The organism is Kocuria sp. CPCC 205261 (assembly GCF_040981025.1).
Lineage (GTDB): Bacteria > Actinomycetota > Actinomycetes > Actinomycetales > Micrococcaceae > Kocuria > Kocuria marina.
This window is the reverse complement of sequence record NZ_JAVKPU010000009.1, coordinates 57,672-113,904: the sequence shown is the minus strand read 5'-3', so window position 1 is coordinate 113,904 and position 56,233 is coordinate 57,672. Positions and strand designations below refer to the sequence as shown.

59 protein-coding genes, 1 tRNA gene, 1 pseudogene and 1 riboswitch (2 of these 62 only partly in view) are annotated in these 56,233 nt (G+C 69.0%); of the genes and pseudogenes, 13 read left to right on the top strand and 48 right to left on the bottom strand.

The genetic code is table 11. The features are described 5' to 3' along the window. The 15 genes from miaB to rpsO all read right to left on the bottom strand — a co-directional run. Window positions 1–200: the 5' portion of a tRNA (N6-isopentenyl adenosine(37)-C2)-methylthiotransferase MiaB gene (gene miaB / locus RF646_RS10170; protein ID WP_239318253.1), read on the bottom strand. 1,306 nt of this gene lie to the left of the window's left edge; only the first 200 of its 1,506 coding nucleotides appear in the window; the start codon lies at window positions 198–200; its stop codon lies beyond the left edge, outside the window. Between the two features lie 74 nt (window positions 201–274). Beyond that, on the bottom strand, window positions 275–1,024 hold the full coding sequence (locus tag RF646_RS10165; protein WP_167318650.1) for a regulatory protein RecX: 750 nt from the start codon (window positions 1,022–1,024) through the stop codon (window positions 275–277). 17 nt (window positions 1,025–1,041) lie between these two features. Beyond that, the gene (recA, locus tag RF646_RS10160; RefSeq protein WP_085106687.1) at window positions 1,042–2,187 is read right to left on the bottom strand and encodes a recombinase RecA; all 1,146 of its coding nucleotides are present in this window, start codon (window positions 2,185–2,187) and stop codon (window positions 1,042–1,044) included. A 167-nt stretch (window positions 2,188–2,354) separates the two neighbouring features. Further along, window positions 2,355–2,576 (bottom strand): DUF3046 domain-containing protein, encoded by a 222-nt coding sequence (locus tag RF646_RS10155; protein WP_035963868.1) that lies wholly within the window; start codon window positions 2,574–2,576, stop codon window positions 2,355–2,357. A 161-nt stretch (window positions 2,577–2,737) separates the two neighbouring features. Then, the gene (locus tag RF646_RS10150; RefSeq protein WP_064845953.1) at window positions 2,738–3,163 is read right to left on the bottom strand and encodes a helix-turn-helix domain-containing protein; all 426 of its coding nucleotides are present in this window, start codon (window positions 3,161–3,163) and stop codon (window positions 2,738–2,740) included. 149 nt (window positions 3,164–3,312) lie between these two features. Beyond that, entirely contained in the window at window positions 3,313–3,810 is a 498-nt protein-coding gene (locus tag RF646_RS10145; protein ID WP_239318182.1) for a CinA family protein, read from the bottom strand. Continuing rightward, window positions 3,807–4,439 (bottom strand): CDP-diacylglycerol--glycerol-3-phosphate 3-phosphatidyltransferase, encoded by a 633-nt coding sequence (gene pgsA, locus RF646_RS10140; protein WP_064845955.1) that lies wholly within the window; start codon window positions 4,437–4,439, stop codon window positions 3,807–3,809. Before pgsA ends, RF646_RS10145 begins: the two co-directional genes overlap by 4 nt. Continuing rightward, entirely contained in the window at window positions 4,436–7,375 is a 2,940-nt protein-coding gene (locus RF646_RS10135; protein WP_368835895.1) for a DNA translocase FtsK 4TM domain-containing protein, read from the bottom strand. The genes pgsA and RF646_RS10135 overlap by 4 nt, the downstream gene beginning before the upstream one ends. Window positions 7,376–7,457: 82 nt before the next feature. Then, complete coding sequence (locus tag RF646_RS10130) at window positions 7,458–9,152, bottom strand: ribonuclease J (protein WP_085106683.1); 1,695 nt, start codon at window positions 9,150–9,152, stop codon at window positions 7,458–7,460. Window positions 9,153–9,167: 15 nt separating this feature from the next. Further along, on the bottom strand, window positions 9,168–10,103 hold the full coding sequence (gene dapA / locus RF646_RS10125; RefSeq protein WP_085106682.1) for a 4-hydroxy-tetrahydrodipicolinate synthase: 936 nt from the start codon (window positions 10,101–10,103) through the stop codon (window positions 9,168–9,170). Window positions 10,104–10,112: 9 nt separating this feature from the next. Beyond that, window positions 10,113–10,748, bottom strand: a complete 636-nt coding sequence (locus RF646_RS10120) for a hypothetical protein (RefSeq protein WP_368835894.1) — start codon at window positions 10,746–10,748, stop codon at window positions 10,113–10,115. Then, window positions 10,745–11,503: a 4-hydroxy-tetrahydrodipicolinate reductase gene (gene dapB, locus RF646_RS10115; RefSeq protein WP_144998840.1), complete on the bottom strand. Its 759-nt coding sequence runs from the start codon at window positions 11,501–11,503 to the stop codon at window positions 10,745–10,747. Before dapB ends, RF646_RS10120 begins: the two co-directional genes overlap by 4 nt. 11 nt (window positions 11,504–11,514) lie before the next feature. After that, on the bottom strand, window positions 11,515–12,918 hold the full coding sequence (locus RF646_RS10110) for a M16 family metallopeptidase (protein ID WP_368835893.1): 1,404 nt from the start codon (window positions 12,916–12,918) through the stop codon (window positions 11,515–11,517). Window positions 12,919–12,939: 21 nt separating this feature from the next. After that, the gene (locus RF646_RS10105) at window positions 12,940–15,198 is read right to left on the bottom strand and encodes a polyribonucleotide nucleotidyltransferase (RefSeq protein WP_368835892.1); all 2,259 of its coding nucleotides are present in this window, start codon (window positions 15,196–15,198) and stop codon (window positions 12,940–12,942) included. 245 nt (window positions 15,199–15,443) lie between these two features. Further along, a complete protein-coding gene (rpsO, locus tag RF646_RS10100; protein ID WP_035963435.1) occupies window positions 15,444–15,713 on the bottom strand; it encodes a 30S ribosomal protein S15 in 270 nt (89 codons plus the stop codon). A 326-nt stretch (window positions 15,714–16,039) separates the two neighbouring features. Between rpsO and RF646_RS10095 the strand changes: the two genes are divergently transcribed. The 3 genes from RF646_RS10095 to RF646_RS10085 are packed head-to-tail and all read left to right on the top strand — an operon-like array spanning window position 16,040 to window position 18,136. Beyond that, complete coding sequence (locus RF646_RS10095) at window positions 16,040–16,498, top strand: S-ribosylhomocysteine lyase (protein ID WP_035963447.1); 459 nt, start codon at window positions 16,040–16,042, stop codon at window positions 16,496–16,498. Further along, complete coding sequence (locus RF646_RS10090; protein ID WP_260850672.1) at window positions 16,495–17,271, top strand: 5'-methylthioadenosine/adenosylhomocysteine nucleosidase; 777 nt, start codon at window positions 16,495–16,497, stop codon at window positions 17,269–17,271. Before RF646_RS10095 ends, RF646_RS10090 begins: the two co-directional genes overlap by 4 nt. Beyond that, a complete protein-coding gene (locus RF646_RS10085; protein ID WP_368835891.1) occupies window positions 17,264–18,136 on the top strand; it encodes an aldo/keto reductase in 873 nt (290 codons plus the stop codon). Before RF646_RS10090 ends, RF646_RS10085 begins: the two co-directional genes overlap by 8 nt. A gap of 19 nt (window positions 18,137–18,155) precedes the next feature. Here the strand turns inward: RF646_RS10085 and RF646_RS10080 are convergent, their stop codons facing one another. The 9 genes from RF646_RS10080 to rimP all read right to left on the bottom strand — a co-directional run bounded on the left by RF646_RS10080 (window position 18,156) and on the right by rimP (window position 27,088). Continuing rightward, window positions 18,156–19,169 (bottom strand): bifunctional riboflavin kinase/FAD synthetase, encoded by a 1,014-nt coding sequence (locus tag RF646_RS10080; protein ID WP_368835890.1) that lies wholly within the window; start codon window positions 19,167–19,169, stop codon window positions 18,156–18,158. A gap of 48 nt (window positions 19,170–19,217) precedes the next feature. Continuing rightward, window positions 19,218–19,688, bottom strand: coding sequence for a hypothetical protein (locus RF646_RS10075; protein ID WP_186317216.1), 471 nt, complete (start codon window positions 19,686–19,688; stop codon window positions 19,218–19,220). Between the two features lie 41 nt (window positions 19,689–19,729). Beyond that, entirely contained in the window at window positions 19,730–20,101 is a 372-nt protein-coding gene (locus tag RF646_RS10070; RefSeq protein WP_368835889.1) for a hypothetical protein, read from the bottom strand. Next, a complete protein-coding gene (gene truB, locus RF646_RS10065; RefSeq protein WP_368835888.1) occupies window positions 20,101–21,303 on the bottom strand; it encodes a tRNA pseudouridine(55) synthase TruB in 1,203 nt (400 codons plus the stop codon). Before truB ends, RF646_RS10070 begins: the two co-directional genes overlap by 1 nt. 4 nt (window positions 21,304–21,307) lie before the next feature. Beyond that, window positions 21,308–21,763: a 30S ribosome-binding factor RbfA gene (gene rbfA / locus RF646_RS10060; RefSeq protein ID WP_064845964.1), complete on the bottom strand. Its 456-nt coding sequence runs from the start codon at window positions 21,761–21,763 to the stop codon at window positions 21,308–21,310. A 217-nt stretch (window positions 21,764–21,980) separates the two neighbouring features. Then, on the bottom strand, window positions 21,981–24,899 hold the full coding sequence (gene infB / locus RF646_RS10055; protein ID WP_368835887.1) for a translation initiation factor IF-2: 2,919 nt from the start codon (window positions 24,897–24,899) through the stop codon (window positions 21,981–21,983). A 116-nt stretch (window positions 24,900–25,015) separates the two neighbouring features. Further along, window positions 25,016–25,348, bottom strand: a complete 333-nt coding sequence (locus RF646_RS10050; protein WP_368835886.1) for a YlxR family protein — start codon at window positions 25,346–25,348, stop codon at window positions 25,016–25,018. A 125-nt stretch (window positions 25,349–25,473) separates the two neighbouring features. Next, window positions 25,474–26,451 (bottom strand): transcription termination factor NusA, encoded by a 978-nt coding sequence (nusA, locus tag RF646_RS10045; protein WP_368835885.1) that lies wholly within the window; start codon window positions 26,449–26,451, stop codon window positions 25,474–25,476. Between the two features lie 145 nt (window positions 26,452–26,596). Beyond that, a complete protein-coding gene (gene rimP / locus RF646_RS10040; RefSeq protein ID WP_368835884.1) occupies window positions 26,597–27,088 on the bottom strand; it encodes a ribosome maturation factor RimP in 492 nt (163 codons plus the stop codon). A gap of 96 nt (window positions 27,089–27,184) precedes the next feature. Between rimP and RF646_RS10035 the strand changes: the two genes are divergently transcribed. After that, window positions 27,185–28,141 (top strand): hypothetical protein, encoded by a 957-nt coding sequence (locus RF646_RS10035; RefSeq protein ID WP_368835883.1) that lies wholly within the window; start codon window positions 27,185–27,187, stop codon window positions 28,139–28,141. 19 nt (window positions 28,142–28,160) lie between these two features. Here the strand turns inward: RF646_RS10035 and RF646_RS10030 are convergent, their stop codons facing one another. From RF646_RS10030 to rpsB, 17 genes are all read right to left on the bottom strand, one after another. Next, complete coding sequence (locus tag RF646_RS10030) at window positions 28,161–28,967, bottom strand: TSUP family transporter (protein ID WP_035963513.1); 807 nt, start codon at window positions 28,965–28,967, stop codon at window positions 28,161–28,163. Between the two features lie 21 nt (window positions 28,968–28,988). Then, a complete protein-coding gene (locus RF646_RS10025) occupies window positions 28,989–30,815 on the bottom strand; it encodes a proline--tRNA ligase (RefSeq protein ID WP_368835882.1) in 1,827 nt (608 codons plus the stop codon). Between the two features lie 98 nt (window positions 30,816–30,913). Continuing rightward, entirely contained in the window at window positions 30,914–31,774 is an 861-nt protein-coding gene (locus RF646_RS10020) for a GNAT family N-acetyltransferase (RefSeq protein ID WP_085106667.1), read from the bottom strand. Further along, window positions 31,771–32,937: a flavodoxin-dependent (E)-4-hydroxy-3-methylbut-2-enyl-diphosphate synthase gene (gene ispG / locus RF646_RS10015; RefSeq protein ID WP_085106666.1), complete on the bottom strand. Its 1,167-nt coding sequence runs from the start codon at window positions 32,935–32,937 to the stop codon at window positions 31,771–31,773. Before ispG ends, RF646_RS10020 begins: the two co-directional genes overlap by 4 nt. A gap of 175 nt (window positions 32,938–33,112) precedes the next feature. Further along, complete coding sequence (locus RF646_RS10010) at window positions 33,113–33,769, bottom strand: methionine ABC transporter permease (protein WP_035963525.1); 657 nt, start codon at window positions 33,767–33,769, stop codon at window positions 33,113–33,115. After that, on the bottom strand, window positions 33,769–34,821 hold the full coding sequence (locus RF646_RS10005) for a methionine ABC transporter ATP-binding protein (RefSeq protein WP_035963527.1): 1,053 nt from the start codon (window positions 34,819–34,821) through the stop codon (window positions 33,769–33,771). The genes RF646_RS10010 and RF646_RS10005 overlap by 1 nt, the downstream gene beginning before the upstream one ends. Further along, window positions 34,818–35,702 carry a MetQ/NlpA family ABC transporter substrate-binding protein gene (locus RF646_RS10000; protein ID WP_167318668.1) on the bottom strand — a complete coding sequence of 295 codons (885 nt, stop codon included), beginning with the start codon at window positions 35,700–35,702 and terminating at the stop codon, window positions 34,818–34,820. Before RF646_RS10000 ends, RF646_RS10005 begins: the two co-directional genes overlap by 4 nt. Window positions 35,703–35,797: 95 nt before the next feature. Continuing rightward, window positions 35,798–35,912, bottom strand: a riboswitch (SAM riboswitch). Between the two features lie 53 nt (window positions 35,913–35,965). Further along, a complete protein-coding gene (dxr, locus tag RF646_RS09995; protein ID WP_167319175.1) occupies window positions 35,966–37,225 on the bottom strand; it encodes a 1-deoxy-D-xylulose-5-phosphate reductoisomerase in 1,260 nt (419 codons plus the stop codon). 162 nt (window positions 37,226–37,387) lie between these two features. Beyond that, the gene (locus RF646_RS09990; protein ID WP_035963529.1) at window positions 37,388–37,651 is read right to left on the bottom strand and encodes a GlsB/YeaQ/YmgE family stress response membrane protein; all 264 of its coding nucleotides are present in this window, start codon (window positions 37,649–37,651) and stop codon (window positions 37,388–37,390) included. A 162-nt stretch (window positions 37,652–37,813) separates the two neighbouring features. Next, window positions 37,814–39,454, bottom strand: a complete 1,641-nt coding sequence (locus RF646_RS09985) for a cation acetate symporter (RefSeq protein WP_085106662.1) — start codon at window positions 39,452–39,454, stop codon at window positions 37,814–37,816. Then, entirely contained in the window at window positions 39,451–39,840 is a 390-nt protein-coding gene (locus tag RF646_RS09980) for a DUF485 domain-containing protein (RefSeq protein ID WP_193519692.1), read from the bottom strand. Before RF646_RS09980 ends, RF646_RS09985 begins: the two co-directional genes overlap by 4 nt. A 161-nt stretch (window positions 39,841–40,001) precedes the next feature. Next, window positions 40,002–40,742, bottom strand: a complete 741-nt coding sequence (locus RF646_RS09975) for a DivIVA domain-containing protein (protein ID WP_368835881.1) — start codon at window positions 40,740–40,742, stop codon at window positions 40,002–40,004. An 85-nt stretch (window positions 40,743–40,827) separates the two neighbouring features. After that, the gene (locus tag RF646_RS09970) at window positions 40,828–41,802 is read right to left on the bottom strand and encodes a phosphatidate cytidylyltransferase (protein WP_368835880.1); all 975 of its coding nucleotides are present in this window, start codon (window positions 41,800–41,802) and stop codon (window positions 40,828–40,830) included. Continuing rightward, window positions 41,802–42,359 carry a ribosome recycling factor gene (gene frr, locus RF646_RS09965; RefSeq protein ID WP_368835879.1) on the bottom strand — a complete coding sequence of 186 codons (558 nt, stop codon included), beginning with the start codon at window positions 42,357–42,359 and terminating at the stop codon, window positions 41,802–41,804. The genes RF646_RS09970 and frr overlap by 1 nt, the downstream gene beginning before the upstream one ends. A gap of 119 nt (window positions 42,360–42,478) precedes the next feature. After that, window positions 42,479–43,255, bottom strand: coding sequence for a UMP kinase (pyrH, locus tag RF646_RS09960; RefSeq protein WP_368835878.1), 777 nt, complete (start codon window positions 43,253–43,255; stop codon window positions 42,479–42,481). Between the two features lie 201 nt (window positions 43,256–43,456). Further along, the gene (tsf, locus tag RF646_RS09955) at window positions 43,457–44,287 is read right to left on the bottom strand and encodes a translation elongation factor Ts (protein ID WP_368835877.1); all 831 of its coding nucleotides are present in this window, start codon (window positions 44,285–44,287) and stop codon (window positions 43,457–43,459) included. Between the two features lie 114 nt (window positions 44,288–44,401). Then, entirely contained in the window at window positions 44,402–45,259 is an 858-nt protein-coding gene (gene rpsB, locus RF646_RS09950; protein WP_064846725.1) for a 30S ribosomal protein S2, read from the bottom strand. Between the two features lie 511 nt (window positions 45,260–45,770). Here rpsB and RF646_RS09945 point away from each other — a divergent pair. Next, window positions 45,771–46,244, top strand: coding sequence for a M23 family metallopeptidase (locus RF646_RS09945; RefSeq protein ID WP_368835876.1), 474 nt, complete (start codon window positions 45,771–45,773; stop codon window positions 46,242–46,244). A gap of 30 nt (window positions 46,245–46,274) precedes the next feature. Here RF646_RS09945 and RF646_RS09940 read toward each other — a convergent pair. The 4 genes from RF646_RS09940 to RF646_RS09925 form a co-directional block, all read right to left on the bottom strand. After that, window positions 46,275–46,348 (bottom strand) — tRNA-Ile (locus RF646_RS09940). Window positions 46,349–46,417: 69 nt separating this feature from the next. Next, entirely contained in the window at window positions 46,418–47,572 is a 1,155-nt protein-coding gene (locus RF646_RS09935; protein WP_368835875.1) for a glycosyltransferase, read from the bottom strand. A 22-nt stretch (window positions 47,573–47,594) separates the two neighbouring features. Then, window positions 47,595–48,545 carry a DMT family transporter gene (locus RF646_RS09930; protein WP_368835874.1) on the bottom strand — a complete coding sequence of 317 codons (951 nt, stop codon included), beginning with the start codon at window positions 48,543–48,545 and terminating at the stop codon, window positions 47,595–47,597. A 241-nt stretch (window positions 48,546–48,786) separates the two neighbouring features. Next, the gene (locus RF646_RS09925; protein WP_368835873.1) at window positions 48,787–49,698 is read right to left on the bottom strand and encodes a phage holin family protein; all 912 of its coding nucleotides are present in this window, start codon (window positions 49,696–49,698) and stop codon (window positions 48,787–48,789) included. A 241-nt stretch (window positions 49,699–49,939) separates the two neighbouring features. Between RF646_RS09925 and RF646_RS09920 the strand changes: the two genes are divergently transcribed. The 6 genes and pseudogenes from RF646_RS09920 to RF646_RS09895 all read left to right on the top strand — a co-directional run bounded on the left by RF646_RS09920 (window position 49,940) and on the right by RF646_RS09895 (window position 51,497). Further along, the gene (locus RF646_RS09920; protein WP_368835872.1) at window positions 49,940–50,233 is read left to right on the top strand and encodes a hypothetical protein; all 294 of its coding nucleotides are present in this window, start codon (window positions 49,940–49,942) and stop codon (window positions 50,231–50,233) included. Window positions 50,234–50,241: 8 nt separating this feature from the next. Beyond that, window positions 50,242–50,310, top strand: a pseudogene (locus RF646_RS09915) (hypothetical protein); the annotation flags it as partial. Window positions 50,311–50,387: 77 nt separating this feature from the next. After that, entirely contained in the window at window positions 50,388–50,606 is a 219-nt protein-coding gene (locus tag RF646_RS09910) for a hypothetical protein (protein ID WP_368835919.1), read from the top strand. 108 nt (window positions 50,607–50,714) lie between these two features. Then, window positions 50,715–50,861: a hypothetical protein gene (locus RF646_RS09905; protein ID WP_368835871.1), complete on the top strand. Its 147-nt coding sequence runs from the start codon at window positions 50,715–50,717 to the stop codon at window positions 50,859–50,861. Next, a complete protein-coding gene (locus RF646_RS09900; protein WP_368835870.1) occupies window positions 50,858–51,121 on the top strand; it encodes a hypothetical protein in 264 nt (87 codons plus the stop codon). Before RF646_RS09905 ends, RF646_RS09900 begins: the two co-directional genes overlap by 4 nt. Window positions 51,122–51,305: 184 nt before the next feature. Continuing rightward, window positions 51,306–51,497 carry a hypothetical protein gene (locus RF646_RS09895; protein ID WP_368835869.1) on the top strand — a complete coding sequence of 64 codons (192 nt, stop codon included), beginning with the start codon at window positions 51,306–51,308 and terminating at the stop codon, window positions 51,495–51,497. Between the two features lie 21 nt (window positions 51,498–51,518). Here RF646_RS09895 and RF646_RS09890 read toward each other — a convergent pair whose 3' ends face one another. Then, on the bottom strand, window positions 51,519–52,319 hold the full coding sequence (locus tag RF646_RS09890) for an ABC transporter ATP-binding protein (protein WP_368835868.1): 801 nt from the start codon (window positions 52,317–52,319) through the stop codon (window positions 51,519–51,521). A 44-nt stretch (window positions 52,320–52,363) separates the two neighbouring features. Beyond that, window positions 52,364–53,479: an ABC transporter permease gene (locus RF646_RS09885; RefSeq protein ID WP_368835867.1), complete on the bottom strand. Its 1,116-nt coding sequence runs from the start codon at window positions 53,477–53,479 to the stop codon at window positions 52,364–52,366. A 358-nt stretch (window positions 53,480–53,837) separates the two neighbouring features. Between RF646_RS09885 and RF646_RS09880 the strand changes: the two genes are divergently transcribed. Continuing rightward, a complete protein-coding gene (locus tag RF646_RS09880; protein WP_312795273.1) occupies window positions 53,838–55,121 on the top strand; it encodes a histidine kinase in 1,284 nt (427 codons plus the stop codon). Then, window positions 55,118–55,741 (top strand): response regulator transcription factor, encoded by a 624-nt coding sequence (locus tag RF646_RS09875; protein WP_085106647.1) that lies wholly within the window; start codon window positions 55,118–55,120, stop codon window positions 55,739–55,741. The genes RF646_RS09880 and RF646_RS09875 overlap by 4 nt, the downstream gene beginning before the upstream one ends. Here RF646_RS09875 and RF646_RS09870 read toward each other — a convergent pair. Next, window positions 55,710–56,233: the 3' portion of an alpha/beta fold hydrolase gene (locus RF646_RS09870; protein WP_368835866.1), read on the bottom strand. It continues 346 nt past the right edge of the window; 524 of the gene's 870 nt are visible here — the last part of the coding sequence; its start codon lies beyond the right edge, outside the window; its stop codon occupies window positions 55,710–55,712. The genes RF646_RS09875 and RF646_RS09870 overlap by 32 nt on opposite strands.

Genomic DNA, 56,233 nt, shown 5'->3' with positions numbered 1-56,233 from the left:
TTGTCCGCGTTCTCTCGGACGGCACACGTGTTGAACACGACCAGGTCCGGATCACGGTTCACCGCGGGAACGTATCCGGCGCTCTCGAGCAGTCCCGTGATGCGCTCGGAGTCGTGGGCGTTCATCTGGCATCCGAGAGTGCGCACTTCGTAGGCGGGTGCATCGGTGGCGATCACGGGTTCCTGCACGGCATGGGGCATCTGAGTCACCTCACCATTTTAGGGACGCGGTCAAATTGCTGGAACTCGGCCGTCCACGGCCAAAGGGGCACCGATCAGGGCGTGTCCCACACATGGGCGCCGTCCGGATCCGGCCGATCGCGCCCGCCCACTGTGGACCCGCCCGCGGCGTACTCATCTCCCGAGGACCCGTCTCCCGGGAACCCGTCTGCGGAGAACTCGTCACCGGCGAACTCCTCCGATTCGAACTCCTCCGCCGAGGACTCCAGCGCGCCCAGCTCCTCCTTGACCACGGCGAACGCGAGTCCCGGCGGATACCCCTTGCGTCCGAGCATGCTCACGAGCCTGCGGGTCAGCCGGTCGCGTTCCTTGCGGTCCGACGGGTCCAAGGAGGCGGGCAACTTCTTGCGCACGAGGACGTGGGCGTCCCGCAGTTCGTCGTGGTCGGAACGCTGTTCAAGGGCCTCGTCCGCGATCTCACCCGTGATCCCGCGCTGCGCGAGTTCCCGGCGCAGAGCCGAGCGGGACAACCGGCGGGTCTCGGCGCGGGACCTGACGAACATCCCCGCGTAGGCCCGGTCGTCCACGAGGTTCACTTCCTCGAACCGGTCGAGCACCTCCCGGGCGACGTCCTCGGGGACGTTGCGGTCCGCGAGTTTGTCCTCGAGCTGGCGCCGCGACTTGGCCGATGCGCTCAACTGGCGCAGGACGATCGCGCGGGCGACCTCGCGGGGATCGGCCTCCGCCTCACCCGGTGACTCCGCGGACGCGGGCGGCGCCGCCGGGCCCCAATGGGAATCGGAGGCCCGGCGGCGCCGGGAGCTATAGCGTTCGGACTCAGTCATGGAGGGACGGCGTCAGCTCAGAATGCCGGAAGTTCGGTCTCGTCCTTGGCCGGTGCGAACGGGGCATCCGGATCCAGGTCCTGGGGATCGTCGCCGAACCCCTCCGTGTCCTGGGAGGCCTGGTCCGGGTCCTCGCTGATCCCGAGCTTGACCAGGATCTTGCGTTCGATCTCCTGGGCGAGTTCTGGGTTGTCCTTGAGGAAGCGGCGCGAGTTCTCCTTGCCCTGGCCGAGCTGGTCCCCCTCGTAGGTGAACCACGCACCGGACTTCTTCACGATGCCGTGTTCCACGCCCATGTCGATCAGGCCGCCCTCGATGGAGATGCCCTGACCGTAGAGGATGTCGAACTCGGCCTGCTTGAAGGGCGGGGCCATCTTGTTCTTGACGATCTTGGCGCGGGTGCGGTTACCCACGGGGTTCGCACCGTCCTTGAGGGTCTCGATCCGGCGGACGTCCACGCGCACGGAGGCGTAGAACTTCAGCGCCTTACCACCCGTGGTGGTCTCCGGGGAGCCGAAGAACACGCCGATCTTCTCGCGCAGCTGGTTGATGAAGATCGCGGTGGTGTTGGTGTGGGACAACCGACCCGTGATCTTACGCAGAGCCTGGGACATCAACCGGGCTTGCAGACCCACGTGGCTGTCGCCCATTTCGCCCTCGATCTCCGCCTTGGGCACGAGGGCCGCCACGGAGTCGATCACGATGATGTCGATGGAGCCCGAACCCACGAGCATGTCCATGATCTCGAGCGCCTGCTCACCGGTGTCCGGCTGGGACACCAGCAGGTTGTCCGTGTCCACACCGAGCTTCTCGGCGTAGACCGGGTCCAGCGCGTGCTCGGCGTCGATGAAGGCGGCGATCCCGCCGGCCTTCTGGACGCTGGCCACGGCGTGCAGGGCCACGGTGGTCTTACCCGAGGATTCCGGGCCGTAGATCTCCACGACACGGCCGCGGGGGAACCCGCCGATACCCAGTGCGACGTCCAGCGCGATGGAACCGGTGGGGATGGTCTCGATCTTGTTGGCGGGGCGATCCCCCAGCCGCATGACCGATCCCTTGCCGTAGTTCTTGTCGATCTGGGACAGGACGGTGTCCAGTGCCTTCTGACGATCGGATCCGGCCACCTGAGAGGGTGCCGGTGCGCCCTTGGACTTGGCTGCCATGTTTCACCTCGGTTCTCGGGGGCCGGGGCGGCCCTGTCGATGTCTTCGCGTTCCACGGTACAAAGGGGGTCCGACAGCCATAAGCGACCGGACGGGTTGTGGAGCGCGCGTGAGCTGATTCGAATATACCTTCGAAGACGGCGTGGCGCACGTCGCCCACGGCGAACTCAGCGCCGGGGCGGTTGATCCGGACCCCACCACCGGGACTCGGGGATCTCCTGGGCGCGGCACACCGCGAACCACACCGTCTTGGGGTCCGTCCCGGACTCGAGGGCCTCCGCGGCCGTGCGCTCACCCAACTCGGTTAAAACGAGATCCCGAGCGAGAACCCGGCTGTACGCCGCCCCGAATTCGTGGGACATCAGGTCCCAGAACGCACTGACTCGCATGAACAACTTCTCCTCGGTATCGACGCTGCATAGATCCGCTAACTCTCCACGCTGTGCGGACCCCACGGTGCTGCAACGAGCAACGGACCCGCCCACCGGGCGGGTCCGTTCGTTGGTCTGGTGGACCGCGGCCGACTCGGCCGCAGCGAGCGGGGTCTGACTCAGTGCGCGCCGGCGGCGGTGCCACCGCGCAACTGACGCATCTCCCGCGTGAACTCCTCCGTGAGCTCGGACGGCACGGTGTCAGGGATGAACGTGCCCTCGGCGTAGGCGAGACGATCCGCGACCTCGCGCAGCATCTGGGACATGGGGATGTCCAGTGCCGCACAGATGGACGCGAGCAATTCGGAGGAGGCTTCCTTTTGTCCTCGCTCCACCTCGCTCAGGTACCCCAGCGAGACGCGGGCACTGTGCGAGACCTCGCGCAGGGTCCGGCCCTGACGCTGGCGGACGTTGCGCAGCACCTCGCCTATCTCCTGACGCAGGACACCGACCTTGACATCATTGGTTTTCCCGTGAGCTTCATCGGACACACCCACGTCCTTCCAACGGACAACACCATTGACAGACACGGGTTGCTTCGTCATGTGAATTGCTTCTCCTCGTACGAATTGACGGGGCCTTCTGCATCGCTGACGACGCAGTGGTCGAGGCCTCTTGAGCCCATCGGGCTCAACCTCTGATATCCATAACGGGCTTACGTGTTCGATTGTTCCCGCTCGGCGGCCTAAAAACACTAGGCGTTGGCTGGGAATGAGATTTGAGTCGTCAATGCGTCAAGCGCGCGGCCCACGGTGGCTTGCCGGATCTCGGCCCGGTCACCGCTGAGATCCAAACGCTCCACCCGCTCCACACCCGGACCCGCGATCCCCACGAAGACGGTTCCCACGGGGTGTCCGTCGTGCGGTTCCGGCCCGGCGACCCCGGTGGTGGACACGGCCCAGTCCACGCCCAGGCGCTCGCGCGCACCGCGGGCCATGGCCACCGCGACCTGCGGGTCCACCGCGCCGCGTTCCTCGAGCAGCTCGTGGGACACACCCAGCACGCGTTCCTTGACGGCGTGCGAGTAGCTCACGACCGCTCCCTCGAAACACGCCGAGGCACCCGCCACGGTCACGATCGCGGATGCGAGCGCGCCCCCGGTGAGAGATTCGGCCGTGCCCACCGTGACCCCGCGAGCGACGGCGCGGCGCACGAGCTCCGCGGCGTCGTACCCCGGCCGGTTCTCTGTCACGCCGCATCCCCGCGCACGGCCCGGTTGCGCAACTGCACGGCCTTGATCACATAGTCGATGCCCGTGATCACGGTGGCGAGCAACGCGAGCGCGGTGAGCACCCATGCGAACCACAGCCACCACTGCCCCACGAAGGGGGTGAGCGGCAGCAGCAGGGCGATCAGCGCCGCGGTCTGCAGGACGGTCTTGGTCTTGCCGCCCTTGGACGCGGCCATCACGCCGTAGCGGATCACCACGAATCGCATGAGCGTGATGCCCCACTCGCGCACCAGGATCACGATCGTGACCCACCACCACAGCTCCCCGAGCATGGACAGCACCACGAACGCGGCACCCGTGAGCAGTTTGTCCGCGATGGGATCGGCGATCTTGCCGAAACTCGTGATGAGGTTGCGCGCCCGGGCGATGTCCCCGTCGAGCTTGTCCGTGAGCATCGCGAGCCCGAACGTGACCACGGCGGCCCAGCGCATGCCCATGGAGTCCTGGCCGTGGGTCCCCCCGGCCACCAGGAACCACACGAAGAACGGGACCATCACGATCCGCAGTGCCGTCAGGGCATTCGGCAGGTTCCAGTTGGAGGCGTTGGGGGCGGGCGCCCCGGGCGCCGCCGCGCCGTCGTTAACCGTCATCGTCCCGTCAACTCCCATGCATCCTCGGATTGGTCGGACCCGTCGTGGTAGTCGTGGGCCACGTTCGACAGCGACGCCGCCACGAGGTCCTCGCCGGACGCCGACGCCGCGAGCGCACCGTCTGCGGCGGCCGGTGTACTCTGCGCGGGCGGTTCCTCGCCGCGGATCAGGGCGAGGGTCGCGGCGAGGTCATCCGGCTTGACGAGGACGTCACGTGCCTTGGACCCCTCGGACGCCCCGACCACGCCGCGTGACTCGAGCAGGTCCATGAGCCGCCCGGCCTTCGCGAAACCCACGCGCAGCTTGCGCTGGAGCATGGACGTGGACCCGAACTGCGTGGTGATGATCAGCTCGGCGGCCTGCAGCAGGACGTCGAGGTCGTCCCCGATGTCCTCGTCGATCGTCTTCTTGGGCGCTTCCTGCACGACGTCGTCGCGGTAGTGCGTGCTCATCTGCGACTTCACGTGCTCCACGACCTTGTGGATCTCAGACTCGGAGACCCACGCGCCCTGCACACGCATGGGCTTGGACGCGCCCATGGGCAGGAACAGGGCGTCACCCTGGCCGATTAGCTTTTCCGCCCCGGGCTGGTCCAGCACCACTCGGGAGTCGGTGACCGAGGACGTCGCGAACGCCATCCGGGACGGGACGTTGGCCTTGATCAGACCGGTCACGACGTCCACCGAGGGCCGCTGCGTGGCGAGCACGAGGTGGATGCCAGCGGCACGCGCGAGCTGGGTGATCCGCACGATCGCGTCCTCGACGTCCCGCGGGGCCACCATCATGAGGTCCGCGAGCTCGTCCACGATCACGAGCAGGTACGGGTAGGGGCGGATGGTGCGCTTGGACCCGGGTTCGGGTTGCACCTTCCCGTTGCGCACGGCCTTGTTGAAGTCGTCGATGTGCTTGTAGCCGAAGTGGGAGAGGTCGTCGTAGCGCGCGTCCATCTCCCGCACGACCCACTGCAGGGCCTCGGCGGCCTTCTTGGGGTTGGTGATGATCGGGGTGATCAGGTGCGGCACGCCCTCGTACGCGGTGAGTTCCACACGCTTGGGGTCCACCATGACCAGGCGCACCTCGTCCGGGGTGGAGCGCATGAGGATCGAGACGATCATGGAGTTCACGAACGAGGACTTACCCGCACCGGTAGCACCGGCCACGAGCATGTGCGGCATCTTGGCGAGGTTCGCGAGCACGAAGCCGCCCTCCACGTCCTTGCCCACGCCCATGATCATGGGGTGTTCGGACGCCCGGGCCTTCTGCGAGCGCAGCACGTCCCCCAGCGCCACGGTCTCGCGATCCGTGTTGGGGATCTCGATGCCGATCGCGGACTTGCCCGGGATGGGCGAGAGGATCCGCACGTCCGCGGACGCCACCGCGTACGCGATGTTCTTGGACAGCGCCGTGACGCGCTCCACCTTGGTCCCGGAGCCCAGTTCGATCTCGTAGCGCGTGACCGTGGGCCCGCGCGAGAAGCCGGTGACCTCGGCGTCCACCTTGAACTGTTCGAGCACGCTCGTGAGCGCCCGGACCACCTGGTCGTTCGCCTCGGAGCGTTCCTTGGCGGGCGGGCCCTCCACGAGGTCCGCCACGGGCGGGAGGCTGTAGGCGACGTCGCCCTGCAGCTTGAGCTGCTCGGAGCGGGCCGGGATGGGTGTCGCGGGCGTGTGGGTGCGCGGCTGGGCGTCATCGTCCACCTTGAGGGCGGGCGCGTCCGACGCCGCCGCGGTATCCGCCGCGGGCGCGATCCCCTGCTCCTCGCGTAATTTCTGGGCGGCGCGCTGGGACTTGGTGGGGCGCTTCTCGCCGGGGCGCAAGGCGGCCTCCGGGTTCGGGATCGCGTCGGTGTCCTGGACCTCGGACGCCGCGGTAGAGCCCGCCGCCTGCGCGGCGTCGCGCACGGAGGAGGACCCACCGGCAGAACCCCGGCGCGCGGAGCGCTCCGCGTGCGAGCCGACGTCGAACACGCTTGTCGATCCCGCGTCCCGTGCCTCGCGGCGGTTGACCTCGCCCACGACAGCGCGCTCGAACGCCTCGTCACCGTCGTAGCGTTCCAGCTCGTGGCGCTGCTTGCGTCGCTCGGAGCGCCGGGAGCGCTTCTCGCGTGTGGGCCGGGTGGAATCGAGGTAGGAGCGGTCGTGCGCGGGATCGGTGACGTCGGTCGCGCGAGGCTCGTACTGGCCCGTGAGACGGCGGTAGAGCTCGCGCAAGCGCGGCCCGATCTCCCCCACGGGCGTGGCGGTCATGACGAGCACGGCCAACGCCGCGAGCAGCACGAACACCGCGAGCGCGCCCCATCGGGTGATCAGGGACGCCAACGGGTCCGCGGCCAGGAAGCCCACGAAACCACCCGCGCGCCACACGGCGTCGAACCCGTCACCCAGACCGGGCGCGCCGCCCAGCAGGTGCGCGGTGCCCGCGCCGGCGACGGACAGCGCGAGCAGACCGATCGCGATGCGGTTGTTGGCCTGCGTGGTCTCGGGGTGACGGAAGACGCGGATCGCGAAGAAGAAGCAGAAGATGGGCAGCACGAGGGCCATGAACCCGAAGGTCCCGCCCACGATCGCGTGCACCCAGGACGCGGGGATCGCCACGAGCGCGAGGTCCACGCCGCGCAGGTTCCACCACTCGACCGCGGCGATCACGACGGCGAGCACGAGCCACACGAGCGCACCACCGTCGCGGCGCTGTTCGGGAGCCATGTCCGTGCGCACGGTCCCCACGCGGCGCACCGCGGCCCCCACCACGTGTCCGGCGCCGGACCACGCGTTGACCACCCCGTGCAGGGCGGTGGAACCGGCCGAGGGCCCCGTGGATCCGGAGCGTGCGGATGTGGACCGTGCGGGGGCCTTCTTGCCGTTCTTAGGGGAACGCGCGGAACTCGAGGACCTGCCGGAGGCCTTCGAGGAGCGCGCGGGGGAAGTTCGAGACGCCATGCCCCCAGGGTACCCGGACGCGCAGCGGCCCGCCCGGAGTCGGATTCGGGCGGGCCGCTGCGCAGTGCGGTGGTTCGGGGCGTCAGGCCTCGACGACCACGGGCACAATCATGGGCTTGCGCCGCAGCTTGCGGGAGACCCACGAGCCCACGGTGCGCCGCACGATCTGCTGCAACTGGTGGGTCGTGTGGTTTTTGCCGCTCTCGCCGAGCGCGTCCTCAAGGGCCGCGGAGATCCGGGGGCGGATCTCGTTGAACACGGTGTCCTCCTCGGCCACGCCGCGCGCGTGGATGTCCGGGCCGGAGACGATCTTGCCGGTGTCCCGGTTGACCACGGTGATCACGGAGATGAAGCCCTCCTCACCGAGGGTCATGCGGTCCTTGAGGTCCGCGTCCGTGATCTCACCCACGGAGGAGCCGTCCACGTAGATGAACCCGCACTCCACCTGCCCGGTGATCTTGGCCGCGCCGGAATGCATGTCCACCACGGTGCCGTTCTCCGCGAGCAGCACGTGGTCCGCGGGGACGCCGGTTTCCTGGGCCAGGTTGCCGTTGGCGATCAGGTGCCGGATCTCGCCGTGGACCGGCATGACGTACTCGGGTTCCACGATGTTGTAGCAGTACAGCAACTCGCCCGCCCCGGCGTGACCCGAGACGTGGACCTTGGCGTTGCCCTTGTGCACCACCTCCGCGCCCAGGCGCATGAGCCCGTTGATCACGCGGAACACGGAGTTCTCGTTGCCCGGGATCAGGGAGGACGCCAGGATCACGGTGTCCCCCGCGTTGACCTGGACCTTGTGGTCCCCGTTGGCCATGCGGGACAGCGCGGCCATGGGCTCACCCTGGGAACCGGTGCACATGATGACGATCTGATCGTCCCGGTAGTCGCCCACCTTCTTCTGGTCCACGAGCACATTGGGCGGCACGTCCAGGTACCCGAGCTTCTCGGCGATCGCCATGTTGCGGATCATGGATCGGCCCATCAGGACGACCTTGCGACCACTGGCCACGGCGGCGTCGAGCACCTGCTGCACGCGGTGGACGTGGGAGGAGAACGACGCCACGATGACGCGCTGCTTGGCGCGGGCGACCACGTCTGCGAGCACGGGACCGATGGCCTTCTCGGACGCGATGAACCCGGGAACCTCGGCGTTGGTGGAGTCCGTGAGGAACAGGTCCACACCCTCCTCGCCCAGGCGGGCGAAGTGACGCAGGTCCGTGATCCGCCCGTCCAGGGGCAGCTGGTCCATCTTGAAGTCACCGGTGTGCAGCACGGTCCCGGCCTTGGTGCGCAGGAACACTGCCAGGGCGTCCGGGATGGAGTGGTTCACGGCCACGAATTCGCACTCGAACTCACCAAGGCGCTCCACCTGGCCCTCGCGCACGGCCATGGTGAAGGGCTTGATCCGGTGCTCCTGCAGCTTGGCCTCAATCAACGCGAGCGTGAGCTGCGAGCCCAGGATGGGGATGTCCGGGCGGCGCTTGAGCAGGTACGGGACCGCGCCGATGTGGTCCTCGTGCCCGTGGGTGAGCACGATCGCGACGATGTCGTCGAGGCGCTCACGGATGTGGTTGATGTCCGGCAGGATCAGGTCCACGCCGGGCTGGGTTTCCTCGGGGAACAGGACACCGCAGTCGACCACGAGCAGCTGCCCGTTGATCTCGAACACGGTCATGTTCCGACCGACCTCGCCCAGACCGCCCAGGGGGATGACTCGCAGGGTGTCCTTCGCGAGTGCCGACGGTTCGGAGAGGTCGGTGGTGTTCCAATGGGTCATGAGACCCCTTTCATCTCAGGTGGTCAGCGTGTCGGCGATCACCGACGTGCTCAGGTCCGAGCGGATCTGCTCCAGCTCGGCCTGTGTGGGTGTCACGTGCGGCAAGCGCACCGTGTTGTTCGGCAGGCGGCCCTGCCAATGAAGAATGGTCTTCGCGGCCACGGCCCCGGGGATCCGGGTCATGGTGGCACGCACGAGCGGCAACAACTCCTCGTTGAGCCGCTGCGCGGTCTCGAGGTCCCCCGCCAGGGAGGCGTCCACGAGTTGGCGGTAGCGCGGGGTGTCGATGTGGGTGGTCACACCCACGAGCCCGGACGCGCCGAGCGCGATCCACGGGAGGGTGAGACCATCGTCGCCGGAGTAGAAGAGCAGGTCTGTCTCGGCCATGACCCGGGCGGCGGCCATGAAGTCCGCCTTGGCGTCCTTGACGGCCACGATGTTCGGGTGGGAGGCCAGGGAGATCATGGTCTCGGGCTCGATCGGGATCCCCGAGCGCCCGGGGATGTCGTACACCATGACGGGCGTGTCCACGGAGTCCGCAAGCGAACGGAAGTGCGCCTCGACCCCCGCCTGGCTGGGCTTGTTGTAGTACGGGGTGACGATCAGCAGGCCGTCCATCCCGATCTTCTGCGCCTCGAGGCACAGGAAGCGAGAGTGCTCGGTGTCGTTCGAACCGGTCCCCGCGAGCAGCGGCACGCGCCCGCCCACGGCGTCCTTGACGGCACGGAAGACCGAAAGGTTCTCCTGGTCGGTCATAGTGGAGTACTCACCGGTGGTGCCGCACACCACCAGACCGTCACAACCGTCGTCCACGAGTTGCTCGGCGAGGTGACCCGTGGCCTCGAGGTCCACCGAGCCGTCGTCGTGGAAGACCGTGACCATGGCAGTGAGCAGGGACCCGAACATGGGCGCGGATCGCTGCGTCCGCGCAGGTGCGCTGTCGTGTGTCATATCCACAGGTTACCGCCCAGAGCGGGCGAGCACCGTTTCCGGATCCGTCCCCCGATGTAGGGCTATGGCGGTGCGCATGGACCTGCGTGCCCGCCGGCCGTCGCCGCTCGCGGAGTACGCGAGGCTCAGTCGGTACCACCCGCCCCAGTCTGTGGGGAACGCCTCGACCTCGCGGCGCACGACGTCGAAGTGCTCGTCCGCGGCGGCCCGCACGTACCGTCCGGACGGGGTCCTCGGCAGATCGTCCGCGGGAAGCTCACCGCGCGCGGCGAGTTCCCGGCCGAGGCGTTCGGTGCGGGCGCCGAAGACGATCTCGCGCACCATGGCCCACGTGCCCACCGCGGGGATCACGAGCATGGCCACGCCCAGCAGGGTGGGCAGCCAGCCCCCCGTGCCGAGCAACAGGACCGCCCGGTGGAAGGCCAAGGCGAGGTACAGGGCCAGCAGCCCGACCATGAGCGCGGCCAGGATACGACCCTTCGCACCCACCTCGAGCACGGTGAATACCGCGGCGAACGCGAGCATGGCGACGAGCCAGATCTTGGAGCCCACGGAGATCGGCAGGATAAGCACCGTGATCACGAGCAGCACGATCACGGCCGTGGCCCACCAGCGCAGACCGGAGAAGGAACGGGCGCGGCTCACAGCCCCAGGTCCATGTAGCCGTCCAAGCCGTGGGTCAGCCCCGGGTGCTTTGCGACCGAGCGCACGCCCAACAGCACACCCGTCATGAAGGACACGCGGTCGAAGGAATCGTGGCGCACGGTCAGCTGCTCCCCCGTGTTGCCCAGCAGGGTCTCCTGGTGGGCCACGAGCCCGCGCAACCGCACCGAGTGCACGTGCACACCGTCCAGGTCCGCACCGCGTGCGCCGTGCGGATCGGATTCCGTGGCATCCGGCGACGGCGCCACACCGGCCCGTTCGCGCGCGGCGGCCACGAGCGCGGCGGTTCGCGCCGCGGTACCGGACGGGGCGTCGAGCTTCTGGGGGTGGTGCAGCTCCACGATCTCCACGGACTCGAAGAACGCCGCGGCCATCTCGGAGAACTTCATGGCGAGCACCGCACCCACCGCGAAATTGGGGGCGATCAGCACACCCGTGTCCGGGGAATCGGCGAGCCACGACTCGAGCTCGGCCAGAGTGGCGTCGTCCCAGCCCGTGGTCCCCACGACCGCGTGGATACCGTGTTCCACGGCGAAGCGCACGTTCTCCCGCGTGGCGCTCGGGACCGTTAGGTCCACGATCACCTGCGCGCCGGAGCTCACGATCTCCTGCAGGTCGTCACCGCGACCGAGGGCCGCGACGAGTTCCATGTCCGAGGCGTCCGTGATGGCCTTCACTGCCTCGGAGCCCATGCGTCCGTTGCGGCCCAGTACGGCCACCTTGATCTGCTCGTTCATGTGATCCCGCCTCATTCCTGGTTCTGCTCGGCGTGCGGCCCCACCACGGTGCGCACCGTGGCGTCCGCGGACAATTGCGCTGCCAGTGTCTGCACGTCCTCGGACGTCACGGCGCGGATGCGCCGCAGGGACTCGTCCACGTCCATGAAGATGCCCGTCTTCAGTTCCGCGGACCCCAGCCGGGACATCCGTGACCCTGTGTCCTCGAGGGCGAGGACCGTGGCACCGCTGAGTTGGCCCTCGACCTTCGCGAGTTCTGCCGCATCCATCCCGTCCTGGGCGAGCCGGTCCAGCTCGGCGCGCATGAGCTCGCTGACCTGGTCCACGCGCTCGCCCGTGCACCCCGCGTACATCCCGAAGAACCCGGCGTCCGAGTAGGAGCCCGAGAAGGAGAACGTGGAGTACGCGAGCCCCTTCTGCTCCCGGATGGTGTGGAACAACCGCGAGGACATCCCGCCACCCAGGGCGGCGTTGAGCACGGTCATCGCGAAGCGACGCTCGTCCCCCGACTGCAGTCCGGCGCCGCCCAGCACCACGTGGGCCTGCTCGACCGGGCGCTCGAACGTGTGGGTCCCCATTAGGGGCGTCAGCTGCGCCGGCGAGGAGTCCCGCCGGGCACCGGCGTGACCGGTCGCGTCCGGGTCCCAGCCCGCGCGGGCCAAGGACTCGCGCACGAGTTCGACGACGCGGTCGTGGTCGAGACCCCCGGCCACCGTGACCACGAGGTTCTCGGGGCGGTAGGAGCCGCGGTAGTGCTGCCACACCGCGTCACGGGTCACGGAGCGGATCTCCTCGGGGGTGCCCGCGATGGGCCGCGCGAGCGCGGACCCGTGGAGCACCTCGGCGTTGAACTGTTCGAACGCGAAGTCCGTGGGATCGTCCCGGTCCATGGCGATCTCCTCGAGGATCACACCGCGTTCGCGGTCGAACTCCTCGGGGTCCAGGACGGCACCGGTGAACATGTCCGCGAGCACGTCCACCGCCATGGGCAACTGCTCGGAGAGCACCCGTGCGTGGTAGCACGTGTGTTCGTGGGCCGTGAACGCGTTGGACTCCCCGCCCACGCGGTCGAAGGCCTCCGCGATCTCGAGCGAACTGCGCCGGGAGGTGCCCTTGAACAGCAGGTGCTCCAGGAAGTGCGTGGAACCGAGCATGCCCGGGGCCTCGTCACGCGAGCCCAGGCTCACCCAGAACCCCACGGACACCGAACGCTGCCCGGGCATCTTCTCGGTGAGCACCCTGGTCCCGCACGGCAGGACGGTGCGCATGATCACGGCGCCCTCGGCGTCGTCGTGCACCACGTGGGTGAAGCCCGGCGCCTGCGCCGTGGCCGAATAGGCCCGAAGGCGGGCGGCCCCGCCGGAGACGTGCTCCGCGGGATCGCCCGCCCTCAGGGGAAGGTGAACAACTGTCATCTAGTAACGAACACCCTCTGCTCAGTTCTCGTCGTCGGAGGACTCGGCCGGGGCCTCGGACTCGGCCACGACGGGCGCGAGGGACAGCTTGCCGCGGTCGTCCACCTTGGTGATCTCCACCTGGACCTTCTGGCCCACGGACACGACGTCGTCGACCTCGTTGACACGCTTGCTGTCGTTGAGCTTGCGCATCTCGGAGATGTGGAGCAGACCATCCTTGCCCGGGGTCAGGGACACGAACGCACCGAACGTGGTGGTCTTGACCACGGTGCCCAGGTAGCGCTCGCCCACCTCGGGGACCTGCGGGTTGGCGATCGCGTTGATCGCCGAGCGTGCGGCCTCCGCGGAGGGGCCGTCCGTGGCGCCGATGTACACGGTGCCATCGTCCTCGATGGAGATGTCGGTGCCGGTGTCCTCCTGGATCTGGTTGATCATCTTGCCCTTGGGGCCGATCACCTCACCGATCTTGGACACGGGCACGTTCACCGAGATCACGCGCGGCGCGAACTCGCTCATCTCGTCCGGGGCGTCGATCGCGGAGGTCAGCACGTCCAGGATGTAGAGCCGGGCCTCGCGGGCCTGGGTCAGGGCCGAGGCCAGGACCGAGGCGGGGATACCGTCCAGCTTGGTGTCCAGCTGGATCGCGGTCACGAACTCGGACGTACCGGCGACCTTGAAGTCCATATCACCCAGCGCGTCCTCCGCACCGAGGATGTCGGTCAGGGCCGCGTACTGGACCTCGCCGTTGACGGTGTCGGAGACCAGGCCCATGGCGATACCGGCCACGGGAGCGCGTAGCGGCACACCGGCGTTGTACAGCGACAGCGTGGACGCGCACACGGAACCCATGGACGTGGAGCCGTTGGAGCCCAGCGCCTCGGAGACCTGACGGATCGCGTACGGGAACTCCTCCCGGGAGGGCAGCACGGGCGTGATCGCACGCTCGGCGAGCGCGCCGTGACCGATCTCGCGGCGCTTGGGCGAACCCACGCGGCCGGTCTCACCCGTGGAGTACGGGGGGAAGTTGTAGTGGTGGATGTAACGCTTGTGCTTGACCGGGGCCAGCGAGTCGATCTGCTGCTCCAGCTTGAGCATGTTCAGCGTGGTGACACCCATGATCTGGGTCTCGCCGCGCTCGAACAGCGCGGAACCGTGCACGCGCGGGAGCACGTCCACCTCGGCGCTGAGCTGACGGATGTCCGTGAGACCGCGGCCGTCGATGCGCACCTTGTCCTTGAGGATGCGCTGGCGCACGGTCTGCTTGGTCAGGGCCTGGTAGGCACCGTTGACCTCGTCCGCGCGGCCCTCGAAGGCCTTGCCCTCGCCCGTGAGCTCGGCCAGCGTGGACTGGTGCAGTTCGTCGGTCGCGGCCTCGCGCTCCTGCTTGCCGGCGATCGAGTAGACCTCCGCCATGCGCTCGCCCACGAAGTCCTTGACGGCCTCGGCGGCGTCGTCCCCGTACCCGCCGAAGCGAGGCAGGTCCAGCTCGGGCTTGGCGGTGCGGTAGGCGAGATCCGCCTGGGCGTCGCACAGGGCCTTGATGAACGGCTTGGAGGCCTCGAGGCCCTCGGCCACGAGCTCCTCGGTCGGTGCGACCGCGCCCTGGCCCTTGATGAGCTCCCAGGCGTTGTCGGTGGCCTCGGCCTCGACCATCATGATCGCGACGTCCGAGCCGCCGTCCTTGGTGCTCACCACGCGGCCGGCCACGGCCATGTCGAACACGGCGTTCTCCAGCTGCGAGTGCTTAGGGAACGCGATCCACTGATGGGAACCGTTCTCCTGGGCCATGAGCGCCATGCGCACGCCGCCCACGGGGCCCTGGAAGGGCAGCCCGGACAGGGTCGTGGACATGGACGCGGCGTTGATCGCCACGGTGTTGTAGATCTCGTCCGGGGCGATGGACATGACGGTCACGACCACCTGCACCTCGTTGCGCAGGCCCTTGCCGAACGCGGGGCGCAGCGGGCGGTCGATCAGACGGCACGTGAGGATCGCGTCCGTGGACGGGCGACCCTCACGGCGGAAGAACGAACCGGGGATGCGACCCGCGGCGTACATCCGCTCCTCGACGTCCACCGTGAGCGGGAAGAAGTCGAAGCCCTCCCGCGGGTGCTTGCCCACGGCCGTGGCCGAGAGCATGGAGGTCTCGTCGTCGATGTAGACCATGGCCGAACCCGCGGCCTGGCGGGCGAGTCGGCCGGTTTCGAAGCGCACGACGCGCTTGCCGTACGAGCCGTTGTCGATAACGGCTTCTGCACTCTGGATTTCGGGACCCTCCAAGGGTCACCTCCGTTTCTTCGTGGTGCGCGATCCGCGCGACACACCGGTCTTCGATCGAGGCGCTCGCAGCGCGTGAGCGTTGCGAAGGCCACTGTCGAGGACCGCGACATGCAGCGCGGTCACGCCATGACGTGATTTCTCGTTGGATTGTCCGGACACGCGGTCCGGGTGGCGGTGTTCGTCACGAACAGCGCCGGTTGCGGCGGTTCCCCGCGCTCCGACAGGGGCACGGGGAACCGGTCACATCACTTGCGCAGGCCGAGGCGCTCGATGAGCGCACGGTAGCGGGCGATGTCGGTGCGACGCAGGTAGTCCAGCATGCGACGACGCCGTCCCACCAGGGCCATGAGGCCACGGCGGGTGTGGTGGTCGTGCTTGTGCATCTTCAGGTGCTCGGTCAGATCGGAGATCCGACGGGACAGCACCGCGATCTGCACCTCGGGCGAACCGGTGTCACCCTCGTGCGTCGCGTACTCGGTGATGATCTGGTTCTTGATCGTGGCATCCAGGGCCATGTGTAACTCCTCGAGTCAGTACCGTGACCGCCCGGTGCGTGAGATTCTCGCCCGGGGTCCGGGAGCGAGCTCCCGGGGTCGGACCGCCACGGACCGCAGTCAGACCAGCGTCCATCCTAACCGATCCTCCGCCGGGGCACCGTAAGGGCCGTCACCACTCGGCGGACGACGGCGCGGCGCACCGCTGCAGGGCCCCGCACCCCCACGGTGCGGCAGCGCCGTCGCAATCCCGCGGGAGGGCCAGCGCCGTCCAACGGGAGCGACGTCGCCGCCCCTCGGGAGCGCCCCGGACGTGCGAAGCGGGACCGACCTGGAACAATGGGGGCATGCAGAAGATGAACGTCGAATCATTCAACCTGGACCACCGCAGCGTGGCCGCCCCCTACGTGCGGATCGCGGATCGGAAGGAACTGCCGGGTGGTGACACCCTCGTGAAGTACGACGTCCGCTTCACCCAGCCCAACCAGGCGCACCTGGAGATGCCGGCAGTACACTCGATCGAGCACCTCACCGCGGAGCACATGCGCAATCACACGGACGCCCTGATCGACTTCTCCCCCATGGGCTGTCAGACCGGTTTCTACGCGCTCATGCTGGGAGTGGAGACCGAGGAGTTCGAGCGCCTGCTCGAGCGCACGTTCCGGGACATCCTCGAGGCGGACGAAGTCCCGGCCGCGAACGAGGTGCAGTGCGGCTGGGGCGCCAACCACAGCCTCGAGGCCGCCCAGGACGCGGTGCGCGGATTCCTGGCCGAACGCGAGCACTGGGACGAGGTCACGCGGTGACGGACGACGCCGCACGGTTCGCCGCGTGCGTGGGCGCACCGGCCGTCGTGGTCGCCATGGCGGAGGAGGCCGAACCGTTCCTCGCGGACGCCGACTCCCGCTGCGAGAACCCCCACGTGATCGGCGGTGCCGAGCTGTATGCCGTCGAGGCCGCGGGGCGCCCCGTGCTCGTGGTGCGCACCGGGATCGGATTGGTCAATGCCGCGTCGACCCTGAGCGCGATGCTGGAACGGTTCGAACCGAGCGCCGTGATCTCCGCCGGTTCCGCCGGGGGCCTGCGCGCGGACGTCAACGTCGGTGACCTGGTGATCGGCACCGAGTTCCGCTACGCGGACGCGGACGCGACCGCCTTCGGGTACGAACCGGGCCAGGTGCCCGGGATGCCCCCGGCCTTCGCGGCGTCGTCGGAGCTCGTGACGGCCGCGAGCAGCCTCGCGGCCGCAGAGGGCTACGCCGCGTGGCGCGGGACGATGCTCTCGGGCGGCGCGTTCGTCACGGCGCGCAACGTGGGGGCGACCCGCGAGGTGTTCCCCGAGGCCCTGAGCACGGACATGGAGACCACGGCCCTCGCGCACGTGTGCCACGACCGTGGCGTGCCCTTCCTGGCCGTGCGCGCGATCTCGGACCTGTGCGGTCCCGCCGCGGACCAGCAGTTCCATATGGAACTGGACATCGTGGCCCGGATCAGTGCCCAGGCCGTGACCGAACTGCTCGGCGGGCTCCCGCCCGTCCAGCCACCCACACGTCGAGAAGAACGAGGAACGCATGAGTGACGACAAGACCAAGGACCTGAAGGACGCCGCCCCGGACGTCGCCAAGCACGTGCTGCGCGACGGTCACGAGATCCCCCGGCTGGGGTTCGGCACGTACCCCATGGACGACGCCGAGGCCGAGGCCCTGATCCCCGAGGCCGTGTGGCGCGGCTACCGGCTCATCGACACCGCGGTGAACTACGGCAACGAACGCGGCGTGGGCCTCGGTGTGCGCTATTGCGACATCCCCCGCTCGGACCTGTTCCTCACGTCCAAGCTCCCGGGCCGGGATCACGGTACGGACAGCGTGCGGCGGTCACTTGAGGGCACGCTCGAACGGCTCGGCACGGACTACCTGGACCTCTACCTGATCCATTGGCCCAACCCCAGCGTGGACCGGTACGTGGACACGTGGCGCGCCATGATGGCCGCGCGCGACGAGGGCCTCATCCGTTCGATCGGTGTGTCCAACTTCCTGCCCGAGCACCTCCTGCGCCTGGAGCGGGAGACCGGGGAGATGCCCGTGGTCAACCAAGTGGAGCTGCACCCGCAGTACCAGCAAGAGACCCTGCGGGCGTTCCACGAGGAGCACAAGATCCTCACCGAGGCGTGGTCCCCGCTGGGGCGCAAGACGGACCTCCTGCAGGACCCGTGGCTCGTGGAGATCGCACGCAAGGTGGGACGCACCCCGGCCCAGGTGGCGCTGCGCTGGCACGTGCAGTCGAGCATCGTGGCGATCCCCAAGTCCTCGAACACCGAGCGCATGGCGGAGAACATCGACGTGTTCGAATGGGAACTCACGGACGAGCAGATGGAACGGGTGCGCATGCTGCACACCGGCATCAGCGGTTCGGGGTTCGACCCCTCCGTGCACGAGGAGATGTGATCAGCCCCACCGGGTGAGCTCAGTCGGTCCCGCGCGCCTGTTCCCGCAGGATGTCGCGGGACCGATTCACGTCGTCGCGCATCTGGGACACGAGCGCGTCGATCCCCCGGTAGGCCACCATCCCGCGCAGGCGTTCCACGAATTCGACCACCACGGTCTGCCCGTAGAGGTCGAAGTCCTCCACGGCCTCGTCCGGGCGGTCGATCACGTGGGCCTCGACCTGGCGGTTCACACCGTCGAACGTGGGATTCGACCCCACGGAGATCGCCGTGGGCCAGCGGATGCCGTCCTGGTCCACGAGCCAGCCCGCGTAGACCCCGTCCGCCGGGATGAACCCCGTGGCCTCGGGTGCCAGGTTGGCCGTGGGGAAGCCCAGTTCACGCCCGCGTGCGGCCCCGTGCACCACTTCCCCGCGCATGCGGTGGTGCCGGCCGAGCAGTTTGGCAGCACCGCGGATGTCCCCCGCCTCGAGGCACGAGCGCACCCACGTGGACGAGCAGCGACGGTCGTCGCTCCAGCCCACTAGACCGTTGAGTGCATCCGAGTCCTCGGGGACCAGGCCCGCGACGTCGTCCACGACCTCGACCTCGAAGCCGTGTTCACGGCCGAGCTCCCTGATCACCGGCAGGTCCCCCGTGTTGTCACGCCCGAGCCGGACGTCCGACCCGATCACGAGACACACCGCGCCCAGCGGTTTCACGAGGTAGTCGACCACGAACTCCTCGGGGCTCAGCTCGGAGAACTCGAGGCTGTACGGCAGCACGAGGACGGCGTCCACGCCTGTGGCCTCAAGGGCGTCGAGCTTGTCCTCGAGACCCATGATGAGTCCGGGGTGAGATTCGGGCCGGTGCACGAGAGCCGGGTGCGGATCGAAGGTCACGACCACGGAGCGGGCCTCGAGACGCCGGGAGGTCTCGAGCAGCCGCGCGAACACGTGTTGATGACCGCGGTGGACACCGTCGAAGTTGCCGATGCTCACCACGGAGGGACCGAATCCCGGGGTGACCTCGTCCAGGCTTCTCCAGCGAATCACTGTTCTCCTTGATGTCTTCTGCGTGGTCAGGGTGTGTGCGGGCGACGTCTAGAGCCTACCGCTCCGCCGGGAGGGCCGTGTCAGCCACAACCACACGAGCCCCACGATCGGGAGCACGAGCGGCACGTAGCCGTAACCGGCACCGAAGTGGGACCACACGCTCGCCTTGGGGAACAACTGCGGTTCCAGGACACTGAGCAGGCCCACGCCCAGCACACCCACGAGCTCCACGACCACGGCCACCGTGGCGACCCTGTGCCAGCCCGGACCGGACTTGGCCAAGGCGATCGTCGCCAGGACGTAGATCGCGGCGGAGATCGTGGACAGGATGATCGCGAGCGGGGCCGCGGAGAACTCGGTGGCGAGCTGGTAGAGCGAGCGCACCCCCGCGGAGAGCGAGAAGACGGCGTACACCACGATCAGCAGCCGCCCGAACCCCGAGTTCTTCCGGTCGGATCCCGCCCGGGGCCCCGACCGCCCGAAACGGTTCTGCAGCGTGGTGCGTGAGGGCTCAGCCATGCTCGTCCTTCCCCCGGCGGCCCGTCCCGGCCGCTGCGGCGTCACTGGTAGTAGTAGATGAAGTTCATGCGGTAGACCATCACGGCCATCACGGGACCGGCGGCGGCCAGGATGAGGGTGGACCACCGCGAGCGTTCCACGAGGGACCACACGAACGTCCCCGCGGGGATCAGCAGCGCCGTGAGCAAGTAGCCCCAGTACTCGAGCAGGCTCCCGGAGGGATCCGGACCCAGCACGGGCAGGAACACCGAGCCCACCGCGTAGACCAGCAGGAATGCCTCGAGCACGAGCACGGAACCCTGGGAGAAGTCGTCCGGCGCACGTCCGCGCGCGGCCTGCACGAGGCAGATCACGCACGAGAGCGCACCCAGGACCACCGATGCCCAGAACCACCCGTCATAACCCCACAGCATCAGTCGTGCGTCCGTTCCGTTCGCTTGGTTCCGTCCTGTCCCGCTCCGGGGTCACCCGCCCCGGGTATTTCCACGCCTGTATCATCCGGCGCCGCGGCAGCCGTGAACGTCACCCCCGCCGCGATCCCGAGCACCGACGTCGTGTATCGGCGGTCGGCGGGGCCGCGGTCCTCGGCGAGGGCCACGAGTGTCCCGTCCGGTGCGAAGCATGCGACGGGCAGCTCCGCCCGGAATCCCCCGGCCGGCTCGGATCCCGACGCCGCGGCGTCGCCGGCGGATGCCTTGTCGCCGGCGCCTGCCCCGGAACGAGACGCGGCGCCGTCGGTCTGCGAAGCGCCGCCAGGATGAACCTGCGTCGCGGCGATCCTGCGCCCGTGCGACAGGTCCGTGGCCTCCCGGGCGGTGAGCTCGCGCACGGGAAACAGTCCGCGGGCGGCGTCGTCGATCGGCAGCGTCGAGACCGTGCCGCCGGCGCGCACCTGCTCCGTGAGCTCGTCGAGCGTGTGCGACTGCTCGAGCGTGAACGACCCCACGCGCGTGCGCCGCAGCGCCGTGAGGTGCCCGCCCACGCCCAGGGCCTCCCCGAGGTCGCGCGCGAGGGCGCGGATGTACGTCCCGGAGGAGCACGTCACGGTCGCATCGACATCCACCGCGGTGGGCTCAGCGTCGGTCGGCTCGCGGGAGATCCCGTGCACCGTGAACTCGTGGACGGTGACCGGTCGCGCGGGCAGCTCCACGTCCTCGCCCTTGCGCACGCGGGCGTACGAGCGCTGCCCGTCCACCTTGATCGCGCTGACCGCGGACGGGACCTGCTGGATCTCACCGGTCAGCTCGGCGACCGCGGCCAGGACGGCGTCATCGGTGAGCGCGGCGAGCCGCTCGGGCGCGGCCGTGCTCGTGACGTCCCCCTCGGCGTCGTCGGTCACGGTCGCGGCACCCAGGCGGATGCTCGCCCGGTACGTCTTGTCCGTGCCCGTGACGTAGGTCAGCAGCTTGGTGGCCTTCTCGACCCCCACGACCAGCACGCCCGACGCCGCGGGGTCCAGCGTGCCCGCGTGACCCACCTTGCGGGTCCCCGCGAGGCGGCGCATGCGTGAGACGACGTCGTGCGAGGTCCAGCCGAGCGGTTTGTCCACGACGACGAGCCCGGCCGCCCTCGGGAGCGAGGGTGCCGGGCTCGGAATCTGCTGGCGATCGGTCACCGGGTCAGTCCCGCGACCGGCTCTCGGGGGCTTCGTCATCCGCGTCGGACGTGCGGTAGGCGTCATCCCCCGCGGCGTATTGAGCGCCCTGGGCCTGTTCAGCCACCTGGGCGTCCTTCTCACGCGCGGTGCGCAGCAGCGACTCGAGACGTGCGGCGTCCGCGGGGATCTCGTCCGCGACGAAGGTGAGCGTGGGGGTCAGGCGCGCGGTGATGTTCCTACCCACCTCGGAGCGCAGGATGCCCTTGGCGGACTCCAGGGCCCGCGCGGTCTCCTGACGCTGCGTCTCGTCCCCGTAGACGGTGTAGTACACGGTCGCATGCTGCAGGTCGTTGGTGACCCGCGCGTCCGTGACGGTCACGAAACCCACCCGGGGGTCTTTGATCCTGCGTTCGAGCGCCTGGGCCACGATCACCTTGATGCGATCGGCCAGTCGAGCGGCGCGGGCGGCGTCGGCCATGGTGGTACTCCTCGTGTCCGGGCAACGCCGGGGCGTTGCACTGTGCGGGGGTGGTGCGCCGTGACGCGCCACCCGGTGCGATCCGCCCATCACGGAACGGATCGCGGTGCGGGCGGGGTGCCCGCGTGATCTCGTGGGAATCACACGGGCACCCGGACCCGCTGTCACGTGGTCGCGGCCGGTGCGCTCGCGTGAGTGCACCGGCCGCGGGGACCCGTCAGTCGCGCGGCTTCTCGCGCATCTCCCAGGTCTCGATGAGGTCGCCCTCGCGGATGTCGTTGAAGGAACCGAGTCCGATACCGCACTCGTAACCCTCTCGCACCTCGGTGGCGTCGTCCTTGAACCGGCGCAGCGAATCGATGGTGAGGTTGTCCTGCACCACGTTGCCGTCGCGCACCAGGCGGGCCTTGCCGTTGCGGCGCACCACACCCTTGGTGATGTACGCACCGGCGATGTTGCCCCACTTGGACGAGCGGAAGACCTCGCGGATCTCGGCGGTACCGAGCTCCACCTCCTCGTACTCCGGCTTGAGCATGCCCTTGAGCGCGCTCTCGACGTCGTCGATCGCGTTGTAGATCACGGAGTAGAACTTCATCTCCACGCCCTCGCGCTCGGCCAGGTCCGTCACGCGCTCGGCGGGACGAACGTTGAAGCCGATGATCACGGCGTTGTCCACCGTGGCCAGGTTGACGTCGTTCTGGGTGATCGCGCCCACGCCGCGGTGGATGACCCGCAGCTGGACCTCTTCGCCCACGTCGATCTTGAGCAGCGAGTCCTCGAGCGCCTCCACGGCACCGGACACGTCACCCTTGATGATGAGGTTGAGGGTGTCGATCTTGCCCTCGGCCACGGCCTCGTCGAAGGACTCGAGCGTGATCCGCTTGCGGCGCTTGGCGAGTTGGGCATTGCGGTCCGCGGCCTCACGCTTCTCGGCGATCTGACGCGCGGTGCGCTCCTCCTGGGTGGCCAGGAACGTGTCACCCGCGCGCGGCACGGAGGACAGACCCAGCACCTGCACCGGGCGGGACGGCAGCGCCGCCTCCACGGTGCGGCCCATCTCGTCGAACATGGCACGCACGCGACCGTACGCGGCACCGGCCACGATCGAATCGCCCACGGTGAGCGTGCCGGACTGGACCAGCACGGTGCACACCGCACCGCGGCCCTTGTCCAGGTTGGCTTCGATGGCGACGCCGCGGGCGTTCTTGTCCGGGTTCGCCTGCAGTTCCAGAGCGCCGTCCGCCGTGAGCACGATGGCGTCCAGCAAGTCGTCGATGTGCAGGTTCTCGCGGGCGGAGACGTCCACGAACATGGTGTCGCCGCCGTACTCCTCGGGCACCAGGCCGTACTCGGTGAGCTGACCGCGGATCTTCTCCGGGTTGGCGTCCGGCTTGTCGACCTTGTTCACGGCCACCACGATCGGCACGTTCGCCGCCTGGGCGTGGTTGAGCGCCTCGACGGTCTGCGGCATCACGCCGTCGTCCGCGGCGACCACGAGCACGGCGATGTCCGTGACCTGCGCGCCACGGGCACGCATCGCGGTGAACGCCTCGTGACCCGGGGTGTCGATGAACGTGATGAGCCGTTCCTGACCGTCCACCTCGGTGGAGATCTGGTACGCACCGATGTGCTGGGTGATGCCGCCGGCCTCACCCTCGATCACCTTGGTGTTACGGATCGCGTCCAGCAGGCGGGTCTTACCGTGGTCCACGTGACCCATGACGGTGACCACCGGCGGGCGCGGTGCCAGGACGTCCTCGCCTTCAGCCTCCAGTTCCGCCTCGAGGTCGATGTCGAAGGACTCGAGCAGCTCGCGCTCCTCGTCCTCCGGGGAGACCACCTGGATCTGGTAGCCGAGCTCGGCACCCAGCAGCTGGAAGGTGTCCTCGTCCAGGGACTGGGTCTGCGTGGCCATCTCACCCAGGTGGATGAGCACGGTCACGAGCGACGCCGGGTTCGCGTTGATCTTCTCCGCGAAGTCCATGAGCGAGGCACCGCGGCGCAGCCGCACCACAGTGCTGCCGTCGCCGTGGGGAACCGACACGCCGCCAACGGCGGGTGCGCTCATCTGCTCGAGTTCCTGGCGCTTCGCCCGCTTCGACTTGCGGTGCTTGCCGCGGGCACCACCGCGACCGAAGGCACCTTGCGTGCCACCGCGGCCACCGCGGCCGCGGAAACCACCGCCGCCACCGGCACCACCACCGCCGGCGCCACCACCGCGGCGGGGTCCCCCACCGGGTGCCGGGCGGCTACCGATCGGGGCCACACCCGTGGTGTGACCGGGCATCATGTTCGGCGAGGGGCGGGGTCCACCGGGACGGGGGCCGCCCTGACCCGTTCGCGGTGCACCGGGACGGGGCGCACCGGGACGCGGGCCACCCTGGCCCGCCTGAGCGGGACGGGGGGCACCCGGACGGGGACCACCGGGACGGGGGCCGCCCTGACCGGCATTGCTCGAGCGCATCCCCTGCTGGGACGCGAACGGGTTGTTACCGGGACGCGGTGCTCCGGGCTTGGCCGAGCGCTGCTGGCCGGGGCGCGGCGCACGCTGACCACCGTCGGAACCGCGGCCCATGCCCTGCTGGGACGCGAACGGGTTGTTCCCCGGACGCGGTGCGGACTGACCCGGCTTGGCACTACCGGGCTTGGGGGCATTGGCACGGGGGCCTGGGGTCGCCGCACTGCGCGGCGTGGCCGAGTCGGAGGCAGCGGGCTTGGAGGCAGCGGGCTTCGCGACCGGGGTCTCGGAGGCCTGGGGCTCGGACGCCGACTTCGCGGGGGCCTTGGGGGCACCCGGGGTCGGCGCGGCGGATCCGGCAACGGGCTTGGCCGCGGCGTCGGAACCGGCGGGCTTGGACTGGACTCTGCCTCCGGGCTTGGGCTCGGAGGACTTCTCCGCGGGCTTCCTGGCGCCCTGCTGCGCGGGCTTGCCGGAGTTGCCGCCAGCGGAGTTCTTGGACTGCGCGGCGGAATCGCCACCGGCGGGGTACGCCGAACGCAGCTTCTTGGCCACGGGTGGTTCCACCGTGGAGGACGCTCCGCGAACAAATTCGCCGAGTTCCTGAAGTTTGGAAATAGCTTCCTTGGACGTGATTCCGAGCTCTTTGGCGAGCTCGTGGACACGGGGCTTGGCCACTGTTCTCCTGTCTCGGTCCGCACCGAAACAGGTACGAACCGCTTATTTTCCGTTGACGTGGCCACCGGACGCACATGTGCGTCCCGCGTGGCCGCGGGTTGAGTACTCGAAGGCACTCATCGGCCGGCACTCATCGGTTTTCCATGGGCTTTTGACTCGCTTTCCTGGTGTTCGTCCTCCTGCACCGGCAGGAGGACGCGCAGCTGTTGCTCGAGGTCGTCCGTGGTCACGGCGGTACGGAACGAGCGATGGAACGCCCGTTTGCGCACCGCGGTGGCAACGCACTGCCGGGTGGCGTGCACCCAGGCTCCTCGGCCTCCCGCTCGGCGGTGAAGATCCGCCACGACCCGGGGGCCCTGCGGTGTGTCCTCCATCGTCACGCGGACGAGTTGATCAGGGGGGCTCACCTCTCGGCACCCCACACAGGTACGAAGACTGTTGACGCTCATCCCCGCTCCTCATGACCCGTCGTCCGGTTTTCAGGCGGCACGGAACCGCGCGGAAGGACGATGGTCGACCTGATCAGAGCAAAGTCTAGCGCGCCGCGCGGGATTCCCCCGAATCCTGGGGGTGTTCAGCGATCCGTCGCGCGGGATTCGGGGACGATGTCGATGCGCCACCCCGTGAGCCGCGCGGCCAGGCGGGCGTTCTGCCCCTCCTTGCCGATCGCGAGGGACAGCTGGGCGTCCGGGACGACGGCGCGCGCGGAACGGGCACCCTCGTCCAGCACGTTCACCCGGGACACCCGTGCCGGGGACAGGGCGTTGCCGATGAACCGGGCGGGATCGTTCGAGTAGTCGATGATGTCGATCTTCTCGTCTCCGAGCTCGTTCATCACCGCGCGCACGCGCGAACCCATGTCACCGATGCACGCGCCCTTGGCGTTGGCCCCGGGGCGCTTGGCGGCCACGGCCATCTTCGTGCGGTGCCCGGCCTCGCGCGCCAGGGTCACGATCTCCACGGAACCGTCCGCGATCTCGGGGACCTCCATCTCGAACAGTCGGCGCACCAGATCCGGGTGGGAGCGGGACAGCGTGATGGACGGGCCCTTGAACCCGCGCTTGGCCTCCACGACGAACGCGCGGATCCGCTGACCGTGCTCGTAACGCTCCCCGGGGACCTGCTCGTGCGGCGGCAGCAGTCCCTCCACGGTGCCCAGGTTCACCTGGACCATCTTGGGGTTGTTGCCCTGCTGGATCTGACCGGAGACGAGTTCCCCCTCGCGGCCCTTGAAGTGACCCAGGACGTTGTCGTCCTCGACGTCGCGCAGTTTCTGCAGGATGACCTGGCGCGCGGTCGCGGCGGCGATACGACCGAAACCGGACGGGGTGTCGTCGAACTCGCCCACCCGCTCGTCGTTCTCGTCCAGCTCGGGAGCCCAGATGGTCACGTGTCCACTGCGACGATCGACCTCGGCACGGGCGCCGTTGATGGCCCCCGGCGAGCGCATGTACGCGAGCAGCAGGGCCTGTTCGATCGTGGGGATCAGCACGTCCACGGGGATGTCGCGCTCGCGTTCCAGCAAGCGCAGGGTGCTCATGTCGATGTCCATGTGTCCGGCCTTCCTTCGCACCACGCGGGGGTTCCGCACCGTATTCGGGGCCGAGAACCAAACAGCGCGCCGCACGCGGGGTGCGGAGCGCTGCTGCATGGGTCTGTCTCGTGTTCTTCCGGCTATCGTACATCCCGCGGGGACGTCAGATCTCCACCTCCACCTTGGCACCGCGCACGTCCACGTAGGCCACGCGCTCGGGGTCCAGGTACTTCACCGGCATTCCCTTCTTGGGTTGGTGCCAGCGCTGGACCACGGCGTGGTCCTCGTGCGCCTCGAGCAGCCGCGCCGAGTAGCGCTCCCCCTCCGCGGGCCGGATCCGCACGAGGTGACCCACGCTGCGCCGCCAGTGCCGCGGCGTCTCCAGGTCGCGCGTGGCCCCCGGCGAGGACACCTCGAGTTCGTAGGGCGGGCCGGGCACGGGGTCGTCACGGTCCAGGGCGTCGGAGACCTGCCGCGCCACCTCCGCCACGCGGTCCAGGCTCAGCGAGTCCGTACCGTCCGGCAGGTCCACGAGCACGCGTAGCGTTCGGTTCCCGCCCTGGCCCGTGAACTCGCACTGTTCCAGGAAGAGCCCGGCGGCCTCGACCACCGGTTCCACGCTCGCGCGGATGCGCGCCTCGTCCATTGTCGTCATGTCCGTCCTCCTCGTGCGGCTCGCGGGGTCACCGCGCCGCGTTCGTCCTGCGTGCTGCTCCCTATCATGGAACAGACCCGTCCCCCGGAGGAATTCGTGAGTTCTCGCCCGCCCGCACCTCCCGCCCGCGCCTGGCGCGTCCTGGCCGAGGCGCTCACCCTGGCCCTGGTGCTCGTGCTCGCCGCGGGTTCGTGGGCTCGTTGGCGTTCGTTGTCCGACGACGACGCCGCACGCCTCGGCGCGCGCGCGACCGTCGCCTCCGTGCGCACGGACCTGCACCCCGATCCCTCGGTCCTTCCCGACGCCGTCCTGGCGGATCAGGAGGCCGCGTTCGGTCCGGCGGCAACTCCCTCCCAGGCCCGCCACCTCGAGGCACGCGGTACCGGGGCCCCGCCGAGTTCACTGGCCGACGCCGCAGCCTGGCTCGAGGACGTCGCCAGGACCTCGCCGAACGGGGAGCTAGCGGCCACCGCCGCGAGCGTCGCGGCGTCGTGGTGGGCGGCGGAGCCACCGCCGGCTGGCGCGGACCCCACCGCACGCCGAACAGAAGAGAGCGAGACGGGTTCGGGGGCCGGTTCCCCCGCGGCATCGAAAGTACCCACCAAGGAAGGGGACGGCGGGGACACCGACGACGACGCGGCGTCGTCGTGCGAACCTGCGCAGCTCGCCGCGGTCACGGCCCTGGACCGTGCGCGGTTCACCGCCGAGGCGGCCGCTGCGCGGATCCCGGCCGACGCCGCACAGAGGGGCACCATGGACGCGGTCACGGACACGCTCGATGCCACGCTGCGTGAGCCGGCGGTGACTCCGATGTTGTCGTGCGATCCCGCACCCGTCGCGGGCGGTCACGTCCTGCCCGCCGGCTTCGCGGAGGACCCCACCCGAGCGGTGGGCGGGACACTGCGCGAGGCGAGCGCCGCCCTCGTGTCCGCCGTGGGGGCGTCGTCGCCCGAGGACCGGGACTGGCTGCTCACGGCGCTGCTGGAGACGGCCGTCGCAGCGCAGCGCCTGGACCCCGAACACCCGGTGCCCGCCCTGCCGGGGAGGGACTGACGCGCGGCGCACGCGCCGGTCAGCGACCCGTGAGGACGTCCCACCCGAGCTTGGCGATCAACACCGTGACCACCGTGAAGAAGACCACGCGGATGAACGCGCTGCCCCGGGCCACCGCGGTGCGTGCGCCGAGGTAACCCCCGGCCATGTTGCTGAGCCCGAGCACGAGACCTAGCCCCCACAGGACGGAACCGTGCGCCGCGAAGACCGCGATGGCGCCGACGTTCGTGGCCAGGTTGACGATCTTGGCCTTCGCGCTCGCCGCGAGGAAGCTGTAGCCCAGTAACGATACGAGCCCGATGATCAGGAACGACCCCGTTCCCGGGCCCATGACGCCGTCGTAGAAACCGATCAGGGCGCCCAGCGCGACAGCCAGTCCGTAGTGCCGCGCGCCGGTGTGTCGCAGCGCGGTGAGCTGACCCATGGACGGCTTGGCCACCGTGAACACGAGCACGGCGATCAGCGCGAGCACGATGATCGGCTTGAACACCGCGGCCGGGAGTGTGGCGGCCACGGCCGCACCCGCCCCCGACGCGACGAGGGCCACGACGGCCATGGGCAGCGCGGTGCGCAGGTCCGGGTGGATACGACGGTAGAACGTCACCGCGGACGTGGTCGTGCCGAAGACCGAGCCCATCTTGTTCGTCGCGAGCGCCTGGACCGGTGTGATGCCCGGGATCAGCAGCATCACGGGCAGTTGGAGCAACCCTCCACCGCCCACCACGGCGTCGATGAACCCCGCGGCGAAACCCGTGAGCACCAGCAGCACGACGAAGCCGGAGGCGGCGGAGTCCAGACCGGAGCCCGCGAGGGAGGACAGGTCCATGACGGAACACCCGGGCCGGGACTACAGGGTGTCGTCCGCGGGGGTGTCCGATCCGCGCAGTTCGGCGGTGAGTTCGGCAACCACGTCATCGCGCGCGATGTCCCGGGACTGCCCGCTGCGGCGGTCCTTGAGCTCGAGCATCCCGTCCTTGAGCCCGCGGCCCACCACGAGCACGGTGGGTACGCCCAGCAGCTCGGCGTCGCCGAACTTCACACCCGGGGAGACCTTGGGACGGTCGTCGAACAGGACGCTGATCCCGGCGTCCTCGAGGTGCGCGACGATCTCCTCCGCGGCCTCGAGCACCTCCGTGCCCTTGCCCGTGGCCACCACGTGGACGTCCGCGGGGCTGAGGTCGCGCGGCCACAACAGGCCCTTGTCGTCGTGGTAGAACTCCGCCACAGCCGCGAGCGCGCGGGTCACGCCCACACCGTAGGAGCCCATGGTCACGGTCACGAGTTTGCCGTTGCTGTCCAGCACCCTGAGCCCGAGGGCATCGGCGTACTTGCGCCCGAGCTGGAAGACGTGGCCCATCTCCATGCCACGCGCGATCTCGAGGGGCCCGGAACCGTCCGGTGCGGGGTCCCCGTCACGCACGGTGCAAGCCTCGAGGGTGCCGTCCCACGTGAAGTCGCGCTCGGCGACCAGGTGGTAGACGTGGGTCTCGGCCACGTTCGCGCCGGTGATCCACGAGGTGCCCGGCACCACGCGGGGGTCCACGAAGTACGGGATGCCCGTGCGGGACGCGGAACCGAGCAGGGCGTCGTCGCGGCTCAGACCCGGACCGATGTAGCCCTTGACGAGTTCGGGCACGGCACGCAGCTCGTCCTCGGTCGCGGCGGCGACCTCGAGTTCACCGCCCTGTCCGAGGGCCTCACCGATCCCGGCTTCCACGCGCTTGAGGTCCACGTCGCGGTCCCCGGGAACGCCCACGGCCACGAGCTGACGCTTACCACCGGGCAACGAGACGGACAGCACGACGTTCTTGAGCGTGTCCGCGGCGGTCCACGGCTCGCCTTCGCGGGGGTGCAACTCGTTGGAGCGCTCCACAAGCGTCTCGATCGTGGGGCTCGCGGGGGTGCGGTGCACTTGGGCCGCAGGAGCGTCCGCGTAGTCGATCGGTTCCGGGACCACCGTCGTCACGGCTTCCACGTTCGCGGCGTAGCCTCCAGCCGAGCGCACGAAGGTGTCCTCACCCACGGACGAGGGGTGCATGAACTCCTCGGACCGGGATCCGCCCATGGCCCCCGAGGTCGCGGACACGGCCACGACCGGCAGGCCGAGGCGTTCGAAGATCCGCACGTACGCCGCGCGGTGCTTGGCGTAGGACTCGTCCAACCCCGCGTCGTCGATGTCGAACGAGTAGGAGTCCTTCATGATGAACTCCCGCCCGCGCAGCAGACCCGCGCGGGGGCGGGCTTCGTCCCGGTACTTGGTCTGGATCTGGTACAGCGAGACCGGGAGGTCCTTGTAGGACGAGTAAAGATCCTTCACGAGCAGCGTGAACATCTCCTCGTGCGTGGGCGCGAGCAGGTAGTCCGCGCCCTTGCGGTCCTGCAGCCGGAAAAGGTTCTCACCGTACTCGGTCCAGCGGTTGGTGGCCTCGTAGGGTTCGCGCGGCAACAGCGCCGGGAAGTGCACCTCCTGGGCGCCGATCGCGTTCATCTCCTCGCGCACGATCCGCTCGACCTTTCCCAGGACGTTCAGCCCCAGGGGCAACCACGTGTAGATCCCGGGCGCCGCGCGGCGGATGTACCCGGCGCGCACCAGGAGCTTGTGGCTGTCCACGTCTGCGTCCACGGGGTCTTCGCGCAGCGTGCGCAGGAACAAGGAACTCAGGCGAAGGGGCATGAAGGGATCCTATCCACCCGTGAAGGGAACGATCGAAGCGGCGGGTATCCCCGCGAGTCTATCGCTGCGCGGCACCGGCGCACGCCGGGCCCGGGGGCTCACAGGAGGACCGTGGCGAAATCCCCGTGCCGCCGGAAACCCACTCGGCGGTATGTGGCCAGGGCGGGTGCGTTGAACGAGTTCACGTAGAGGCTCACGGTCGGGACGTACTGCCGGGCGAGCGCCACGGTCGCGGCCATACACGGCACGGCCAGTCCCCTCCCCCGGTACTCGGGGTCCACCCACACGCCCTGGATCTGGCACACGGACCCGTGCAGCGACCCGATGTCCGCCTTGAAGATCACGGTGCCGTGCTCGTCGGTGAGCACCGCGGTCCTGCGATCGCGCACGAGGGAGCGCACTCGCTGGCGGTAACCCTCCGCCCCGGTGGTGAAGGGGGAGTACCCCACTTCCTCGGTGAACATGGCCGCGGCCGCGGGCAGCACGCGAGGGAAGTCCTCGTCCTGCGCCCATCGCACATCGCGGGCGGGCCCCGTGAACAACTCGGGTGCGGGATCACGGTCCATCACGAGCAGCGGTTGCACGGGACGGACGTCGAAGGGTTCGGGCCACGTGTCCCGCAATCGTTCCCACAGTCCGAGCACAGGATCTGCGGGACCGAAGAACGAGGCGAAGCGGGGCCCGCCGCGGGCCAGGACGTCCGCGACGAGGTCCGTCCCGGTCTGGTCGAGCACCACGGGGACCACGTTGGTTCCCGCCCAGCACGCGCCCACGAGCTCGCCGGAGGAGTCCACCACACCGATCACGGGCGGCTGCCGCCGACCGCGGGCGGCCCGGATCCGGGCCACGTGCGCCGCGACGAACACCCCGGACACCGCGTGCCGCGCCAGCAGGCGGTCCAGTGCCGACTGGTTCACGGCGGCGGGTGAGAGCACCCGCGGGGCGCGGCGCAGGCTCACCCGGCGGTCACGACCGGCGCGCCCTCGACCGGCTGGCCGTTCTCGTCCAATTCCATGCTCTCGGCCATCTCGTTGGCCTGGGCGAGCAGGGTCTCCACGATCTGGTCCTCGGGAACGGTCTTGATGACCTCACCGCGCACGAAGATCTGGCCCTTACCGTTGCCCGAGGCCACGCCCAGGTCCGCTTCGCGGGCTTCCCCCGGGCCGTTGACGACGCAGCCCATCACGGCCACGCGCAGCGGCACGGTCAGGTGGGCCAGGCCCTCGTTGACCTCCTCGGCGAGCTTGTAGACGTCCACCTGCGCGCGCCCGCACGAGGGGCACGAGACGATCTCGAGCTTGCGCGGGCGCAGCCCAAGCGACTGCAGGATCTGATTGCCCACCTTGACCTCTTCGACCGGAGGCGCGGACAGGGACACGCGGATGGTGTCCCCGATGCCCTGACCGAGCAGGATGCCGAAGGCGGTCGCGGACTTGACGGTGCCCTGCAGGGCCGGGCCGGCCTCGGTGACACCCAGGTGCAGCGGCCAGTCCCCGCGCTCGGCGAGCAACTGGTAGGCGCGCACCATGGTCACGGGGTCGTTGTGCTTGACGGAGATCTTGAAGTCGTGGAAGTCGTGCTCCTCGAACAGCGAGGCCTCCCACACGGCGGACTCCACGAGCGCCTCCGGGGTGGCCTTGCCGTACTTCTGCAGCAGGCGCTTGTCCAGGGAGCCCGCGTTCACGCCGATCCGAATGGACACGCCCGCGGCCTCCGCCGCACGGGAGATGCCCTCGATCTGGTCGTCGAACTGGCGGATGTTGCCCGGGTTCACGCGCACACCGGCGCACCCGGCGTCGATCGCGGCGTAGACGTACTTGGGCTGGAAGTGGATGTCCGCGATCACCGGGATCGGGGACTTCATGGCGATGATGGGCAGGGCGTCGGCGTCGTCCTGGGACGGGCACGCCACCCGCACGATGTCGCAACCGGCGGCGTTGAGCTCGGCGATCTGCTGCAGCGTGGCGTTGATGTCCGTGGTGGGGGTCGTGGTCATCGACTGGACGCTGATCGGGTGCTCCGACCCCACACCCACCGAACCCACCTGGATCTGGCGGGTCTTGCGCCGGGGCGAGAGCACCGGTTGGGGCGCGGCGGGCATACCGAGATTGACCGAGGTCACGAATTGCCTCCCAAGGAAGTGGCGTCCGGGGCCCGTGACGCGCGCCCCGCGATGTTGCACTGTCCATTGTGCCCCACTCCTCCCACGTGCTACAGCCGCACGTGATGCGCCGAACACGACGCCGCCCCCGGAATGTTCCGGGGGCGGCGTCGCCATGGTACGGGGCGCGTGAGCGTCAGCGTCGCATGATCCTGCGCGCGAGCCAGTTGCCGAAGAACTGCACGAGCTGGACCAGGATGATGATCACGATCACCGCGGCCCACGTGACCTGGTCGTTGAAGCGCTGATAGCCCAGGCGCAACGCGAAGTCACCCAGACCGCCGGCACCGATCGCACCGGCCATCGCGGACATGTCCGTGATGCCGATGACCAGGAACGTGTACCCCAGCACGAGCGGGCCGAGCGCCTCCGGCAGGATTACCGTGGTGATGATCTTCCAGCGCGAGACCCCCATGGACCGCGCGGCCTCGATCACCCCGGGATCCACCGTCATGAGGTTCTGCTCCACGATGCGGGCCACCGCGAACGTAGCGCCGATGGTCATGGTGAAGATCGCGGCGTTGGGGCCCAGGCGCGTGCCCACGACCGATTCCGTGACCTGACCCAGGGCGGCCAGCAGGATGATGAACGGGATGGGACGCACGAAGTTCACCAGGAGGTTCAGCGCGGTGAACAGTGGACCGTTCTCCAGGATGCTGCCCCGCCGGGTCACGTAGAGCCCCATACCCACGGCCAGGCCGATGAGCCCGGCCAGCACAAGGGTCACGGAGACCATATACAGCGTCTGCCCGGTTGCGTCCAGCAACTGCGGGCCCAGAGCAGACCACTCCATCACTCACTCACCTCCCGCACCGTGGTGACGGCGCGCAGACTCTCGACGGCGCGGTCCACGGACTCGTCCGAACCGGTCAGGGACAGCGTGAGCGTTCCGAAGGACTGTGACTGCAGGATGGAGATCCCCCCGAAGGCGATGTTAAAGCTGACACCGTCACGGGCGGCGTCCGAGAGCACGTCCCCGATCCGGTTCTGGTCGGTGACGTCCACCAGCACGAGCCGCCCGGGGTGTTCCCGGCGCAGCTTCTCGATCTCGTCCGCGCGCGGCACGGTGCGCATGACCGAGGAGACGAACTTGCGCGTGGTCTGCGCCCGCGGGTGGGCGAAGACCTCCGCGGTGGTCCCGGTCTCCACCACACGACCGCTGTCCATCACGGCCACGCGGTCCGCGGTGGCCCGCACCACGTCCATCTCGTGGGTGATCAACACGATGGTGATCCCCAGCTCACGGTTGACGCGCTTGAGCAGACCCAGGACCTCCTGGGTGGTCTCCGGGTCCAACGCCGAGGTGGACTCGTCCGCGAGCAGCAGTTCGGGATTGCTCGCGAGCGCGCGGGCGATCCCCACGCGCTGCTTCTGACCACCCGAGAGCTGCTCGGGGTAGTTCCCGGCGCGCTCGGTCAAGCCCACGAACTCCAACAGTTCCGCGACCCGCGCCTTGCGTTCCTCGGGCTTCCACCCGGCACGCTTGAGCGGGTAATCGATGTTGCCCGCCACTGTGCGTGACGTGAACAGGTTGAACTGCTGGAAGATCATCCCGATCTTGCGGCGGATGGGCGCCAGCTGGGATTCGCTGCGCCCGTCCACACGGTTACCGGCGACCTCGAGCGTCCCGGACGAGATGGGTTCCAGGCCGTTGATCAGCCGCACGAGGGTGGATTTGCCCGCCCCCGAGTAGCCGATCACCGCGAAGATCTCACCGCGGCGGATGTCCAGGTCCACGGAGTCCACCGCGGTCACGGTGCGCGGGCGGCGTTTGGACCCCGTGACGAAGACCTTGCTCACGTCCCGGAAACTGACCAGGGTGTCCGCCGTGGCGGACGGGCTCACTTGGTCTGCTCCTTGAGGTCCTGCGAGTAGCGGGCCAGCAAGTCCTTGAGCTCCTGCTGATCCACCTTGGTGGGCACCGCGGTGCCCTTGGTCTCGGTCTTCTCCGCGTCCTGGACCTTGTCGTCGTAGTAGAAGCTCGCGACCTTCTTCAGGGTCTCGTTGTCCGCGTTCGCCTCGGTCGCGGCGAAGAGGTTGTCGTACACCTTGGCGCTGTCCGCGGTGGGATCGTCCTGAGCCAGCGCGGACTTGGGATCGATGTTCGCGCGGTCCAGGAAGTCGTTGTTGACCACGGAGGCGGCCACGGAGTCCATGGACAGCACGGTCTGCTCGGCGGAGACCGGGCGGACCGTGACCTTGGACTTGGCGGTGTCGATGTCCTGCTCGGTGGGGGCGATCGTGTCCTTGGTGAACTCCACGAGACCCTGCTGGTGCAAGAGGTTCAGGGCGCGGGACAGGTTGATCGAGTCGTTCGGCACGGCGATCTCGTCACCCTGCTTGAAGTCACCCACGGATTTCACGCTCTTGGAGTACAGCCCCAGCGGGAAGATGGACGTGGAGCCCACGGGAGTGATGGTGTCCCCGGCGTTGTTGTTGTAATCGGCGAGGTACGCGATGTGCTGGAACCAGTTCATGTCGATGTCACCGCTCTTCAGAGCGGGGTTCGGCTGGCTGTAGTCACTGAAGTCCACGTACTCGACCGTGATGTCGTTGTCCGCGGCGACCTGCTTCAACGCTTCCTGCACAGGGGTCGAGCCCACGATCCCGACGGTGATCTTGCCGTCCGCGGCCGGGTCCGAGTTTTCGGAGCCGCCGCCGCACGCGGTGAGGGTGAGGCCCAGGGTGGTGGCCAACACGACGGGAATCAAACGCTTGGTTCGCATGATCATGCCTTTCCAGGGGTCTGTGACGGGGACTCGCGGGGCGAACAGTCCCCCCTGGATGAGGGCACAGGGACGGGTACGTGCTGATTTCCGGGGAACCGCACTTGCCGTGATCTGTTGCAACCGCGACCGGATGGTCATCTGGGGCACCCCGCTACGGGAGAGGGTTGCCGTCCGGCCAGCCAGAGCTACGCGCCGGATCTCGTCATCCACCCGGAATTCTAGCATGGCCCTGCCATGGGCCGACGACCGCCGGAAGGGCCCTATGCCATCCCGGCGATACGTTCGTCCGCGCGGGCCCGGGCCCACTCCTCCGCCCCCAGGACGTCCTCAAGGGTGGGCCGCGTGACGCCGTCGTGATCCTCCAGCACACGCTCGACCATGTCCACGATCTGCGTGAAGCCGAGCGCCCCGCGGTGGAACGCGTGCACGGCCTGCTCGTTGGCGGCGTTGAACACCGCGGGCCACGTCCCGCCGCGCGAACCCGCGTGCTTCATGAGCTCCACGGCGGGGAACACCTGCGAATCGAGCGGTTCGAACGTCCACTGTGCGGCCCGGGTCCAGTCGCACCCCGCGGCGGCACCGGTCACGCGGTGGGGCCAGCCGATTCCGAGCGCGATGGGCAGGCGCATGTCCGGCGGGGACGCCTGCGCCAGGGTGGATCCGTCCACGAACTCCACCATGGAGTGCACGACCGATTGCGGATGCACCGTGACGTCGATCCGGTCCAGGGGGACGTCGAACAGTAGGCTCGCCTCGAGCACCTCCAGTGCCTTGTTGACCATGGTCGCGGAGTTCGTGGTGACCATGACCCCCATGTCCCACGTGGGGTGCTGCAGGGCCTGTTCGGGTGTCACGCGCGTGAGCTGCTCGCGCGTCATGCCGCGGAACGGTCCGCCGGACGCCGTGAGCACGAGCCGGCGCACCTCGGAGGCCGTCCCGGAGCGCAGGGCCTGGGCGATCGCCGAGTGTTCGGAGTCCACGGGGATCAGCGCGTCCTCGAGGCCCGTGTCCGCCGCGGCGCGCAACACGAGCGGACCGCCCGCGATCAGGGACTCCTTGTTCGCGAGCGCCACCCGCCGACCCGCTCCCAGCGCCGCCAGGGTGGGTGCGAGCCCGATGCTCCCGGTGATCCCGTTCAGCACGAGGTCCGAACCCTCCCACTGCGCGATCCGGGTTGCAGCGTCCGGCCCGTACAGGACCTCGGGCGCCGCCGACGACGCCGCGCGTGACCGGTCCGCGATCAGCTCACGCAACCGGGCGGCGTCGTCCGCCGTACCGCTCGTGCCCACCGCACGGACACCGAACGTCACGGCCTGCTGAGCGAGCAGCTCGAGGTGACCCGCGCCCGCGGCGAGCGCCACGACCTCGAAGGGCTCGTGGGTGGCATCCGAGACGGGCCGGCGCAGCCCCGCGGCCTCGGACACGACGTCGAGCGCCTGCGTCCCGATGGATCCCGTGGACCCCAGGATCACGAGGCGCCGGGGGGCCTGCCGGGTGGCGGAGTCGAGATCGGGGGTCATGCCGGTGGAGGAAGTCATGACCCCAGTATCGCGTGAGCGCCGGACCCCGCACGCACGACACCGAGCACACGACTCCGGACGCACGACACGGGAGATACGACAAGGGCGCCACCCGGAGGTGACGCCCTTGTGTGGAAGTCCCGTTCAGGACCCACGGGTGATTCAGCGACGGCGGCCGACGACGGCGCCGTAGATGAGCAGCACGATGATCGCGCCGATCACGGACGTGATGATCGTGCCGATGCTGAAGCTGTTGATCCCGTCGCTCAGGCCGGGGATGAAGCTACCCAGCCAGCCGCCCAGGAAGGCCCCCACGATGCCGAGGATGATGGTGACGATGATCCCGCCACCCTGCTTGCCCGGAAGGATCAGCTTGGCGAGCGCGCCGGCGATCAGACCGAGGATGATCCAGCTAATGATGCCCATTTCTCCACCTCTGGTTCTCGTTGTGCGCGTTTGCGGTGTTCCGCAACCGCACGTGGTCAGCGAACTGGTTCACAGTGTAGTACCAGACACCAACGCTACACGGGCCGCCGCGTCCGAATGAAACCGGACACGGCGGCCCGTGTCAAGGGGCGGTGAACCAGGTCAGTGCGAGACTGCCCTCTCCGCTCCCACTCCCGTGAGGGAACGCACTTCCATCTCGGACTGCTTGCGCGGGTCCTCCGGCCGGCGCTCGCTGAGCGAGCCCAGGAAACCGAGCAGGAAGGACGCCGGGATCGAGATGATGCCGGGGTTGGACAGCGGGTAGAACGCGAAGTCCGCGCCGGGGATCATGGAGGTCTCCGATCCGGACATCACCGGGGAGAAGATAATGAGCACCACGGAGATGATCAGCCCGCCGTACATGGACAATACCGCGCCGCGCGTGGTGAAGCGCTTCCAGTAGAGCGAGTAGAGGATGGTGGGCAGATTGGCGGAGGCCGCCACCGCGAAGGCGAGGGCCACGAGGAACGCCACGTTTTGACCCTGCGCGCCAATGCCGCCGGCGACCGAGATCAGGCCGATGACCACCACGGTGGTCTTGGCCACCCGCAGTTCCTGACGCGGGTCCGAGGTGCCCTTCTTGATCACGGACGTGTAGATGTCGTGTGCGAAGGACGCGGAGGCCGTGATGGCCAGACCGGCGACCACGGCGAGGATCGTGGCGAACGCGACCGCCGCAATCAGACCCATGAGGATGGACCCGCCGAGTTCGTACGCGAGCAACGGAGCCGCCGAGTTCACACCACCAGGCGCGCCCTTGATCCGGTCCGCACCGATCAGCGCGGCCGCACCGAACCCGAGCACCAGGGTGAAGAGGTAGAACAGGCCGATCAGAGTGATCGCCCAAACCACGGACTTGCGGGCCTCCTTGGCGGTGGGCACCGTGTAGAAGCGCATGAGCACGTGCGGCAGGCCGGCGGCACCCAGGACGAGGGCCAGACCCAGCGAGATGAAGTCCAGCTTGGAGATCTCGCTCACGCCGTACTTCAGCCCGGGATCGAGCATCGCGGGGTTGTTGTTCGTCTCCACGGCCGCGCCGAGCATGGTCGAGAAATTGAACCCGAACAAGGCCAGGATCCACACGGTCATCACGGCCACGCCGGATACGAGCAGGCACGCCTTGATGATTTGCACCCATGTGGTGCCCTTCATGCCGCCCACGAGCACGTAGACGATCATGATGACGCCCACGATCACGATCACCAGGGACTGCCCGGCCCGGGAGCCGATCCCCAGCAGCAGGGACACCAGGGCCCCCGCCCCGGCCATTTGCGCCAGGAGGTAGAAGAACGTCACGGCCAGGGTTGAGATGGACGCCGCGACCCGCACGGGCCTCTGCCGCAATCGGAACGACAGCACGTCCGCCATGGTGAACTTGCCGGTGTTGCGCAGCGGCTCGGCGATCAGTAGCAGGGCCACGAGCCACGCGACGAAGAAGCCGATCGAGTACAGGAACCCGTCGTAGCCCTGCAGGGCGATCGCGCCCACGATGCCCAGGAACGACGCCGCGGAGAGGTAGTCACCCGCGATGGCCAGACCGTTCTGGGTCCCGGAGAACGAGCGCCCACCCGCGTAGTAGTCCGCGGCCGTGGCGGTGGACTTGGACGCCCGGATCACGACCACGAGCGTCACGAGCACAAACGCCAGGAAGATCGAGATATTGATCGCGGGGTTGCCCACGGTGGACGTGGCGGCCTCCGCCAGGTGCACCGCGGGTGTCGAGAGGGCGGGGACGGCGATCATGGCCGGGCCTCCTGGTGGTCGCCGGCCCGGTGGCCGGAAGTGGATTCGAGGTCCTCACGCAACGCGGTGGCCTGCGGATCGAGCTTGCGGTTGGCGAAGCTCACGTACGCGGCAGTGATCCCGAATGTGGTGACGAACTGCAACAGACCCAGGATCAGACCCAGGTTGACGTTGCCCACGACCCGCGTGGACATGAAGCCCGGCGCGTAGATGGCGAGGACCACGTAGAGCAGGTACCAGACCAGGAACGCGATGGCCAGGGGGAAGACGAAGGATCGGTGGGTCGAGCGCAGCCGTTGGAACTCGTGCGAACGCTGGACCGCGGGGAAGTCGATGCCCTGGGTTGCCGTGGAACCGTTGGGGTCGACAGGGGGCGTGGACGCCATGTGTGCCTCCTTGTGTGATGATCACCACAGTACGCACTGTGTATCCAATGACACAAGACATGTCCGTCACAACGTCGAAAAACCCCTGAAATCCGCGGTTTGGTTAGCCCACCTTATAATTTTGATCGATCTGTGTATACATTCGGCGTCATGGCGCGCCGCTACGGCCGCATGGCCAGGACAAACTCCACGGCCCGGTCCAGAAACGCGTCCACCTGTTGTTCCTCGTAGCTGCGCTGACCCTGGGCGGATCGAAAGACCGCCGTCCTCACGAGCCGCGGGTCCACCTCGGGTTCACCGCGCAACGCGTCCATGAGCCGGTCGCACAGCACGTCCACGTCCGCCGCCGCGTAACCCAGCGTGCGGTGCGAACTCGGCCGGCGGAAGCGTTCACCGTGCGGGCGGTTGAGCCGCCCCAGCAACAGCCCGGCCAACAGCTCCAGGTGCTCCTCCCAGCGCCGGGCGCCGTGCTCGGCCACGAACGCGGCCTTCTCGCGCGCGAACAGCTCGTCCTCCACGGCGTCCAGATGGGCGTCCACCGCTCCGGGGTCGTAACCGCCCTTAACGCGGTCGAACACGCGCTCGCGCACCTGCCGGCTGCCCAGCCGACGACGCCGCTGCACCGCCTCCGCGCTCTCGGGTTCACGGTCCGCGTCGGTCGCCCCGGCGGTGTCCGCGGACGCAGCAGAGTCCTCGGCGGTGACGGGGTCCGTGACATCGGCCGGGTCAACGACCGGCTCAGCGACCGTCCCGGGGCCCGCGACCGGGTCCGCGTGGCCACCGGGGGCAGGCGGCGTCGTATGCATGACCGCGGCGAGGCGGTCCAGGAAGTCGTCCACCTGGGCGGGGTCGTAACCCCAGGCCCGCTCGCCGAGGCGATCGAAACGTTGCTGAGTACTCATACCCGCCCTTCCGCGGCCGGGACGCGACCCGCGAGGGGCGGCGTCCGTGCGTCCCGGGCGCACGGGCGGTCGGCCCGCGACCGCGTCACCCCAGGACGGTGAACAGTTCGAAGATCACGTAGCCGGTGATCACGGCGAAGACGATGGAGTCGATGCGATCCATCACTCCGCCGTGACCAGGCAGCAGGGTCCCCATGTCCTTGATCCCGATCTCCCGCTTGATCATGGACTCGGAGAAGTCGCCCACGGTGGCCACGACGACGATCGCGACCGCCAGGACCGCGCCCTGCCACCACGGCATCTCCACGAGGAAGAGCGCGCACAGCACGCCCACGACCACGGCACCGCCCACGGATCCGCCGAAACCCTCCCACGACTTCTTGGGAGAGATCTTGGGTGCCATGGGGTGTTTGCCCCATACGACCCCCACCGCGTAGCCGAAGGTATCGGAGCTGACGGCCAGCAGGATGATCGTGAGGACCTTGTGGGGTCCGTCCGGGGAATGGTAGAGCAGCACCGCCGTACTCAGCAGGAACGAGGCCCACACGAGCGCGAACACCGAGCCCATGATGGACAGCATCATCCCCTGCTTGGGCCCGAAGGCCCGCCACACCACCACGAGTGTCACGGCGAGCACGAGCGCCATGGACAACGCCTCCGCCCCGCCGAAGAACGCCGCGAGCGGCATGAGCACCGCCGCGATCACCGCGGGGACCTGCGGGATCTGCACGCCCTTGTAGGTCAGTGACCGCGCGATCTCCCACACCCCGATACCCGCCGCGGTCCCGGCCAGCAGGGCCAGTACGAGCGGGACGAAGAACAGCCCCGTGACGAGCGCGCCGATGAGCACGACGGCCACGGCCACGGCGGCCGGGAGGTTACGGCCCGCCCGCGAGGGGGCCTTGTGCTCGGTGCTGCGCTGTAAGGGGCGGGTGAGGACCTGCCGCAGCGATCCCGTGGTGACCAGGGGGTCGTGCGCCCGCCCCTGCTCCCCCGCCGGGGCGGGAGACGGCGGGCGGGTGTCGCGGTGCGGGGAGCCGGGGGAATCAGCCGATGCCATCAGGCGCCGAGCAGTTCGGCTTCCTTGTTCTTAAGCAGATCGTCGATCTGGTCGATGTGCTTCTTGGTCGCAGCGTCCAGGTCCTTCTCGCCGCGCTTGCCGTCGTCCTCGCCGACCTCGCCGTCCTTGACGAGCTTCTCGATGGCCTCCTTAGCGTGGCGGCGCACGTTGCGCACGGACACCCGGCCCTCTTCCGCCTTGTTCGAGACGATCTTCACGTACTCCTTGCGGCGCTCCTCGGTGAGCTCGGGCATGACCACGCGAATCACGTTGCCGTCGTTGGCGGGGTTCGCGCCGATGTCCGAGTCCCGCAAGGCCTTCTCGATGTCGTTGAGAGCGCTGCGGTCGTAGGGGGTGATCAGCAGGGTGCGGGCCTCGGGGGTCTGGAACGACGCGAGCTGCTGCAGCGGGGTGGGCGTGCCGTAGTACTCCACGAGCAGGCTCGAGAACAGCGCCGGGTTGGCCCGGCCGGTACGAACCGTGGCGAAGTCCGTCTTGGCGGCGTCCACCGCCTTACCCATCTTGGTCGTGGCATCCGAGAGGACATCTGAAATCACGGGTGTTTCTCCTTATGAGCTGGCCGGCCGGCGGTACTGACGCCGGTGGCGACGATTCGTTCTCCCCACTCTAACGGGCAGGGGGCGGCTGGTCGCGCGATGCGACGGCCCGCGAGACCTTACGGGGTGACCAGGGTCCCGATCTCCTCGCCCAGCACCGCGCGGGTCACGTTGCCCGCGCCCTCCATGCCGAACACGCGCATGGTCACGTTGTTGTCGCGGCACAGCGCGAACGCGGTCTGGTCCATCACGCGGATGTCGCGCGCGATTGCCTGGTCGTATGTGAGGCTCGCGAGACGCTGCGCGTCCGGGTCCTTACGCGGGTCCGCGGTGTAGACGCCGTCCACACCGTTCTTGGCCATGAGGACCTCGCTCGCGTGCACCTCCAGGGCGCGCTGCGCAGCCACGGTGTCCGTGGAGAAGTAGGGCAGGCCCGCACCCGCACCGAAGATCACCACGCGGTCCTTCTCCATGTGGCGGATCGCGCGGCGGGGGATGTAGGTCTCCGCGACCTGCTCCATCTTGATGGCGGACTGCACGCGCGTGTCCACGCCGCACTGCTCCAGGAAGTCCTGCAGCGCCAGGCAGTTCATCACGGTGCCCAGCATGCCCATGTAGTCGGCGCGCGAACGGTCCATCCCGGCCTGGGAGAGCTCCGCGCCGCGGAAGAAGTTGCCGCCACCGACCACCACGGAGGTCTCCACGCGGCCCACGGTCGCGGCGATCTGCTCGGCGATCTCACGCACCACCGAGGTGTCCACGCCCACGCTGCCGCCACCGAAGACCTCGCCCGAGAGCTTGAGCAGGACCCTGCGACGTGCCGGTTCGGTGCGCCACAGCTGCCGGTCCCCGCCGAGGGCCTCGTCCTGGGGTTCCGATTCGATGATGCTGGGCATGGATCCTCCCGGGGGGCCGATTCGTGGTCATGAGGCGGCCCGCCCGTGGCAGACCGCCCTCCAGCATACAGAAGCGGCGGGGCACCCCCGGTCCCCCAGTGGTGCCCCGCCGCTTCAGTGCGGGACGCGTGACGGTCTCCCGTCGAGACGTCGCTGTGGGCCTCACGTGCTCGGCGCACGCGGGACCCCGCGAACGGGTGCTCAGGCCCCCACGCGGAACCGCGCGAAAGCGGTGGCGGTGGCGCCAGCCTCGGACAGCACCTGGCCCACGGACTTCTTGGCGTCCTTGGCGAAGTCCTGGTCCACGAGCACGACGTCCTTGTAGTAGCCCTTCAGGCGACCCTGGACGATGTTCGGGATGATCTTCTCGGGCTTGCCCTCGTTGCGAGCGGTTTCCTCCGCGACGCGCTTCTCGTTCTCCACGGTCTCCGCGGGGACGTCCTCCTCGGAGAGGAAGGACGGGGACATCGCGGCGATGTGCACGGCAACGTCGTGCGCGGCGGTCTCGGCGTCAGCACCGGACACGGCCAGCAGGACACCCACCTGGGCGGGCAGGTCCTTGGAGGTCTTGTGCAGGTACACGGCCACGTGATCACCGGCGACACGGGCCACACGACGCACGACGACCTTCTCGCCCAACAGCGCACCGGTCTCGGTCACGAGATCGGAGATGGTCTTGCCGTCCGCCTGGGCGGCCAGCAGGGACTCGAGGTCCGCGGCGTCGGAGGCCACGGCGGCGTCGAGCACCTTGTTGCCGAACTCCACGAACGGGGCAGACTTGGCCACGAAGTCGGTCTCGGAGTTGACCTCGACCATGTAGCCCACGTTGTTCTCGGTGCGGGCCACAATCATGCCCTCGGCGGTCGAGCGACCCTCGCGCTTGGTCACACCCTTGAGGCCCTTGACGCGGATGATCTCCTGGGCCTTCTGGGCGTCACCGTCGGCCTCGTCCAGGGCCTTCTTGACGTCCAGCATCCCGGCACCCGTGCGCTCGCGCAGGGCCTTGATGTCGGCAGCGGTGTAGTTCGCCATGTGAACTCCTCTGTTGTCGGTTCGTCCGTGCCGGGCGCCTCAGGACGTCCGGCACGGTTCCGGTCACCACGATGGGTCACCGGGAAGAATGGAAGGTGAACTCGCTCACCGGCCTCACTCGGCGGCGGGGGCGTCCTTCTGCTCGGTCTCGGCGGGCTGCTCGGCGGCGGGCGCGGCCTGCTCGGCCGGGGCCGCCTGCTCGGCGGTCTGCTCGTTGTGCTGTTCCAGCAGCTCGCGCTCCCACTCGGCCATGGGCTCCTCGGCGGCGTTGGACTTGCCGTTGTTGCGCTCCATGAGGCCCTCGGCCACGGCGTCGGCGATCACGCGGGTGAGCAGTGAGACGGAGCGGATGGAGTCGTCGTTACCCGGGATCGGGAACGCGACCTCGTCCGGATCGCAGTTGGTGTCGAGGATCGCGACGATCGGCACGCCGAGCTTCTGCGCCTCGTCCACCGCGAGATGCTCCTTCTTGGTGTCCACGATCCAGACCAGGGACGGGGTCTTGGTGAGGTTGCGGATGCCGCCGAGCGTGCGCTCCAGCTTCTCCTTCTCGCGGCGCAGCAGCAGCAATTCCTTCTTGGTGTACTGCGAGCCCGCGACGTCGTCGAAGTCGACCTCTTCCAGTTCCTTCATGCGGTCGATCCGCTTGGAGACCGTCTGGAAGTTGGTGAGCATGCCACCGAGCCAACGGTGGTTCACGTAGGGCATGCCCACGCGGGTCGCCTGCTCGGCGATCGCTTCCTGCGCCTGCTTCTTGGTGCCGACGAAGAGGATGGTTCCGCCGTGGGCCACGGTCGACTTGACGGCCTCGTAGGCCTTGTCGATGAAGCCCAGCGACTGCTGCAGGTCGATGATGTAGATGCCGTTGCGCTCGGTGAAGATGAAGCGCTTCATCTTCGGGTTCCAGCGACGGGTCTGGTGGCCGAAGTGGACGCCGTTGTCGAGCATCTGGCGCATGGTAACGACAGGCATGTCGTCTCCTCATGAATAATGGACGGCCCGCGGGCCGTCTCGGTGTTTACGGTTGTCGACCGGCCGTGCCGGTCCCTGGCGCGATTCGTGAGTCCTACTCGTGGAGCAGGCTCCCGTGGTTCCATACCGCGACCACCCGGTAACCGGGGCCTCGGACCGAGGACCACGCACCCGGGCGGACCATGTCCGCCGTGGGTTCCCTCGCGCGCGAAGTCAGCCATCCCGCATTGGCGCGCACCCGCGAGCGGGCACGGTGAACCAATGGCAGAGTGACTGCACCCTGTAGGATACAGCATCGCGCGGCGTCCTCGCTCCACATCGGAGCGCCTCCCCGCCCCTTCGGACCGGGCTGCCGCACGCTGTCGTCATGTGTTCCTCCGGTCACGACGACGCCGCCCCACCCATTCCTCCTCGCCCACCCGTTCCAACGGTCCCACCCATTCCCGTGCACCCGCCGTTTCCCGCACGCCCGCCCGGACGGTCCCCGCACCACGCCGTGTACTGCGCTGTGATGGCCGCGGTCCTCGCGCTTGGCTCGCTGCTGGCCCACCCCGCGGCGTGGGCCTCTCCCGGCTGGGCCTGGCCCGTGTCCCCGCGCCCGTCGGTGAGCCGGCATTTCGAGGCTCCCGCACAGAAGTGGCTGCCCGGCCACCGGGGTGTGGATCTACACGCTCCCCCGGGCACACCGATACGTGCACCGCAGGACGGGGTCGTGAGTTTCGTGGGTGTCGTCGTGGACCGGGAGGTCCTCACGGTGGAGCATGGCGAGGGGCACAAGTCCTCATTCGAGCCGGTGTCCTCGTCCGTGCGAGTGGGTGACCGGGTGACCCGGGGACAGGTGATCGCCAACGTGGCCACTCCCGGCCACGGCCCGGGCGGGGATGCGGTGCACTGGGGTGTGCGGGAGAACGGGGAGTACGTGAACCCGTTGCAATTCGTGGCGGACCTGCGGCCGTCGGTGTTGTTGCCGGTCCCCGGTGAGTGAGACCACAGTGAGCCAGCGTGGCATGTTTTGTAGGGCGGGTGGGGCTTGAACCCACGACCAAAGGATTATGAGTCCTCTGCTCTGACCAGCTGAGCTACCGCCCCCTGTGCGACCGCGAACGGATGTCGAGGTCGCCGCCCTACGCTACCGCATGCGCGGCGCCGCAGGGCCCGTCACGACTCCGCGCCGGTGTAGAGCCGCTCGAACGTATCCAGTGTCTTGGCGAAGGAGTGGCGGGACACCATGTCCCGGCTGCGCTCGCCCATGGCCCGCCGCTGTTCGGGCGGGGCATCGAGGACCAGTTGCAGCTTGGTCGCGAGGTCCCCGGAATTGCCCGGGGAGAAAAGGTACCCATTGCGCCCCTCGTCCGCGAGGTGGGGCAGCGCGCGGGCGTTGGCGAGCACCACGGGGGTCGAGGCGCTCATGGCCTCGAGCGTCACGAGGGACTGCAGTTCCGCTGTCCCGGGCTGGCAGAACACGTCCGCGCGGAGGTAGGCCGTGCGTAGCTGCTCGTCCGTGAGGAACCCCAGGAAGTGGACCCGGTCCGCGACACCGTGTTCGTGTGCGAGTTTCACGAGCCGGTCCAGCTGTTCCCCCTCCCCCACGATCTCGGCGTGGACGTTCTTCTCCCGCGGGATCAGGGCCACGGCCTCGATGAGTTCGTCCACGTTCTTCTCCACGGCCAGGCGTCCGCAGAACAGTACGATCGGGTGGTCCGGGTGCTCGATCTGCTCCCCCGCGGCGGCTTCGTAGTCACCGACCTGGATCCCGTTGGACACCGCGATCGCCCGATCGGGGACACCGTTGTCGACCATGGTGCGCACCGCGAGCGGCGTGGGTGCGGTGATGACGTCGCAGCGGCCGTACACGCGGGCGATGTCCCACCACGAGACCTTGCGGTAGCCGCGCACGAACCACTGCGGGAACGGCAGGAACGGCTCGATGTTCTCGGGGATGAAGTGATTGGTCCCCACGACCCGGACACCACGGCGCACGGCCTCACGGACCACGAGTCGGCCCAGGATGTAGTGGCACTGGACGTGGACCACGTCCGGGCGGACGTCGTCGAACAACCGCGCGACCTCCCGCACGATCTCCCACGGGAAGCACAACCGGAAGTAGGGGTGGGTGAACGCGTGGTGGGAGCGGAACCGGTGCTCGGTCACCCCGGCGTCGTCCATGATCCGGGACGGGCCGCTCGTGGGCATGGGTGCTGCGACGTGGACCTCGTGACCCCGCTCCAGCATGCCGCGCGCGAGGCGGCGGGCGAACTGCGCGGAACCGTTGATGTCGGGCGGATAGGTCTCAGCGGTGATCAGTATTCTCAAGGCCTTGTGTTCCGTAGGGGGATCAGCGATCGGTGGCGCGTTCGGTTCGTCGGGGTGGCGCCGTGTCCGCAACCGCCCCGCTGGTCACCGCGTCCTGCTGGGCGCGTGCGGCCGCCCGGCGTTGCAGGACCTCGGGGTGGTGTCGCGAGAGCACGACCACGCCGACTATAGCAACGAGACCCGCGAGCCCCATGGCCGTGCCGAGTGCCCCGGTGAAGGAGTCACCGGCCTCTCCCAGGACCACGAGACCCAAGGCCACACCCACCATGGGGTCCACCACGGTAAGCCCGGCGATCACGAGATCCGGTGGCCCGCACGAGTACGCGCACTGCACCATCCACCCGCCCAACGCAGCGGCGACCACGATCATGAGCACGCTGGTCCACCGGATGTCCGCGAACCCGCTGGACGTGATGGTGGTGGCGGTCAACCGGACGAGCACGGCCACGAAGCCGTAGAGGAGCCCCGCTCCCAAGACGTAGAACATGCTGATCCGGTGCCGGCGCACGAATAGCTCGCACACACCGATGAGCACCACGAGGCCCACAAGCAGGGCGACCACCGTGTTCTCGGCACGCGTTCCGGGTACGTGGGTGGGATCCGTCCCGATCACGGCGCACACCACGAACGTGGCTCCACCCACGCTGCACAGGGCTACGGCGAGCCACGTGCCACGGTTGATGATCAGGTGGCGGTGCCGGGCGTGCAACAGCGTGGTGATGACGAGTGCGATCACCCCGATGGGCTGCACCACGGTCACGGTCGCCAGCGAGAGCGCCGCGACGTTCAGCACCGTTCCGAGGCCCAGCAGCGCAAATCCGCTGAGCCACCGCAGGTTGCGCACGAGGGCCCACAGCCCTCGCGGTGTCAACAGTCCCTCGGTGTGCCCGGTGACCGCCACGGATTGCGTCTGCGTACCGAACGCGAGACACACCGCCGAGCTCAGTGCGAGAGCCACCGCGAGCCACTGCATCACCGATTCATCACGTCCTCCGTCACGGTCTCATCGTAGGGCTCGGGGGCGCGGCGGGACTGGGAGTTCACCGTATGTTCGCACCGGGGCACGACGGATCCCATACCTCCGGATGAGATGCGCGCCGGTGACGGAGGAGTCGCGCCCTCGAGGACGCCCCCGGACACGGCGGAGGCCGGGTCGCGACGACGGCGACCCGGCCTCCGGCACGGCTGGCGACTCGTGCGAGCCGCGCACCCGGTTACTTCTTGAGCAGCTTGCGCAGGAACACGAGGAACGCGGACCCGGCGGCCACGGCGACCGCGAGGGGCTGCCAGCGCTCGCTCAGGACGTCCTGGGCGGACGTGGAACCGGCGGGACGGACCCCCTGGGAGCCACCCTTGGACGCGAAGGTCCGCTTGACCGTCTCTTGGGTCTCGGTGAACGTGCGCTGGGTGCGGCCCACGAAGCCCTGCGTGGCGGCCTGGACGGAATCGGCGCGGTTCTGGGCGTCGTCGCGCAAGCTCTTGAGGTGCTCGCGGCGCAGCTTGAGGCGGTGGCGCAACTGCTCCTCGGTGGGCTTGACGGGCTTGACCTGGTTGAGGTCGTTGGCCGCCTCCTCCTTCTCCCGCTGCTTCTTCTGTTCGGCCTCGTTCACCTCACGCTGGACACGGCCCTCGTTGTACGCGGAGCCCTCCTTGACCACACCGACGTCGTAGCGCAGCCCGAAGAGGGCCTTCTCGGGCATGAGCGGCAACGCGCTCTTGATCTTGGCGACCCCGATCAGCGCGAGCACGGCCAGGATGATGAGGAACAGCAGCGCGAGCAACAGCGCGGCCAGCCACGCGGGCATCACGTGGGACAGGCCCGCGATGGCGGCACCGATCAGGGCGATGACGGCGAGCCCCAGGAACACGAGACCGACCACCGCGAGCGCGGCGCCCACGCCCACCTTGATGCCCTTCTCCTTGAGCTCCAGGAACGCGAGCTGGGCCTCATCTTTGAGCTGCTTGGGGAGCAATCGGGTGAAGACCTTGACGACGTCCATGATGGACGCGGCACCCGGCTTCGTGGTGGTGCGAGTTCTTGCCCCGGACGTGTGTCCTGTGTGGCCGGATGAATGCCCGGTGCTGCCGGACGAGTGACCGCTGTTGGGGTCCACTGCATGGCTCATGCCGCCTCCGATGAGTACGTGGTGGTGCTGAACGGTTGATCTGATTTCAAAATACCATTCGGCCGCGCGCCCAGCGGGCAGGGACGGGCGCGACACCTCGGGCGTGACGGGGCTCGGAGCAGGTCAACCACGGGGGGCTGTGGAAAACTGAAATCGTTCATTGAAAGCAGATTCCTCCACATAAGTCAACATTATGAGCTATTCAAAATCACGCATGATTCACCAAAGATCTTATTGTTGGGTGATTTCTTCGAGAGGGTTCACGGCCCCGCAGATCGAGGCTCCCGCGTCCGACGTCATCGACTGGCGCCGCCACATCCACGCCCACCCGGAGCTGTCCTACAAGGAGCACGCGACATCCGACTTCGTGGTGGAGAAACTCACGAGCTTTGGCCTCTTCCCCGAGCGCCCCACCGAGACCTCGGTGACGGTACTGATCCAGGGCCGGGGGCCGGGTAGGACAGTGGCGTTGCGCGCGGACCTGGACGCCCTGCCTTTGCAGAGGAGACCGGGGACTCCTTCGCCTCCACGGTGAACGGTGTCATGCACGCGTGCGGTCATGACGCCCACACGGCCATGCTGCTGGGCACGGCCCGGGTGCTGAGCGGCCTCACGGACAGTTTCGACGGCGCCGTCACGCTGATTTTCCAGCACGCAGAGGAGACTCCCCGGGCGGCGCCAAGGAGCTCGTGGGTCAGGGCGTGCTCGAGGGCGTGGACGCGATCTTCGGGGTGCACATGGCGAACCAGGCCACCGGCACGATCTCCGCGCGCAAGGGTGTCACCTCCACCCTGGCGGGCGGCTTCTTCGCGACTATCAAGGGCCAGGGTTCCCACGCTCCCATGCCGCAGAACTGTGCGGACCCGGTGCTGGTCGCCGCGCAGATCAGCTACGACGCCGCGGTGTAGGCCCTGGGCGAGGACAAAGTCTCCTGGGGCCCGGGCACGTCCGCCTCCGACGACTTCGCGTACTTCGCGCGGGAGGTCCCCGCGTACTTCGTGTTCCTGGGCGGTGGCATGGCCGAGAACCGGCTGCCCTCCATGAACCACCACCCCAAGTTCGGCATCAGGGAAGAGGCCCTCGAGGCCGGCGTGCGCACGGAGGTGCAGATGGCCCTGAATGATCCACGTTCCACTCCCGCGTACGACGGACACCGACCATGAATCTCACGAGCACCCAGAAAGGCATCTTCGTCACGCTCGTGCCGGCGGCGCCGGAGCTGCCGGGCGACGGCGCGGCGTCGTCCTCTGCCGCTGCAAGCACCGAGGAGGGTGCCAACTCGAGTGCGAAGAAGGACGTCTCGATCCTCGACGCCTGGAAGAATCGCAACTCCCTGGTGCTGGGGCTGTGCCTGCTGCTCAACAACCTGGTGGGCGTGGGGCTGCTGACCTGGCTCGCCACGATGTACTCGCAACAGTTCTGAATCACCCCTGCCGGGTGGCAGTACATGGTCGTGATGCTCGGTTACGGGCTCTCGGTGTGGATCGCCACCTCCACCGGGCCCGGCGTAGTCAAGAAGTGGTTCGAGAACAACGAGAAGGTGTTCATGCTGATCATGTTCGTGATCGGCGCCGTCGTGGACGCCGGGGGGGGGCACGACCGCGTTCGTGGTACTGGGTGCACTGCTCGTGCTCGGTGGTCTCGCTCCGTTCCTGCTCCGGGAACCCCGCACCCCGCTCGATCCGCAGGGTCCGCGCGCGGCGGGGCCCGATGCGGACGCGACGACACCCCCGGGCGAACCCCACGCGGGCGTGGACGCGGCCGCGGGCACCACGGGCCGACCCCTCTCCCGGCGGTGAGCCCCGCCGGGAGAGGACCCGTCAGGCCACGGCGGCAGCGACGCGACCGCTCGCCGTCGTGGCCTGTTCCGCGTCCAGGTGACCGTCCTGCATGCTCACGCATGAGTCCGCGAGGGGGACGAACTCGGTGTCGTGCGTGACCACGAGGGACGCCAGGCCGAAGGTGTGGGTCAGATCCGCGAGCAGTTCCATGACGCTGTGGGACCGCGCGTGGTCCAGCGCCGCGGTGGGCTCGTCCACGAGCAGCAGGTGCGGCCTGTTCATGAGCGCCCGTGCGATGTTGACGCGCTGACGCTGCCCACCCGAGAGCTGATGGGGGCGGCGGTCCGCGCAGTTCTCGAGCCCCACCTGTGCGAGCAGTTCGCCCGCCCGAGCGCGGGCCCGCGCAAGCTCCTTGCCCCTGGCCCCGGCCACGTGCGCGGCGAGTACGAGTTGTTCGCGGGCGGTCAGCGAGGCCAGGAGATTGGGCTGCTGGAACACCATGCCCGTGTGCTCCCGGCGGACCCCGGCGAGTTCGCGTTCGGGGAGCTCCTCGAGCCGACGGCCCGCCACGGACACCGAGCCGGAACTCGGGCGGACCAACCCGGCGGCCACGGCGAGCAGCGAGGACTTGCCGGACCCGGACGGGCCCACGAGCGCCGTCATGGTGCCCGCGGCCAGCTCGAGGGACACACGGTCCAGAGCTCGCACCGTGCGGGGTTCGCCCTGCTCGTCCGTGCCGTCCGGGTACTCCAGACAGAGGTCGGTCACCCGTAGGGCGGGATCGTCGGTCGAGTACTCATGCGGCCCGTCCGGGCGTGCCGCTGCGGTGTGGTTGTCCATGGGGTCTCCTGCGCGGTGACGGGGGTGACGATCGGAATGCATGCTCAGTTACCTCCCAGGGCGATCGTCGGATCCACGGTGGACACGCGGCGCACGGCGAGCACGGACCCGATCAGTCCCAGCGCCAGGACACCGGCCACGGGCAGCGCCATGGTCGCAGCGCTCAGCACGAACGGGACCACGGACCCGGCGAGCGCACCGCCGGCGATCCCCAGGCCGCCGCCCACGAGCACGCCGATCGTGAGCACCACGACGGCCTGGACCAGGGAATCCCGCACCACGTAACCACGGCTCGCGCCGAGAGCGCGCAGCACAGCAATGTCCCGGGTGCGCTGGATGGTCCACACGGTCAAGAAGGAGATCACCACCAGGGCGCTGATGCCGTAGAGGAAGCCCTGCATCATGCGCAGCGAGCCCTGCTCCGACTCGTAGGCGGGCAGCGCCGCGAAGGCGTCCCCGGTGTCCATGGCCACGGTTGCGGTGCGCTCCGTGACCCCCTCGGGCACGGTGTCCGTGGTGAGGGCCAGGGCGGTGGCCTGCTCGGGGTCGTCGGTGTGGGCCACGGCGGGAAAGTCCCCCATGCTGAGCCACACGACCGGCACGTGGCTGTAGTACTCGTCCGCCACGACCCCGGTGACCTTCAGGGACGTGCCGGCCAGGGTCACCGCGTCCCCCACGCCCACGGTCATCTCGCGAGCCAGCGTCTCACTGAGCACGACGGTGCCGTCCTGTGGGTGGGTGACCCCGTTGACGGCGCTCAGCCCGGGCGCGAGCCGCGAGCCCGGTTCGAGCGCGACACCGGCCACGGAGGTGGCCGACGCGGCGTCGGCGGAGGAGTTCACCCCGTCCCCGGCCCGCGCGGTGGTCTGCACGAGGCCGAGCCGCTCCACGTGGTGCGCGCCCACGGCGTCACGCCACGCGCGCGTTTCGTCCGCGGTGATCCGGGACGTCGTGAAGGACGGGTCGGACGCGTCCCCCGCCGGGGCGCTGAGCACGAACCGCTGCGCCTGCAACCGTTCCAGGGCCGAGGTGTTCTGGTGGCCCAGCCCGTTGGTCAACCCGGTGAGCAGTACGAGCAACAGCGTGATCAGGGCCACGACGGTCGCGAGCAACGCGAACCGCCCCTTGGCGAACGTGATGTCCCGTAGGGACAGGTACATGGTGATCTCCGATGGGTCGAGAAACTGTTCCCCTCAAGCCTCGCGGGAGGCGGCCGCCGGCGGATCGCCCCGCGGGTGGAGACCGTCCAGCCCCTCGGGGGATGCCGCTCTCAACCAATCGGTTGACCCGCCACTCGCGTCACATGCGTAGCATGGCGGGAGACCCGGCCGTGCCGTGCGCGCTGCTCGCCGATGGCGGCATCCGCCCGATCGCCGCGCGGCGATCGGGACGCTGCGTCTTGGTCGGGGCACCGCACTCGTGCGACCGCGCCCGGGACCCGGGCAGGACGACGACGCCGTCCCCGGCACGCCGCTCCGACCAACCAGTCCACCGCACGACCCGGAAAGGAGCCCCCGAGTGCGCGAGGACCTCTCCACCCCCGCCGTGCTGAGCGCCCTGCGGGTCACGTTGCACGTGAGCTTCGCGGCGCTGTTGGTGCTCGCCGCCGTGCGCGCGGTGCTGCACCTGAGCCGGGCCCCTGGCGGCGGGGCGATGATCGCCGTCGTCCTGGGACTGAGCGTGCTGCTCGCGGCGGTCTACCTCGCGGGGACCCTGGTGGAGAACCGTGTGGCACGGGGTCGTGCGAGCCGGGAATCCCTGCGGTGGGGTCCCGGGTGGCTCGGTCTCATCGCGGCGCTGTGGGCCGCGCTGGCCCTGCTGAGCCCGGACTTCTCGTGGGTCGCGTTCCCCCTGTTCTTCCTGTGCCCCGTGGTACTGCCCACCGCGGCGGCGCTGGTCGCGATCATGGTGCTCACCGGCGTCGTGGTGCTCTCCCAGTACCTACATGCCGCCCCGGGAGCGTTCACGGCGGGAATGGCGCTCGGACCCGCGATCGGTGCGATCGTCGCGCTGCTCGTGAGCTTCGGGTACCGCGCACTGTACGAGGACACCCGCCGCCACGTGCGCGCGATCCGCGATCTCGAATCCACGCGAGCCGAGCTGGCGCGCCAGGAACGGGACGCGGGGACCATGGCCGAGCGCGACCGGTTGTCCCGCGAAATCCACGACACCCTGGCCCAGGGGCTGACCTCGATCGTGCTAGTCTCACGGGCCGCACAGCGCTCGCTGGAGCGCGCCGAGCTCGACGCGGCCCGCGCGCAACTGGCCACGATCGAGGACACGGCCGCGGCCGACCTCGCGGAGGCGCGTCGGTTCGTACGGGACCTCGCCGCGCCGGCACCGGGTGACTCCCTGCCCGCCGTCCTCGCGGAGGTGTGTCACCGCACCCGGGAGGCGGCCCGCGCCGTGGGCGCGCCGCTCACGTGCGAGTTCACGGTGGAAGGTGCCGTCCCCGAACTGCCCGCCCCGCAGCGCACCCTGTTCGTGAGGGCAGCGCAGTCCACCCTTGCGAACGTGACCTCGCACGCGCGGGCGTCACGCGCCGTCGTGACCCTCGCGGGCTGGGACGACGCCGTGACGCTGGACGTCGTGGACGACGGCGCGGGCTTCAGACCGCGTTCCGCCGCCGACGACGCACGCAACGACAGCTTCGGACTGGCCCACCTGCGACGCCGCGCGCACGAGCTCGGGGCCGTCCTGACCGTGGAGTCCGAACCCGGCGCCGGAACGGCCGTGAACCTGCGGTTGCCCCTGCCCGCGCCCGAAGCCACCCGCCCCCTGCCGAATGGAGATTCGTCATGACCACCCGCGTATTGCTCGTGGACGATCATCCCGTGGTACGCGCCGGGCTGCGCGCGGTGCTCGAATCGGTGGGTGACATCGTGGTCGGCGCCGAGGCGCCGGACGGACGCGTGGCGCTCGAGATGCTGTCCCGCGCGGGCGGCTCCGTGGACGTGGTGGTCATGGACCTGCAGATGGGTTCCGGGATGGGCGGGCTGGACGCGACCCGGCGCATTGTCGCGGCGGGCGGGCCCCCGGTGCTGATCCTCACGACCTACGACACCCAGGCGGACATCGTCGCCGCGCTCGAGGCCGGCGCGACCGGTTACCTCCTCAAGGACTCGCAGCCCGAGACCATCGGTGCTGCCGTGCACGACGCCGCCGCGGGCCGCCCCGTACTGTCCCCCTCCGTCACGGCGCGGCTCATGCAGCGGGTGCGTTCCCCCGGCACGTCGCTGAGCGCGCGGGAGATCGAGATCCTGCGCGGGCTCGCCACGGGCGCGTCCAACAGGGCCCTGGCCAAGGAATTGTTCATCTCGGAAGCCACCGTGAAGACGCACCTTGTACACATCTACGACAAGCTCGGGGTGGACAACCGGACGGCGGCGGTCAACCGTGCGCGGGAAGAACACCTGATCTGACGGATGCGATCACGGCGGCGATCCGCTCGGGGTGATCCACCATGACGAAGTGACCGCTGCGTCGCAACACGATCGTGTGCACGGGCGCTTCCCGGGACAGGTAGGTGGCCCGGGCGAGCATATGGCGCACCCACCGGGTGACCCCGATCCGCGGCAGCCGTCCGTTCGCGGCCACCACCAGGACGTCCAGCTCCGGGTCCAGGGGCGTGTGGGCGGCCAGTTCCCGCAACCGGTTCATGCACGCCACGTAGCCCGCGAGTTCCCGCAGGGACCCCATGAGGAAGTTCGGGGATGCCAGATCCACGCGCAGCTGCGGCCACGAACGCATGAGGCGTCCGCGTCCGGGCACGAGTCGCCCGGCCACGACGGGGCCCATCACACGCCACACGGCACCCGCCACGCGGGACCGCGCCAGGGGCAGCGTGAACCGGCGGAACCGGCGGGCTGTCGCGGCCTCGTCGTGGGCCGGGTCCGCGCCCTCGGCCGAGGGCA

Coding starts and splice junctions, on each gene's coding strand:
- RF646_RS09900 (WP_368835870.1), top strand. CDS start 50,858: ATGAATCTCACGAGCACCCAGAAAGGCATCTTCGTCACGCTCGTGCCG.
- RF646_RS10030 (WP_035963513.1), bottom strand. CDS start 28,967: ATGGACCTGTCCTCCCTCGCGGGCTCCGGTCTGGACTCCGCCGCCTCC.
- RF646_RS10085 (WP_368835891.1), top strand. CDS start 17,264: ATGAGTGACGACAAGACCAAGGACCTGAAGGACGCCGCCCCGGACGTC.
- RF646_RS09875 (WP_085106647.1), top strand. CDS start 55,118: ATGACCACCCGCGTATTGCTCGTGGACGATCATCCCGTGGTACGCGCC.
- RF646_RS09985 (WP_085106662.1), bottom strand. CDS start 39,454: ATGATCGCCGTCCCCGCCCTCTCGACACCCGCGGTGCACCTGGCGGAG.
- RF646_RS09890 (WP_368835868.1), bottom strand. CDS start 52,319: ATGGACAACCACACCGCAGCGGCACGCCCGGACGGGCCGCATGAGTAC.
- RF646_RS10025 (WP_368835882.1), bottom strand. CDS start 30,815: ATGCCCCTTCGCCTGAGTTCCTTGTTCCTGCGCACGCTGCGCGAAGAC.
- rpsB (WP_064846725.1), bottom strand. CDS start 45,259: ATGCCTGTCGTTACCATGCGCCAGATGCTCGACAACGGCGTCCACTTC.
- RF646_RS10010 (WP_035963525.1), bottom strand. CDS start 33,769: ATGGAGTGGTCTGCTCTGGGCCCGCAGTTGCTGGACGCAACCGGGCAG.
- RF646_RS10110 (WP_368835893.1), bottom strand. CDS start 12,918: ATGACAGTTGTTCACCTTCCCCTGAGGGCGGGCGATCCCGCGGAGCAC.
- RF646_RS09930 (WP_368835874.1), bottom strand. CDS start 48,545: ATGCAGTGGCTCGCGGTGGCTCTCGCACTGAGCTCGGCGGTGTGTCTC.
- RF646_RS09980 (WP_193519692.1), bottom strand. CDS start 39,840: ATGGCGTCCACGCCCCCTGTCGACCCCAACGGTTCCACGGCAACCCAG.
- tsf (WP_368835877.1), bottom strand. CDS start 44,287: ATGGCGAACTACACCGCTGCCGACATCAAGGCCCTGCGCGAGCGCACG.
- RF646_RS09925 (WP_368835873.1), bottom strand. CDS start 49,698: ATGAGCCATGCAGTGGACCCCAACAGCGGTCACTCGTCCGGCAGCACC.
- RF646_RS10095 (WP_035963447.1), top strand. CDS start 16,040: ATGCAGAAGATGAACGTCGAATCATTCAACCTGGACCACCGCAGCGTG.
- RF646_RS09975 (WP_368835881.1), bottom strand. CDS start 40,742: ATGAGTACTCAGCAACGTTTCGATCGCCTCGGCGAGCGGGCCTGGGGT.
- RF646_RS10155 (WP_035963868.1), bottom strand. CDS start 2,576: ATGCGAGTCAGTGCGTTCTGGGACCTGATGTCCCACGAATTCGGGGCG.
- pyrH (WP_368835878.1), bottom strand. CDS start 43,255: ATGCCCAGCATCATCGAATCGGAACCCCAGGACGAGGCCCTCGGCGGG.
- recA (WP_085106687.1), bottom strand. CDS start 2,187: ATGGCAGCCAAGTCCAAGGGCGCACCGGCACCCTCTCAGGTGGCCGGA.
- dapB (WP_144998840.1), bottom strand. CDS start 11,503: ATGAACGAGCAGATCAAGGTGGCCGTACTGGGCCGCAACGGACGCATG.
- RF646_RS10075 (WP_186317216.1), bottom strand. CDS start 19,688: ATGGCTGAGCCCTCACGCACCACGCTGCAGAACCGTTTCGGGCGGTCG.
- dapA (WP_085106682.1), bottom strand. CDS start 10,103: ATGACACACGACAGCGCACCTGCGCGGACGCAGCGATCCGCGCCCATG.
- RF646_RS10000 (WP_167318668.1), bottom strand. CDS start 35,702: ATGCGAACCAAGCGTTTGATTCCCGTCGTGTTGGCCACCACCCTGGGC.
- RF646_RS10130 (WP_085106683.1), bottom strand. CDS start 9,152: ATGACCCATTGGAACACCACCGACCTCTCCGAACCGTCGGCACTCGCG.
- RF646_RS10165 (WP_167318650.1), bottom strand. CDS start 1,024: ATGACTGAGTCCGAACGCTATAGCTCCCGGCGCCGCCGGGCCTCCGAT.
- nusA (WP_368835885.1), bottom strand. CDS start 26,451: ATGGACATCGACATGAGCACCCTGCGCTTGCTGGAACGCGAGCGCGAC.
- rimP (WP_368835884.1), bottom strand. CDS start 27,088: ATGACGACAATGGACGAGGCGCGCATCCGCGCGAGCGTGGAACCGGTG.
- rbfA (WP_064845964.1), bottom strand. CDS start 21,763: ATGGCCGACGCCGCCCGCGCCGCTCGACTGGCCGATCGCATCAAGGTG.
- RF646_RS09905 (WP_368835871.1), top strand. CDS start 50,715: ATGGCCGAGAACCGGCTGCCCTCCATGAACCACCACCCCAAGTTCGGC.
- dxr (WP_167319175.1), bottom strand. CDS start 37,225: ATGACCCCCGATCTCGACTCCGCCACCCGGCAGGCCCCCCGGCGCCTC.
- RF646_RS09945 (WP_368835876.1), top strand. CDS start 45,771: ATGGCCGCGGTCCTCGCGCTTGGCTCGCTGCTGGCCCACCCCGCGGCG.
- RF646_RS10135 (WP_368835895.1), bottom strand. CDS start 7,375: ATGGCGTCTCGAACTTCCCCCGCGCGCTCCTCGAAGGCCTCCGGCAGG.
- rpsO (WP_035963435.1), bottom strand. CDS start 15,713: ATGGCCCTGGATGCCACGATCAAGAACCAGATCATCACCGAGTACGCG.
- RF646_RS10150 (WP_064845953.1), bottom strand. CDS start 3,163: ATGACGAAGCAACCCGTGTCTGTCAATGGTGTTGTCCGTTGGAAGGAC.
- pgsA (WP_064845955.1), bottom strand. CDS start 4,439: ATGACGGTTAACGACGGCGCGGCGGCGCCCGGGGCGCCCGCCCCCAAC.
- RF646_RS09885 (WP_368835867.1), bottom strand. CDS start 53,479: ATGTACCTGTCCCTACGGGACATCACGTTCGCCAAGGGGCGGTTCGCG.
- RF646_RS10070 (WP_368835889.1), bottom strand. CDS start 20,101: ATGCTGTGGGGTTATGACGGGTGGTTCTGGGCATCGGTGGTCCTGGGT.
- RF646_RS09970 (WP_368835880.1), bottom strand. CDS start 41,802: ATGGCATCGGCTGATTCCCCCGGCTCCCCGCACCGCGACACCCGCCCG.
- RF646_RS10050 (WP_368835886.1), bottom strand. CDS start 25,348: ATGAGCGTCAACAGTCTTCGTACCTGTGTGGGGTGCCGAGAGGTGAGC.
- RF646_RS09990 (WP_035963529.1), bottom strand. CDS start 37,651: ATGGGCATCATTAGCTGGATCATCCTCGGTCTGATCGCCGGCGCGCTC.